Source organism: Microcoleus sp. AT3-D2, from assembly GCF_036705715.1.
Taxonomy (GTDB): domain Bacteria; phylum Cyanobacteriota; class Cyanobacteriia; order Cyanobacteriales; family Microcoleaceae; genus Microcoleus.
The window spans coordinates 1-57,671 of record NZ_JAUBVE010000039.1; the positions used below are offsets into that span (position 1 = coordinate 1).

Here is a 57,671-nt window from a genome sequence, read left to right on the forward strand (position 1 = left end):
TGTAATTAACTCATAATTTTGCCGGAAATATCATTCTACTATGTATTTGTGTAATTAATTGTGTCTGACTACTTATCTAAAGCCGGCTATAATGTGGAGCAAACTCCGACAGTTAGTGGTCCCAAAAATCCGGACTACAGAATCGAAGGCAAAATTTTTGACTGCTATGCGCCAACTAATGCAAAACCTGGTCAGATCACCTCAAGATTGAGAGAAAAAGTTAAATTAGGTCAAGCTGACAGGTTTGTACTTAATCTTGATGATACAGAAGTGTCACTTGCAGATATACAGGCGAATCTTACGCAATATCCCCCAACAGAGATCCAAGAGATAATTTTTGTAAGAGGTGGAACCATCATCTATCATTGGCCATAAAACAATAGATTGTAGGAGTTAAAATGTCTACAGACTATGACTTGTATTTAGCAACTATTATGGAACCGTTCCACGCTTTACAGATAGTGTCGCAAGGATTTGAATTAGAGTGGGTCTCTGAACATTATGGACATTGTTTATTTGGTTCAGGAATGTTAGTAGGGGCCAATCATGTAATCGCTCTTCGTCAATCTATTCTTGAAGAATAATTTGGATTTGTACCAAAGATAACTATTTGGTTTCGACTCAATAGGAACGCAGATTTTGACAAAGCTCATCAGATTATGATCCGAGTAACCTTTGAGTTGCTGCGCCAGATATCTGAAGATGCAGTGCTGCTATTCAACGGTGAAAGTATATATAGTGCTTCAGAGGCTGGGAGGAAATCTGTTACTAAATGACGCATTTAACCCTTGGATTACAGAATTACTTCCTGAAGTGACACTGCCCTATGAAATCCGCAATATTCCATCTTTGTAATGTGCAATGAATGTGCGCTGTTTCTGATTGTCGATAGTTTGACCTGACTCGGGATCTCGCACACCGGGTACAACTTCCTTTGAGTCGAGAACCCCTTTTTAGCTGATTTTCTGGTTCGGGCGTGAGGGCTGATTAAACAAACGGGATTTCGAACTTTCGTATGACGGGCGTGAGGGCTGATTAAACAAACGGGATTTCGAACAAGCGGGTAGAACTTCCTTTGAGTCGAGAGCCCGTTTTTAAGTGATTTTCTGTTTCCCGGGAGCGGGATATCGAACTTTTGTATGACGCTCCGATTCCCATATAAATCAAAAATTGAGTGATTTTTAATACAATTGCGGACTCAACACTCGCTCGAACTCCTCAATTTTCGATGGGGATCTAAAATTCACCTAAAGTTCGACGCCCGATCGCAAGACCCTTCCTAAGATAGAAGTTAGGGGACGATCGACCTAAAAGCCGATATAGGGGCAAAGAAAGGTCAAGCACCTAAAAATCCCCAACTAGCGAGCCGCAAGACAGGGAGGAGATCGAAATCATGGTAAACGCGCCGACAGGGGAAACCCGTCTGGGTCCGACCGAGCAGGTACAAGCCTTAGACCGCGATTGCACAACCCTACTAAAGCCTGCTACAATGTGGAGCAAAATCCGATAGTTAGTGGTTCAAGAAATCCGGACTACAAAATCGAAGGCAGAGTGTTTGATTGCTACGCGCCAACTACTTCAACTCCGGCTAAGATGATCTCAAGATTGAAAGAAAAAAATTTTCAGGAGCAAGCCGACAGGTTTGTACTTAATCTTGATGATACTCAAGCGTCACTTGCAGATATACAGGCGCAACTTAATCGATATCCCTCACCAAAGCTCCAAGAGATAATTGTTGTAAGAGGTGGAATAATCCTCCATTTTTTCCCATAAAAGCATAGAGCGTAGAAAAAAAAATGGCTATAGATTATCTGTTCTATATAGCAACTATACTAGAACCATTCCAAGCTTTAGATATGGTATCTAAAGGATTTGAGTTAGAGTGGGCTTCTGAACCTTATGGACATTGTTTATTTGGTTCAGGAATGTTAGTAGGGGCCGATCATGCGCTCGATGTTCGTCAATCTCTTATTGAGGAAGAATTTGGATTTGTCCCGGATATATGTATTTGGTTTCGAATTAATTCGAACGCAGATCGTGAAAAAGCCGATCAGATTATGATCCAAGTAACCGTTGAGTTGCTGCGCCAGATATCTGAAGATGCAGTGCTGCTATTCAACGGTGAAAGTATAGTGCTTCAGAGGCTGGGAGGAAATCTGTTACTAAATGACGCATTTAACCCTTGGATTACAGAATTACTTCCTGAAGTGACACTGCCCTATGAAATCCGCAATCTTCCATCTTCGTAATGTGCAGTTTTGTGCGCGAGAATCATTGTCCATAGTTTGACCTGACTCGGGCGATCGTACACCGGGCACAACTTCCTTTGAGTCGATCGACTTTACAAGCGAGTTGTTTTGTGCGATCGCATGATTGTTGATAGTTTTATACCCCTCGGGCGATCGTACACAGGATACAATTTCCTTTCAGCCGATCGACTTTGCAGGAGAGCAATTTTGTGCAATCGAATTATTATCGATAGTTTGACAAGGAAGGGCGATCGACTTTGCCGCCGCCGATCGAACTGTGCGATCGATTCTGGGGGCGATCAAACTTTTGTAGGCGCCTTCGATCGGGCTCTCGATCCTGGGGGTGATAGTCGTATCCTCTCATTTTTGTGTCACATCCTTCAGGGGATATCAGCACGCACCCCTGCCTGGCGTGCGATGACACGGCACTAATTCTTGGATGAACACGGATCTCGCCCCAATCTAGGATACAACGAGGCAAGAAAACCCGCCCTAGCTTGTAAACTAGGGATAACAGAATACGCAGGAAAGATTTATGCCGTCGGAAAACCAAGACTTGCTCAAAACTCAAACACCTAACAGTCCAAAGTTGCCAGTTCCCTCAGACATTTTATTGAGCTTGGTCGCCTTACCCATGCTGGGCGGGTTGGTGGTGGCTAAAGCTGCTGCTGAGTTTGTTGCGTCGATCGGCGTTGAAAGCGAAGAAGTCTTTCGGGGCTCGCGCCTCCCCGTGCTCAACTTTCCTCAATCACAGGAATAGAAGGCCCAAGTCGGGATGCTGCAGCTAGAAGTTAATTTTTTTTACCCCGTCCAAAAACGGATACCAGCCCCCGACTTCTGTCGTGGAGAGATCAAAATTTTCGACCCTAGTTCAAGAGTCCAGATTCATGTTTGAAGTAAATCTCAAATCGTTCTACGCGATCGCGTCGAGTCGCGATCGCGTAGAACGTCTCACGCCGATCGTCTAAAATCTCAAATCGCAAATCAACGAACCTGAAAGCTTGACAATCGGTACAATCCGTGCAGTGAGAATTAATTTTTCCTTATACTTTGTAAATAAGTGCCTTTTACTTTCTACCTTGCAATAAGTTGTCTCAAATTTGACTGCAAACAAAAGTGTTTTAGGCGAAACTAAACAATACAATTTTCTTGACACCCGCAGCTATTGAGGAACAGCCCGATGAGTTCAGTCCTCCAGTCTTCAGAACAGGCTATTGATGCAACATCTATTTCCCCTTTTCCCGCTTACTCAAAATCAGACCTGTTTCTGCGAAATCGCCTCAAAGTAGTAGAGGACTTGTGGGAATCGGTGCTGCGACAGGAGTGCGGGCAGGAATTGGTGGATTTGCTCCAACAAATGCGATCGGTCAATTCCGCCGAGGGACAAGCCACTCACTTTCGCGAGTCGAATGTCGTACAGCTAATCGAAAAGCTCGATCTCAACGCTGCCATCCGCGCCGCTAGGGCTTTTGCACTGTATTTTCAGTTGATCAACATTGTCGAACAGCACTACGAACAGCGAGACCAACAGCTAGCTTACGCTAGCAGCAACGACGCTGGGGGGCGGATGTTTTCTAAGCTGCCAGGACAAGCAACGGATGCCCCCGATCGCCCCCGGCATAGGGAAGGCCCAAGCCCCACCCAAACAGCTTTTAGCAATGCAGACAGCAGTGAGACGATCGCCCGAGATGCCGGCACTTTTCACCAACTGTTCCCGATGCTGCTGCGCTTGAACGTGCCCAGCCAGCAAATCCAGCGCTTGATCGATCAGTTAGACATCCGCTTGGTATTCACCGCTCACCCGACAGAAATTGTCCGCCACACGATCCGCACCAAGCAGCGGCGAATGGCGAAGATTCTCCAACAGCTAGACCAAGTTGACGAGAAATTTCAGGTACTTGGGGCCGACTCTCAAAGCCCCTACCCGGTGTCTTGCTGGGAAGCGGCGGCTCTCCAAGAGCAACTGATGGAAGAAATTCGCCTCTGGTGGCGCACTGACGAACTGCACCAGTTCAAGCCGACTGTACTTGACGAGGTGGAGTACACTCTCCACTACTTCGATGAAGTTCTGTTTGATGCTATTCCCGAACTCTACCACCGATTAAAGCAAGCTCTGCACGCTTCTTATCCTTATCTGAAACCGCCGAGTTACAATTTTTGCAAGTTCGGTTCTTGGGTGGGATCGGACAGGGACGGCAATCCTTCTGTCACTCCGAAAGTTACTTGGCAAACGGCTTGCTATCAGCGCCACTTAGTGCTAGAAAAGTACATCAGCGCGGTGAAGCGGCTGAACGAACTTTTGAGTTTGTCGCTGCACTGGAGCGACGTACTGCCGGAATTGCTGGAATCTCTCGATCGCGATAAATCGGAATTCCCAGAGGTTTACGAGCAGTGGGCAATCCGCTACCGCCAAGAACCTTATCGATTGAAGCTGGCCTACGTGCTCCAGCGGCTGGAAAATACGCGCGATCGTAATTGGCGGCTCTACAAAGGAGACGAGTTGCAGCGGGAACGCGAAGCTTTGTCAGAACATCCCGGAATGACCGGCCTTTATCGATCGGGCGCTGAGTTTTTAGCCGAGCTGCAGCTCATCGATCACAATTTAGTGGAAACAGGTTTGAGCTGTCGAGACTTGGAAAATCTGCTCTGCCAAGTAGAAATTTACGGGTTTAATTTGGCTTACCTAGATATCCGCCAAGAGTCAACAGTACACTCGGATGCTTTGAGCGAAATTGCTGAATACTTGCAAATTTTGCCAAAGCCTTACAATCAAATGTCGGAATGCGATCGAATTATTTGGCTGGCAACGGAACTGCAAACTCGTCGCCCTTTAATTCCAGCAGAATTGCCATTTTCTCCCAAAACTTGCGAGACGATTAATACCTTCCGAATATTGCGACAAATGCAGCAGGAGTTTGGTCGGGAAATTTGCGAAACTTACATCATCAGCATGAGCCACGATGTCAGCGATTTGCTGGCGGTTTTGCTGTTAGCAAAAGAAGCGGGACTTTACGATCCGGCGACCGGAGTTAGCAGTATTCAAGTAGTTCCCCTGTTTGAAACGGTGGAAGATTTGAAAAAAGCGCCGGAAGTAATGCAAAAAATCTTTGATCTGCCGCTTTATCGCGCTTTGCTAGCAGGAGGATACGCGCAGGAAATAGCGGGAAAAAGCAAAGAAAATATCCAATGTCCAATCGAAACTCTCAAATTGCAAGAGGTGATGCTAGGCTATTCGGACAGCAATAAAGATTCTGGTTTTCTCAGCAGCAATTGGGAAATACACAAAGCTCAAAAGGCTTTGCAAATGGTTGCGGAAAAACACGGTGTGGAGTTGCGAATTTTTCACGGCCGAGGCGGTTCTGTAGGGCGCGGCGGCGGGCCTGCTTACAAGGCAATTTTGGCTCAGCCTGGAAAGAGTATTAGCGGGCGAATTAAGATTACCGAACAAGGCGAGGTTTTGGCTTCTAAATATTCTTTGCCGGAGTTGGCGCTTTACAATTTGGAAACTGTGGCGGCTGCGGTAATTCAAGCTAGTTTGCTGCACACGGGTTTTGATGGCATCGACCCTTGGAATGAGATTATGGAGGAGTTGTCGGTGAAATCGCGATCGCACTACCGCCATTTAATCTACGAACAGCCGGATTTAGTCGATTTCTTCCACCAAGTTACCCCGATTCAAGAAATCAGCCAGTTGCAAATTAGTTCTCGTCCGGCCCGGCGCGGGGGTAAAAAAGACATCAGCGGTTTGCGAGCAATTCCGTGGGTGTTTAGCTGGACTCAAAGCCGCTTTTTGCTGCCTTCTTGGTACGGTGTCGGCACAGCTTTGCAAGAGTTTTTGCTGGAGGAACCGGAAGAACACATGAAACTTTTGCAGTATTTCTACTTGAAATGGCCATTTTTTAGAATGGTAATTTCTAAGGTAGAAATGACTTTATCTAAGGTGGATTTGCAGATTGCAGAACACTACGTCCAGGAGTTAGCTTTGCCTGCTGATAAGGAGCGTTTTAAGGCTTTATTCGATCAAATTGCTGCCGAATTTCACTTGATTCGCGATTTGGTTTTAACGATTACCGGACACCAACGTTTGTTGGACGGAGATCCATCCCTGCAGCGATCGGTGCAGTTGCGAAATGCGACGATTGTGCCTTTGGGCTTGTTGCAGGTTTCGCTGCTGAAACGCTTGCGGCAGCATGGTAGTGGCGGGGTTCCGGGGGTGATTCACTCGCGTTACAGCAAGGGTGAATTGTTGCGGGGAGCTCTGCTGACGATTAATGGTATTGCTGCGGGGATGCGGAATACCGGCTAGGGAAATAGTTTTGAGTTTTGAATTAGTAGCAAGGTGCGCGATGGAGCACCTTGCTACTGGTAGTTTCAGAATTCGGGCGATCGCCCATTGTAGTCACAGCCATAGGAAACTGTTCGCTATCCTAGCTGAGATTTTTTTATGTCTAAACGGAAACAGTCTGAAGGTTGTCGCCCGATGCTGCGGCGCACTTTTTTATTTTTAACGGGCATAGCTTTGGCGCGGGTGGCGGCTGACTATTTTGCGATCGCCCAAAACCGAGATAGTTTCTTGACTTTCGCGGGTCAAGTGTGGCAAAAGTCACTCGCTTTTTTATCCAGTATACAATCAAATCAAACTCCTCAACCTCTCCCTAACAATCCCATCGTAAAATCGGGAAAAACCAATCAACCTCTGCCGAGTAATCCTATTGTAAAAGCGCCAGAAAGTTCTCCTGCTGCACAGCCGTCTCAACCTCAAATTATCAGACGTTCCGCTAAGCAAGCAAAACCCGTACAACTAGACCGCCAAAATGTAGCTGGCGCAAGTTTTTATCTCACAACTATTGACCTCGCAGACCCCGAAATTTATATCACAATTGGGTTAGCTAATAATGCAGGTTTTGCAAATACTTCTAAAGTCACGCGGGGTGATGAACCTTTTGAAAATATGGTGTCGCGTTACCGGGCTGCTGTTGTTGCTAACGGGACTTTTTTTGGTAAAGATGAGCAGAAATCTGTGCTGGGAAATATGGTGGCGGCGGGTAAGTTTATGAAATACAGCAGATGGGAAAATTACGGCACGACTTTGGGAATTAAAGCGGGAAATCAATTGGAAATGGTGACGGCTAGAACTGAAGGTAAGCCGGATTGGAGTCAATATTGGTTTTCTCTGACTTGCGGGCCGAGATTGGTTAAAGGGGGGAAAGTTTGGCTGTCTCCTTTATCGGAAGGTTTTAAAGATGCTGGTGTTTTGGGCGTGGGTTCGAGAACGGCGATCGGCTTTCCGGCTTCCGCAGATAAGTTATTTTTGGTGACTTTCTTTGACAGTTTGTCTTTGGAAGCAGAAGCTAAAGTTATGCAGGCGATGGCGTCCCGCCCCGCAAGCTACGGCTGTTTTGAAGCGATGAATTTGGACGGGGGCGCTTCGGTGGGTTTGGCTCATCAAGGGCAGATTTTATTGCCGCCGGGACGGAATTTGACGAATGTGCTGGTGGTTTACGATCGCGATAATCCGGCTCCTGCTCAATTAAAACAGTCTTGGAAACGCTTTCAAAAGGGATCTCGACCTTCCCCCAATCCGTCCGTTTTTTTTGATTGAATTCACAATTGATATAATATTAAGTAAGCTTTTGCAGGCAAAGATTATGACAGCAACAAGAGAAAAAATCTGGACAGTAGAAGAATATCACCGCATGATTGAAGCTGGGATTCTCAATGAAGATGATAACATTGAACTGTTAGATGGAAGAATTGTTGAAATGAGTCCCCAAACACCCATCCATGCTGCTACCACTCAACGCAGCGATCGATATCTACAACATTTGCTAAGAGATTTAGCAGCAATTCGCGTGCAGTTGCCAATTACTTTAGCAACTTCGGAACCGGAACCAGATATAGCAGTTGTTTGTATCGATCCGGGTGCTTATCGCGACCATCACCCAAATCCTAGCGAAATCTTGCTGTTAATTGAAGTTTCTTACGCGACATTACAAATTGACCGCCGGGAAAAAGCTCCGATTTATGCTAGAGCAAATATCCCTGAATATTGGATTTTAGATGTAGCTGCGCGCGAGGCATATATTTACCGGAATCCTGCACCGGGAGGCTATCAATCTGAGATAGTTGTTGCAGATAATGCTGTGATGAGAATGCTAGCTTTTCCTGAGATTGAAATTAGTTTTTCCGAACTGTTTTTGCCTGTTTAGTTTGTGTTTTACAGCAACCAAATATGAACAACAAATTTACTTCGAGCCAATCTCAAACTGACTCGCAACGCCTCAATGCCATAAGCGATCGAGATATTGATTTATCTGATTGCCCTGAAATTACGCCTAAAATGTTTGCGCTTAGCAGTAGTTCGGCGAGGTTTGCCCAACCCTCAGACTAAAGCTCAACTCACCTTACGCATAGACAGTGATGTTTTGGAGTGGTTTAAACCTCAAGGTCGTGGTAAGATAGAAAAATGAATTCAATGGCGTTTTATGTCAAATCTTGAATTATTAGACCAACTTCGGCAGTTATCCCCTGCCGAGAAGTTTCAAATGATGCAATTTTTAATGGCTGAATTGGCGAAAGAAGAAATGTTAAAGCCATTGGATAATGGCGCGGGTTATCGTGTTTGGTCGCCTTATGATTATGGTGATGCTGCCCAGAAACTAATGAGTTTATTAGAACAAGAAGAAACGAAAGAAAATGCGAAATTCTAAACGATTTTCTTTTATCGAACGAAGGAATCAAGCAGGAGAAACTAATTTTTTTCCCTGTGTACCCATAACTTTAAGCTATCGGGATTGTATTTCGGAGACTTTGGGTTTGTTGGATACGGGATCGAGTCTTAATGTTTTACCGTACCATGTTGGTTTAGCGTTGGGAGCTGTTTGGGAGGAGCAAACGCTTTCAATTCCGTTAGCAGGTAATCTTGCGCCAGTGGAAGCAAGGGGTTTAGCTGTTGTGGGACAAATTAGCGATTTTCCACCTGTTCGTTTGGCTTTTGCTTGGGCTAAATCTAACGAGCCGCCTATTATTTTAGGCCAGTTAAACTTTTTTATGGAGTTTGATGTCTGTTTTTATCGTTCACAGTTGGCGTTTGAAGTGTGTCCTAAATTTAGGGATAGTTAAGATTATGAATATGATAAAATGGTGGGTTGCAGCATAGATATGGGAAAATCTTAATTTTTTTGAGTCGAGATTGACACTACGCTCTGCAAGTAAACTCCGCTCAGAATTACATAATTACAATGACTTTCCGTGGGCCTAAAATCTCTTCATCCGCCTTAGCGCGATACACCCACAACTTAATCAGCTCGCATAACCTCCCTACTCAATAGTTTGTGATTCAATCCTGCATTCCTTACGGAGAGTTTTCCCACTCGGCGGTAAGCTTGCGGAAATTGTATTGAGATGCGCCGGGGTGACAAGTAACGCAACTGCTGATATTTGCGGGTTGTGGCAGTTTTACTTTGGGGTGCAGAGCTTTGAAATAGCGAGAACTGGCGACTCGGTAGGCGATTTCTTCGTCTTTGGCTTGGGGACGGGAAAAAGTTTGCAGGTAGTTCCACACTAGGATGCGGGGTGGGTCTACTAGCAGTTTGATGGTTTGTCCGTAGTGTTGGGAATCTTGCAGCAATCTGCGCCAAGTTTCTGTAGGTAATACTTGTGGCGGTAAAGCGATGTGACAGGTGGCGCAGTTTTCTAGGTACAGTTGCTGTCCGAGTTGGTAGCGTTCGGGAATGCGATCGACAGTTCCAGTATCCTCGATCGAAGACACCTGAGCAAGTCGCGCGGGAGTGCGAGAGTAGGCAGTCTGAGCTGCAACCCATCCGCCGCAGGTACAGCAGATAATTATCAACACTAGCAACGTTGAGTAAAGCCCCCGCAAGCCTACTCTGCGACGTTTGCGGGGTTTTTCCTGTTTCATAATTCTGAATTTATTTTTGGTTAAATTACTGGTATGCTCATGCCTTCGCGGGCTAAGCAGCTATTGGCGAACGCTGCCTGCACCTCTGCTTCTGTACGATCGAGAAAATTGTCGTCGTGGCCCGGATCATGGTGAAACATCACGATTTTTTTGACTCCAGCAGCTTTGGCTATTTCTACTCCTGCTTGCCAAGTCGAGTGTCCCCACCCGACTTTTGGGGTTTTGAAATCGTAATACTCTTCGTTGGTGTAGTTGGCGTCGTAAATCAGCACGTCGGCGTTGCGAGCTAGGTGTAACACGTTGTCGTCGAGGCGATCGGGAAAATGTTCTGTATCGGTGCAGTAGACGGCTGTGTGTCCCTCCCAGGTGACTCGATATCCGATCGCGGTGTTGGGATGGTTCAGCAGTGCCGTTTCTATTTTCACATCGTCGAGTTCGAGAATATCCCCAGGGGTCAAATCGTTGAATTTGAGGTCGGACTGCATGACTTGGATGGGGACGGGAAAATTGGGGTGCACCATTTGGTCAGCAAGACGGTGTTTGATGGTAGTGCCGTTGGGGGCGATCGCACCGTAAATGTGAAAGCAGTTCCCTGGGATAAAGGCGGGAGTAAAGAACGGAAAGCCTTGAATGTGATCCCAGTGAGTATGACTGAAAAACATATGGGCTTCCACCGGCATTTGCCGCAGCAGATTGAGGCCTAGAACTCGCAGACCGGTGCCGCCGTCAAAAATCAGGCGTTTTTTGCCCAAGCGCATTTCTACGCAAGAGGTGTTGCCTCCGTAGCGAATTGTTTTGGTGCCGGGGGTGGCGATGCTGCCCCGCACGCCCCAAAACTGAACGACAAACTCGGTCAAAGGACTACTTTCCATTGTGGCTTTGCCATCGGAAGGCTGTGGATTGGGTAGAGAGGGTGCGGAATCTGGCATTTTTTTTAGTTTGGGCGGCAGGAACTTGGGAGTTGAAATCTTAGTTTTTACTTTCTAGTTTTTAGCAATCTGTACTATAATAAAGCGCTTTATCGGGAAACCATCCGAGTGCGGAACACTTGGGCTGTTAGAATCCTAAACCGTACCGGTTGGTGTAGAAGATGTCACGCTTGAGAGATTATTTTTTGCACCCTGCGGGCTGCCCGGCGTTTTCTGTGTTCTGAGATTAAGATAGCGCCGAACAAGAGTTTTAGGGTAAAATTTCCTCAAACGTAAAAGCATTCCCTAGGGGTAGAATTTGCGCTTAATCTTACTCTATGAGTAGTATTTTTTTCAAGATTGGGGCCGGGGCGGGGTTTTGAGGAATGCCGTTCCGGTGACTCGGCATTCACGACTGATTTGACATTCTAGCTACCCGTTCCTCGACTGCATCCCTAGACGTGCAGCGGTCGCCTTATGTTCGACCTCCTGAGTTTTTGTCGGGTTGCAGTCGAGGAGTGCGGGCTAGGGGCTTATTTGCGATCGGCTGCGATGCACTTTTCCACTAAGGGCATGACTTGATCAACATCTTGCCAACCCAGAATTTCCGTGACTTTTTTCTCCAAATTTTTGTAGGTTCTAAAAAATTCGGCTATTTCGTCCAAGCGGTGGGGTGCTACGTCTTTGAGGGACTTATAGTGAGCATAGCGGGGGTCTTTGTCGGGAACGCACAAAAGTTTCTCGTCCCTGTCGCCTCCGTCGATCATTTCTAGCATTCCGATCGGACGGGCTACGATAATGCACCCTGGAAATGTGGGCTCATCCATCATTACCATGCCGTCGAGGGGGTCGCCATCATCGGCTAAGGTATTGGGTATGAAGCCGTAGTCGCACGGATATTGGACTGAGGAAGAAAGCACCCGATCGAGAGCAAAGGCTTGCAAGTCTTTATCAAATTCGTACTTGTTTTTGCTACCGGCGGTAATTTCGATGAGGACGTTGAGCAGTCCTGGTTTCGGCTGTGCCGGAATTAGCGATAAGTCCACAACAATATCTCCAAGTTAACAGATGATTGGGATGAGTGCTACTTGCCAAATCCCTTTGATAGCATTTTACGGGCGATCGGGGCCGACGGTTGCATGAGATTGACCGAAAGCCCAGGAGTGCGATCGGCGTGGCACAATTTGAGGATGAGGGTTGTGGGGTCTCTCGCCTGCGTGGCAAATACACTGGACGGGCGGGACCCATCCCACAGGTTGAGGGCGCAATGCTTTGTTTTGGCGATCGGGAGATATTTTTCTATCTAGGGTTCAGTTGCTTTACTAAGTAAATGGACAGAATTAATTACACACGGATTCTTTGCTAGACAAGGCTTGTAGCCCATAGTTTTGTGTAATTAATTGTGTCCTACTACTTATATTTCAAAGTTGTTTTAATTTTCAATCCCAACCACTGGCTAAGTTCTGTTGCTAACCAATCGATTTCTGATTCGCTTAGTCCACCATATAGTCCACCTAGTTCATATTTTCGGCTGCCCGCTTGAATAATCAACTGAGTAACTCTGTATGATTTATGTTGCCGATCAAGCGTAGTCTCAATTTCCAACTGGCAAATTTGCTTTCTGGAGGCTGGGTTGGTACAATTCCATCTCCACTTCAGCAGATGGCTGGTATAGGAGATTTGCTGCCGATCGATTCTGAGACGCAATTCCCGAAATAATGCAAATATAAAAATTGCTCCTACCCCAGGTAATATTATTCCTGGTATTAAAATATTTAATACTTCTAGTGTGACATGAATCCAAAGATAGGGCGAATGTATCTTTAAATAATAGATTTTTATCACTTCAAGGTAAATAGACCAGAATAAGAATACACTCAGACTCACCGCACCAGAAAACAGGGTAATTAAACCAAAACCGAGTCCCTGTGGCGGAATTACAATTTCTATAAACTCAGAAGTTTTTGTGAGTTTAATCTTGCTGCCTGGTAGCTGTTCCGCCCTAGGGTTTTTGTTGATAATGCGGGGATTTTCGAGCGATCGCAATGCTTCCCCAGCCGAAGATAACCGTTTGTCCAAACTCGGTTCTGTCATCCACTCCAGCCAATCAATTAAATTAGAATTGAGTGGGGCTGCCCGATCGGCAAATTGAATTTTCAAATCCTGCTGCGACAAATCAGTGGGATGCAAACCTATTACCAAATAAATTAAAGTTGCACCTAAACCGTAGAGATCGGAAGCCGGAACCGAGCGCCCGCCAAATTGTTCCGGTGCCATATATCCGTAAGTTCCCACTACTGTAATTGTGCCGCCAAATTTGGCAGCTTGGTTCTGCACCGAACCGAAATCAACTAAATAAACTTGTCCGACCGAGTGACCGGATCTGCTGTGCAGTAAAATATTGCTGGGTTTAAGATCGCGGTGAATAACAGGTGGCTCTTGCTGGTGCAAATAAATCAAAATTTCTAACAGCGATTTAGCTAATTCTTTCATCTCGCTTTCGCTAAAAGTACGCCCCGACCGCAAATGCTGTTCCAAAGTTTTACCTTCTACATAAGTCTGTACCAGGGCAAATCCTTTACTTTCAGGTTCGTCAATTTCCAGGTAGTCGAGGTAGCGAGGAATTGCTGGGTGAGAAAGTGCTTTTAAAGTTTCCGCTTCTCGTTCAAATAGCTTGAGGTCTTGCCATTCAAAATCGCTACCGAGGAATAGCTGTTTGATCGCAACTAATTTTTGAGTTTGCAAATCACGAGCTAGCAGTGTTTGGCGACCAGTTTGTTTTCCCAGTTCTCGCTGCACTTCGTAGCGTTCTGCTAATATTTTACCACTCATATTTTTGTACCTTAATTTTAATTAAAGGTTAGATCGGAACCCAGAAACCGGGTTTTTAGGAAAATACTTCGTTGCCACCTCCAGATTCGCCAAAAACCCGGTTTCTGAAAGTCGGAGTGCGTAAGTCCTATCTCAATTTTAGATTACCGTTCGCATGCTTTTTGATAGAACCTGGCAATATACTTGCTGATTGCTCCCATTGACAGTCCTGCAATTAGCGACGGTGCAAACACGAAGACAACATAATCACTGGAATCCTCTAGCTCCTTCAGATCCATCATCAGAAAGAAGGCGATGCTTATCGAGGTACAGAATACGATACTAATTGCATTTACAACCTGCTGGTGAAGTTTGGGATTAGTTGGGGTAAAAAACCACAAGCGCGTCACAATTCCTACGATTATTCCGTTTCCAAACCCCAGCAGCAAGAACAGAATGGACGGAATTTCGAGGCTTTTGCCGAAAAAAGTTATCCCCATGAACACAAAAAGAAAGGTGCTGTAAATTCCTACCCAAGTTCCTACAGCTAGAGGTCCTGCCAAAGTGCTGAAAAAGAGCGCCGTCGGGAACAAGGCCGTATCCACCGTTTCTACTTGTCTCAATGGCAGGGAATATTTATTTATTTGCTGTTTATTTATTTGCTGTGGTTTGTCTAGAACTTCTTTTGCTATTTGGACTGAGGCTGGACGGCGCTCTAAACTGGGATGGGTCAGCCACTTCAGCCAATTGGTAAAAGCGGGACTTAGTTGGGTGAATTGCTCGAATTCGATCTGCAAATCTTTCTGCGGCAAATCGGCCGGATGCTGCTTGGTAACTAAAGCGATTAATGTTGCTCCCAAGCCGTACAAATCCGAAGCTGGAACGGCTCTCCCGCCAAATTGTTCGGGCGGCATATAGCCATACGTGCCGACAACTGTGACTGTTTTCCCTTGTTGGGTTGCTAGGGTTTGAACTGCACCGAAATCAACTAGGTAGACTTCGCCGACGCTGTTGCCCGATCGATTCTTGAGTAAAATATTGCTGGGTTTAATGTCGCGGTGAATGACGGGGGGCTGTCGCTGGTGCAGATAGGCGAGGATGTCTAATAATGCTGTGGCTAATTGTTTGACTTCTCTTTCGCTGAAGGTGCGGCCGTCTGAGAGATATTCTTGTAGGGATTTGGCTGCGATGTAAGTCTGAACTAGGGCGAATCCTTTGCGCTTGGGCGTGTCGATTTCAAAGGAGTCGAGATATCGGGGAATTGCGGGATGGGATAGGGATTTTAAGGTTTCGACTTCTCGCTGGAACAGTTTTAAGTCTTCCCAGTTAAAGTCGCTGCTGAATGACAGGAGTTTGACTACTACTTGCTGTTGGGTTTTTAAGTCGCGGGCGAGTAAGGTTTGTCTTCCTGCTTGCTTGCCGAGCCGCCGATCGCACTGATAGCGATCGGCTAATATTTCTTTTGACAAATCGCCGATGTTTTCTCCGCTCATCTTCTCTTGCCCTAGAACCGATTAAACCTAGTGTAGTTGACAAAAGTGCAATAATCGGAAATGTTTGGGCTAGGGCAAAAAAAATTTTATGTCAAATAGCAACCGCCTTTAAAAGCCAGCTTTCTCGCACAATCAAGAAGCGCCTGAGTTAAGCTGGAATTTAATTTTGGATTTGCTTATAAATTGACTGCACTACGTCGAGCAGGCTCAAGACTTGCTGCCATTCGGGGGCATCGGGGTTGTAGCTTTTGGCGCGCTGAGTTTTCAAACTGTGGTGCAAGAGGGAAAGCAGCGCGTCTGGAGACTGTAAGGAATTGTCCTCTTCATCTGCTGGGGTTTGGGCTGCATTTTCTTCGATGTCTTCTTTAATCTTTTGTGCTCGATCGGCGAGGGCTAAAGATCGGCCTGCCAGGTTTTCCGGCATTTTGGGCTGTTCGGACAAAGACGCGCTGGTTAGTTCTACCAATAGTTGACAGACTCGATCGACCCATTCGTGATCGTTTACTGAAAAGGAACCTGATTTGAACACTTGCCCGTCAGGTCTTTGTTGAATGGTTTGTACCTTCTGGATCAGAGGAATAGCCTTAACAGTGATATTTTCCGGGATTCTGGGGATATCTGACAGGGAGCTCCGAGCAATCTCCAGCAATAGTTGGTAAACCTGATCTACCCACTCAACATCTCCCGATTGCGAATTCCAATTATTCATAACTGACGCTAGTGGTTTTCTATATCTAAGACTAGAACATTGACTATCTGCGAAGGAAGCTCTTTTTAGGAGCCACTAACGCTATTAAGACTTAGGCGGACGGGGTGATAAACCCGGTTTTTGAGCGGATGTTTCGTCGCCTTTCTCCAAGATTTTTCTCAGAAACCGGGTAACGCTGCCGCCAGTCATAACTATTTTTAAGCGCTTCAAATAATAGAAGTGCTAAGTTTGTTGCGGTAGGTAGTGCGAAGGAAACACGTAGGGCGAAACCCCCGCATCTCGCTTGCAAATTCAAATCCCGTTATATAACCATAATACCTGTTGGAGCTTATTTACAATTACCTCAATAGGATATTAAGGTTAATTGGTGGTGGGATGGGAGGCGCACCCCCGATCGCGATCGCCCCCGCCCCGAACCTTGACGCTACCGCCCGCATTTGCTGTGGGCTACTGCTATTTTTCTGTGAGATTCCACACACCATCCCAGTTGAGTACGTCTGAAAACCCATGTTGAAATAACATACAGCGATCGACGTGCAATTTAGCTGCCTTGTTTTTCGGGTCAACTTCCAGAACGGCGTTAAATTCGCGTTCAGCGTCTTTAAAGGCTTGCTTGGCTTTTGGTTCTAAGGCTTTCTTAAACTCGCTCAGCAGTTTTTTCACCCGATCGAGTCCCAGGTTTTCAAATTCCTCATCTAACATTTCTGCAACTGTCTCGCAGGCTCGACTTTTAATTTTCGCCTGCAATAGCTGCCTGATCTCTGCGGGTTTCAACCGCTTGATTTGGGGATTTGATGGTTCTAAGATGTCTGCTTCCAACAGCTTTTTGACTTCGCCTTCTTGCAAGTATTTAATATCGTCTGCTGATAGGGGCTTGATTTTTGCTTGCAGCAGCATTTTGGCTTCGTCTTCCGAGAGGTTTTTGATGCCTTCCAATTTCAGCAGTTGGATTTCTGGCTGCAACAGTACGATGAGTTTGTCTGCTTCGGACAGGTTTTTCGGGTCGTACTCTGACAGCTTTTTCAGTTGATATAACAGGTTTTTGAGTTCGTGTTCCAACTGTTGCTCTAAATTGTAGGAAAGTTTCTTAATCTCTGCCTCCGGCATTTCGGCGACATCCTTTAAGATGTTTTTCACCTCACTTTCTGAGAGTCTTTGGCTGACTGGAGATTTGTAATGTTCGCGCCCCTTCGTGTAATGTTCTATAATTTGTTGCTGTGTTTCGGTTAGTGACTTGCCCACTGGCGAGTATCCCTCGCGGATGCCGACGAGTTCGTAAACGATTACGGGTTCGCTTTTGCCTTTGACAGTAATAAAGTCGAGTTCTCGCACGTACAGCCGATCGGCATAATCTCTGTAAGTATTGTCGCTGATGATCAAGTCGGTGCCGTACTGCTTGCTAGCGCCTTCTAAGCGAGAGGCGAGGTTAACGCCGTCTCCGATCGAAGTCAATTCCATGCGTTTGCTACTACCGATGTTGCCGCTGACAACTTCATCGGAATGTACGCCCATACCAATGCCGATCTCCAATTCCCCATTTGCCTTACGCTCTTGATTGAACTGGGCCAGTTTTTCCCGCATTTTCACCGCCGTTTGCATAGCGCACCAAGCATGATCCTCTAGGGGCGCTGGAGAACCAAAAACTGCCATCAGAGCGTCACCGATGTATTTGTCGAGAGTCCCTCCGTACTCGAATACGACATCTACCATCACTTCAAAATATTTATTCAGCATCACTACCACTTCTTCGGCTTGCAATTTTTCCGTAAGTGTGGTGTAGCTGCGAATGTCTGAGAACAGCACCGAAACGTTTTTGCGCTTACCGCCCAATCCAGTATCTCCTGAAGCTAACAAAGCTTCGGCTACTTCTGGAGTCATGTAACGGTACATCAAGTTTTTGATTTGCTTGGCGCTGCTAATATCTTCCATGACGACTAACGCGCCGTTGACCTTGTTGGGGTCGGTAGCGTCAGTCATTGAATTAATCGAGAGATTGATACTCTGCCCTTCTCCTTCCAAGGTAAGCAAAACTTGATCGGGGTAATACTGCTGGCGGTCCTTATCGTCTTCGGGAGACAAAGAAGCGTCAAACCATTTGGCAAAATCGCCTTTTTCTAACTTAATTAACTCGCGCAAAGATTGACCTTCGGCTAATTCGGCATCGCTGACACCCAGTAATTTTTTGGCACTGGGATTGGTCGCTACTATATTGCCTTTTTTATCTGTAGAAATCACGCCGTTAGTCAAGGCGTGCAGCATATCTTTTTGTCTTTGTTCTTGCTGTTTGACTTCTGCAAACAGTTTGGCGTTTTGCAGCGCCACTCCTGCTTGGATGTTAAACGCCTTCATAAATTCCATGTCGTTGCGATTGAAACTCGCTTTCCACTGTTCGGGGGCGTGAGGCCAATCTTGGGGGTTGTAGGGGGGGAATTCTCCTTGTCGTTTTTTATTAACTAATTGGGTGACGCCAATCAATTTTTTGTCCGAGTTAAAGACTGGCATACAAAGCATACTGCAAGTGCGGTAGCCAGACTTTTGATCTACTTGTTTGGAAGTGGCGGCGCGGGGGTCGTCGTACACGTCAAAGGGAATCAGCAGTGGTTCGCTAGATTGGGCGACGATGCCTGCAAAACCGGCGGTTCTGGGTATGCGAATTTCTTTCAAGTTGCCGGCCATCGGGATTTTCGTCCACAGTTCGTCTTTCTCTTCGTCGATCAGCCACAGGGTGCTGCGATCGGCGTTCATGAGTTCTTGGGCTTGATCCATCACCCTTTTTAGGGTATCTTCTAAGTCTAAACTGCTCTGAGAAAGAGCGTTGACGGCATTCATCAGCGCCGTTGCTGCTCGTTGTCTCTGAGTTGCTGCGTAGAAAGATTTGGAAGATTCTAGAATTAGGCGAATCGAGGGAGCAAATTCTTTAAAAACTTGTTCGTCTTCTTTCGTAAATCCGTGCCTGTCTATTTGTTCGTCTAAAGTCGGGTATTTTTCGTGGTTTGGTCTTAGTTTATTAATCAGTTGAACAACTGCTACTAACTCTTTTGTGTCTTCATTAATCAGGGGCATTGCCAGCATTGTATAAGTGCGGTAGCCCGTTTTTTCATCAGTTTTTTTGGCGTTAGCCGATCGTTCGTCGTTGTAAAAATCGTAAGGGATATTAACCACTTTTTGGAACGTGGCTACTTCTCCTGCAATGCCCACGTGGGCCGGAACTCGGATTTCTAGGTTTTTGCCATTTTCGTCTTTAGCGACGATCGCCCAGAGTTCATTTTTTTCGTCGTCTAATAAAAATATCGTGCTGCGATCGGCATTCAGCAATTCCCCTGTTTTGAGGGTAATCGACTGCAACATCTCGTTGAGGATGGCATCAAATCCCTCGCTCTCCAGGATATTGTCGAGCATTCCCAGGGTTTGATTGACAACCTTAAGTTTGTCTTCTACTTCCTTAACTACTACTGTGAAACTTTGCTTATTTAGAAGGTCAAGAATGCCAGAGAGGTTTCCTTGGCGCGGGATAATTGCACTGCTCCTAATTTCCGGGGGAGAATAATGTTCCTGATGATTTTCACCGCCGACAACAGCGACATCAATCACGTTGTCCAGAGAAGAGTAATTGGTGGAAGATGCAGATTTCATAGACCTTTACAGAAGCTTAAGTGTAAGGGTTAGTCTCTAAGCCAAGAGAGCGGGGAAGTTGATTAGTGAGTCACCTGTCGCACAAGACTCAAGTATGTGTGAAAGTATTTCCCAGTTTACAGAACTCCGGCCACAAGGCAAGGGAAATTCAGTTGACCTTGCTGCTGAACGGAGGGTGGGCGAGTAACGAGGCTGTGGGAATGCTGCAATCTTTTTAGAGAATGCGAATCTTGTTTAACTAATAAGAGCGCGAGAACATAAGTCCCACTCGCTCCACGGTACTCCGTTCAGCGTCGGGTAACAGGTCGTCTCGCCGCTTGTTGAGTGGGGTTCGATGCCCCCGAAACAACCATTTACCGCGCTCTGTTCGTGGTAGAATATCGCGATGTTGACCATGAATTACACTTACCGAATCTATCCAGATGCCATTCAAGAGACTGAGCTGCTTGAATGGGCTGAGACGTGCCGAGGCGTATATAACTATGCTCTGCGCGAACTCAAAGACTGGCTTGCTTCACGTAAGTGCATAATTGATCGGTGTTCTTTGGAACGGGAATACATTATCAGTGCATCTGAGCCGTTCCCGTCCTATCACCGACAGCAAAACAACCTGCCCAAAGCAAAAAAGTTGATTCCCCGCTTGGGTGAGGTTCATTCTCAGGTGTTGCAAACTACGATTCGCAGACTGCATGACACTTGGGAAGCTTTTCAAAAGCGTGGACTTGGATTTCCCCGCTTCAAGAAGTTTGGTCAATTCAAATCGTTTGTGTTCCCTCAATTCAAAGTCAACCCAATTGAAAGCAATTTCATCAAGCTGCCTAAGATTGGGGCGATTCGGATCAACCTGCACCGTCCAATTCCAGATGGATTTGTGGTGAAGCAGGTTCGGGTATTGTCCAAGGTTCGAGGAACACAATGGTATGTCGTGGTCACGATTGAATCGAGCGTATCTATCCCAGATGCCCCCGTTTATGGTCGAGCCATTGGAATTGACTTGGGATTGGAGCGATTCTTGACCGCTTCGGATGGCAGATTCCAGGAACGTCCAAAGTTCTTTCGGTCTATGCAAAGCAAGCTGAAATTGCTGCAACGCACAGCCTCTAAGAAAAAGAAGCGTTCTAAAAACTGGGAGAAGGCGCAAATCGAAGTTGCCAGAATGCACAATCGAATTGCAAACCGTCGAAAGGATTTTCACCTCAAAACGGCTCATAAACTCTGCGATCAAGCTCAAACTATTTTTGCCGAAGACCTCAATGTCAAAGGGTTGACTAGAGGGATGTTGCGTAAAGATTGTGTTGATGCTGCATTTGGACAGTTTCTCTCTTTGGCGGAATGGGTGTGCTGGAAGCGTGGGGTGTACTTTGCTAAGATCAACCCAAATGGAACCAGCCAAACCTGTCCAGCTTGTTTTGCCACTGTCAAGAAAGACTTGAGTGTAAGAGAGCATCATTGTCCTGAGTGTGGGTATCAAACACATAGAGATCATGCAGCAGCAGAAATGGTCTTGAGTCGTGGACTAGAGAATATAAGTACCCAGGGACTCTGGGGAAAGGAAACGGTCTGCCAAGTCGGGCTATCGGGGGTCTATGACCTAGATAAGTGGCGTGGGGCAGAAATACCCAAGAGCGATCTTGGGAAGCCCGCGCTGTATGCGTAGCATCAGCGTCGGGAGTATGTCACATGGTTTATTAACTGATTTTGACATTGTGGGTGCCTGGTTTAACTATGTTCTGCCGAGCTTTGAGCCGATCGCCCCCAGTAACATGAATGCGTACTGGCGGGAGGACTGCTGAAAGAGGGGTGGCCTTGTGGGACTAGCCGCAATTGTGACACTACCAGTTGCTAGTGATGTGTGCCCTTCTCTACACAATTGTGGTTTTTAACGAGAATTTCTCTCTATTTTGCTGCTCTTAGCTTTCATCCCACTAAATTCACAGGGTTTTCAGCTTTTTTTTGTAAAATTTGCAGTTGATATTTTTAGTGTAACCTCCGACTCTGAAAAAACTCCGCCTTTTAACCCCCCGATCAGCTTGAGGGTCTGCTTAGGGTTTGGCCGACTGAGTTTGGCGCAATCCGGCGGCTTCGACAAGCAGGGATTCGGCGAAGGCGATGGCTTCTGTTGCTGAGCGGCCACTGGCGAGTTGGGCGAGTTCTTCCCGCCGCTGCTCACTGTTGAGGGCGGCAACTCTGACTACTGTACGTTCGACTGGTTCGGAGTTGGCTGCGGGTTCCTCGATACTTGGTTCTGCTTCGATCGTCTGTTTGTTGACGCGAAAATGAAAATCAGCCATGGCGGCGATCAGCGGCTGGTGGGTGACGCAGAGAACTTGGTGTTTGTCGGAAAGTTGGTAGAGTTTTTTGGCGATCGCCCCGGCGACTCTCCCGGAGACTCCGGCGTCGATTTCGTCAAAAATCAGCGTACCGGCACTTTCTATTTGGGAAAAACAGGCTTTGATGGCGAGTAGAAAGCGGCTCATTTCTCCCCCGGAGGCGATCGCGCCCAGGGGTTGCAGAGGTTCACCCGGATTCGGGCTGAAACAAAAGGCGATTTGGTCGGCACCGGTAGCGGTTGGGGTACAAGGCGATATCTCGACTTGAAATTGCACTTTTTCCATTGCTAACGGCTTAAGTTCTCCTACCAGGTGCGTTTCTAGTTTGAGGGCTGCTTCGCGCCGCAGGGTAGTGAGGTGGCTGCAAGCGTCTTTTAATTGCTCTAAAGCAGTCTGATATGCGAGTTCTAAGGCTTCCATTGACTCGCCTCCTTCTAAAAGTTCATTTAGTTCGTTTTGAATGCTTTGGTAGTAGGCGATCGCTTCTTTGAGCGGCCCGTATTTGCGACAAATTTGTTTGAGTTCGCGAATCCGATCTTCTACTTCTTCGAGTCTTTCGGGATCTGCTTCTAATTGTTCGCCGTAGCTGCTAATTTGCCGGCTGGCTTCTGTGGCTTGAGCTAAAGCATCGCTGACCATTTCTAGGATTGGTTGCAACTGCACATCGTAAACCGCCATGTCGCTTAAAATTCCTTCGGCTTTGCTCAACAAGTCGGCGGCGGATGCGCTGTCGCCCTCGTTTTGGTACAGGGCTTGGTGGACTTGGTAACTTTGCTGCTGCAATTCGACGACGTGGCCTAGCCGGATTGATTCGTGTTCTAGCTGTTCAAGTTCGTCGGCGTCTTCGATATGGGCTTCGCCGAGTTCTCGGACTTGGTATTCTAACAAATCAAGTCTTTGCAGTCGCTGCTGTTCCGACTGACGCCTGCGTTTGAGGGCGGTTTTGGCGCTGTTGGCTCCCAGCCACGCGGAGGCGATGATCGATCGCGCTTCAGTGAGCTTTTTGCCGCCGTATAAATCGAGCCATTCTCGCTGGAGGGTTTCTTGTCCCAGGTGGACGGTTTGGCCTTGGGCGGTAATTTCCACAAGCCGATCGCGCAGTTGATCCATTAACTGGCGGTTGACGAGAATTCCGTTCAAGCGGGATCTGGTGCGTAGAGCACCGCTCGATGCGTTAATTTCCCGGCTGCAAACGGCTAAATTTCCGTCTATGGGTTCGATTTCTTGCTCGCCCAGCCACAAAGCTGCAGCTTTGTCCAATTCAAAGGTAGCTTCCAATATTGCCCGCGCTGCTCCGGTGCGAATCGATCGGCGATCGACTTTCCCGCCCAACACTGCATCGATCGCATCTAGGATAATCGATTTACCAGCGCCGGTTTCCCCTGTAAATACGTTCAAACTCGGGCCAAATTCTAGATCCAGGCAGTCAATTAAGGCAAAGTTTTCTATTCTGAGGGATATTAACATAGGGGATTAGGAATTGGGAATTGGGAATTGGGAATTGGGCATCGGGCATCGGGCATCGGGCATTGGCTCCTCCACTATCGGGCGCGTCGAATTTCCCTAGTCCAATTTTCATTTTTAATTAGAATACTTTTGATTTTGCCATTATTGATGGAGTCTCAACCTTAATGCAAAATAAATTTCTGTTTCCCATTGCTCTATTAAGTGTTGTCTTGATTGGAGCTTTTGGGTGGAATCTGCACCAAGACAAACAGCGAGTCCATGAATTAACCCTGGCGACTGGAACGAAAAGCGGGAATTATTATCCTTTCGGGCAGGCAATTGCTGAGGTAGTTACGCAACAAAATCCGCGTCTACGAATTCGAGTTATTGAGACTCAAGGTGCTGAGGAAAATATGCGTCGGCTTCAGGCAAATGAGGTTCAGTTAGCGATCGTGCAGAACAATACAGAGGGAGGGCCTTCTGCAAGGGTAGTGGCTGCTTTGTTTAAGGAGGTTTTTCACTTAATTGTTTCGGAAAAGTCTGGCATTCAAAATGTTGCTGATTTACAGGGAAAAAATATTGCGTTGATGGCTGAAGGCAGCGGTTCTTATACTTCTTTTTGGTTGATTAGCAAACATTACGGTTTGAAAGAAAGCGATTTTAAGTTTACTGCTGGCTCTTGGGATGACGCTACTAAGTTGTTTGCTAACGGCGAGGTTGATGCTATTTTTAGGGTGCTACCTCCGGGGAGCAATGTTGTTAGCGATTTGTTGCAGAATACCCGGGGCAAGTTGGTGCCGATTGACCAAGGAGCTGCGATGAGAATTCAAGTACCTTATCTGGAAGCTGATGTGATTCCTAAAGGTACTTACAAGGCAGATCCTGCGGTTCCCGATGCGGATTTACCCAGCGTTGGAGTGCAGGCTAATCTGCTGGCTGGGGAGGAGCTAGATCCGATAATCGTCAAGGAAATTACGCGAATTTTGTTCGAGCACCGTCGCAACTTGGTAGCTGCTAATTCGCTGGGAGCTATGATTAGTCAGCCGGGAGGCAGTGGGAGTTTGTCTTTGCCCGTTCATGAGGGGGCTCAGGCTTATTACGATCGCGAAAAGCCGGATTTTGTTGCTGCTAATTCTGATGCTATCGGTTTGTTTTTGTCCATCGGCACTCTTTTGGCTTCTTGGCTTTGGCAGTTGCGATCGCGCTTTTTGCAAAAACAAAAAAATCGAGCTGATAAATTTAATTTGGAGATTTTAAGTTTGATCAAACAAATTCGCCAAGCGAAAGCTTTGGAAGAAATCGATCGGTTGCAGGCAGAGTTATTTGATATTTTTAATCAAGTGATTGTGGATTTGGATGAAGATCGGATTGATTCTGAATCTTTCCATTCTTTTACTTTTACTTGGGAAACTGGGATTAAGATTGCAAGCGAGCGAGAAAAAATGCTGCGGAATGTGCATTTTGTTTCCAATAGTTTAGAATCTGATGCCACTCTTATCAAAGATCGGGAGATTTAATTTCTATTCTTCGTTGGCACTTGGGCTTGAGTGCCGGGAGGTTCGTAGTTGCGATCTTTGCGCCCCAAAGTTTGTAGTTGAAATTAATTCCTAAAGCGCAACTACAAACGGAATGGCTGCGTAATTCAACAATTTCTACTCCTTTGAGCCGATGAAGCCTAAGTGTTTCCAAGCAGCGGCTGTGGCAATTCTGCCCCGACTTGTTCGCTGCAAAAATCCAATTTGCATTAAGTACGGTTCGTATACATCCTCAATTGTTTGAGTGTCTTCTCCTGTGGAAGCTGCGAGAGTTTCTAAACCCACCGGGCCGCCGTTAAAGTTTTCGATCATTGCTGTCAAAAGGCATCGATCTGTCCAATCCAAACCAAGCGGATCGACGTTGAACAGTTCTAGGGCGACTGATGCAATTTCGGCATTAATTGGCTTTAAATTTTTGACTTCGCTGTAGTCTCTAACTCGTCGCAGCAAGCGGTTAGCGATCCGGGGAGTTCCGCGAGCTCGGCGGGCAATTTCTGCGGCTCCTTCTGGGGTGATTTGAGTGTCGAGAACTTGGGCACTTCTTTGGACAATTAGACTAAGTTCGTCTATTTCGTAGTAGCGCAATCTTTGGATCAAGCCGAAGCGATCGCGCAATGGAGATGTCAGCGATCCAACTTTTGTGGTTGCTCCTACTAAGGTAAAGGGTTTGAGGGGAATGCTGCGGATTTTGGCGCTTTTGCCTTGACCGATCGTAATATCTAACCGACAGTCTTCCATCGCCGGATAGAGGATTTCTTCTGTAACTTTAGATAAGCGGTGAATTTCGTCGATAAACAGCACGTCGCCTGCTTTGAGGTTGATCAACAATCCGACAATATCTCGCGGTTTTTCTAAAGCTGGGGCGGTGGTGATTTTGCATTCAACTTCCATTTCGGCTGCTAGAATTAGCGACATTGTGGTTTTTCCCAACCCTGGAGGCCCGTAGAGTAACAGGTGATCCATAGGTTCGCCGCGAGATTTGGCTGCTGCAATTGCGATCGCCAAAACTTCTCTCAAGTCTTTTTGCCCGATGTATTCAGCTAAACGCTGGGGTCGGATTTTGTCGTCTTGTTTGCTGTTGATTTCGTCGGGTAACTCTTGCGCTTCTACCAGAGATTCCGGCTGGGGTTTGACGGCTTTTTTGCGGGGAACCCTGGCTGGTGCTATGTCTTCGGGTAGATTTTGGTCGGAGGGCTGTTGTTTGGAGGAGATAATAGCCATATTTATCTGCGAGCAGGCAGCGGGAATTGTTTACAATTATTGGCAGAATATTGACAATTATTGAGTTCGTTATGAGTATTCCATCTTCTTTATTAGCATCGGAAAGCATAACTTTTGAGGGGGCGATCGAGCTGACTCAATCTTTACTGTCGTTCATGGAGGCCGATCGACTTTTACAAGCCGACATCCAGCAAGCTGTTACATCTCTGGTGAAAACACAGAACGGTGCTAGGGGGTTTTTTGTCACCTATCTAACGGACGATGGACAGGAGGCAGATCACCCGTCACCCGGAGTAGTCGAGGCACTGCGATCGGCTCCTGAGATCGTAGCAGAACTGCTGGTGAAAAATTTGGCGATGTCGGCGGCAATGGTTGTACATCATTCGCGCCAGCAAAAGCAGGAAATGGCGGGCGATTCTGCTAGAGTGCAGGAGCGATCGCGCAATTTAATTCAAATGCTGCGAATGCCAGCCTGTCAAACTATAGCGTCGCAAATGCTAGAAAGTTTGCAGAGTGCCAATGGCGAGTATGAAAAATTTTTCCAGCGGTGGGGCTACGACGACGAGCAAAAACTAGCGATCGGTTCGGCAGTTCGATCGGCGATCGGCTAAAATAACCTCCGAAGGAAGGGGAAAGAAGAAAGAAGGAAGAAGCCAAAGCCAGGGTGGCAGATGCTTGATCAAAACGACGGGGCTGTGGAATAATTGCGGTTTAGCAAAAGCTGCACAATTGTAGCTTGAGTTGATTTAGGTGTGAAGGTAGTGAACGAGGGCGAAAAAATTGCAGAGAACTGTGAAAGGAGTTGCCCAAAAGGTCCGAAAGCTGGGCGGCCGGCGGCCGGCAAGTACGCCCCGGCGGTGGGCGAAGCTGAATCTGCTGGCAACATTGGTGCGCCGGGACTTGGAAGCTCAATACAAAGGCTCGATTCTGGGCAATTTGTGGCCGCTGCTGAATCAGCTATCGCAATTGGTGATTTACACATACGTATTCTCGATCGTCCTCAAGGTAAAGCTCAGCCTTGCAGGCTTCCCAGAAAACAGCGACATTACATTTGGAGTCTGGTTGTTTGCAGGTTTGCTGCCTTGGACTGCCTTCACCAGCGGTTTGATCAAGTCGGCAGTATCGGTGGTGGGGCAGCCGAATTTAGTGAAAAAAGTGGTATTTCCTCTCGGTTTGCTGCCCTTGGTGCCGATTTTTACAGCTTTTCTTGAAAGTTCTCTGGGTTTAGCAGCTTTGATTGTGATAGTAGCAGTGTCGTCGCACAAGCTCAACGCTACTTTATGCTTGCTGCCGCTGGTGTGGGTGCCTCAGTTGCTGATAACTGCTGGTTTGGGATATTTGACAGCGGGCTTGACTGTATTTTTGCGAGACATTCCTCAGACATTAGGTGTTATTCTAAATTTTTGGTTTTATTTGACGCCGATCGTCTACCCAGCATCAATCATCCCCCAAGAGTGGCGAGCGTGGATATTTTGGCTGAATCCAATGGCCGCCATCTCGGAGGTTTATCGAGACCTCATACTGCTTGGAGAAGTTAAGCATTGGGGCGAATGGGGTGTCGCCACGCTAATTTCTGCTGCTATATTTTGTGGAGGTTTGGCGGTTTACCGGCGTTTGCGTCCCGCTTTTGCTGACGTGTTGTAAATTTGTTGGAGATTTACAGTCAATCTAAAATCTAAAATCTAAAATCTAAAATCGATTGTGCTGTAAATATGTTTGAGATTTCAAGTCAATCTAAAATCTAAAATCTAAAATCTAAAATCGATTGACTGCCGCCAATGACAGAAAATGTAATTTCACTAAAAAATGTTTCCAAATGCTTTAAGCGGTACGATCGTCCAGGAGACCGCTTAAAGGAAATTATTTACCCCAGCAAAAAACTTGCTGACGAATTTTGGGCCCTACACGACATCAATCTGGAAATCCCTCAAGGACAAACTCTGGGAATCGTCGGCCGCAATGGTTCGGGGAAAAGCACTCTGCTGCAAATAATTGTAGGGACGCTGACTCCTACCACAGGAAGCGTCGATGTTAGAGGCAGAGTCTCCGCTTTGTTGGAACTCGGAAGCGGGTTTAACCCGGAATTTACCGGGCGGCAAAATGTATTTTTTAACGCTCAGTTACTGGGATTCAATCAAAAAGAAACTGAAGAAAAATTTGACGATATAGCTGCTTTTGCTGATATTGGCGATTTCATTGAACAGCCAGTCAAAACTTATTCTAGCGGTATGTTTGTCAGGCTAGCTTTTGCCGTTGCAACTAGCGTCGAACCAGATATTTTGGTGGTTGACGAGGCGCTTTCGGTGGGCGACGAAGCTTTTCAACGCAAGTGTTTTGCCCGCTTGCAAAGCATTCAGGAAGGTGGCGGAACAATTTTATTTGTTTCTCACGCTGCTACTTCTGTGGTGCAACTTTGTACGTCGGCGATTTTAATGGATAGCGGTGAATTGCTGCTCGCTCACACGCCGAAGGTGGTAATTTCTAAGTATCAAAAGCTGATTTATGCCGATCCAGATCAGGTTCTGGGGTTGAAGTCAGATATTCGAGCTCTGAACCAACTGACAAAACAGGAAAGTCAAGACCACCTTCAGGATGCTAATTTAGAAAGCACAAAGAGGGAAGTTAAACCGGAGCAACATCTCTCCAAACCCCAGGAATATTACGAGGAATTTTACGATCCGGGGATGATACCGTCGAATACGGTAAGGTATCCGTCTCGTGGAGCGGAAATTATCAACCCCCACATCGAGACGCTGAAGGGAAATCTGGTAAATCACTTGATCGGCCGTCAAGATTATATTTATACTTACTCTGTCACTTTCTCCCGGTCAACTTCCAAAGTTAGGTTTGGAATGTTGATTAAAACAATTAGTGGCTTTGAATTGGCGGGTGCTTCTTTGAAGGGTTCTACTCAGTCAGTTAGGTATGTGGAAGCGGGAACGACAATTGTAGTGAAGTTTCAGTTTAAATGTTTGCTGAATCCCGGGGTTTATTTTCTGAATGCTGGGGTTGTGGGAACGGTAGATGGAGATTTAACTTATTTGGATCGTTGCGTTGATGTGGCGATGTTTAGAGTTCAGTCTTGTACAGAGTCTTGCGGTAACGGCATCGTTGACTTGCTGATCGAACCGTGTTTAACTGTTGTTAATGCTGATACTCTAGTGAAAGAGCAGTCAACAGAGGTTATCTAAAATTCTGTAAAAACAATGAACGATATCAATTTAGATTTAGTCGAAAATCCCGTAATCAAAGCATTTATTCAAGATCAAACTAAGTTTCCTGAAAATTTTAAACTGAATATCTGCGAAGACGATGAAATGTATTTGTTCAGCTTGAGCAATGTCAAAGACGATCGCGATCGGGCTTTGGTGCGCTATTATTCGATCGGGCATCGCATCTTGGATACGGTTAAACAAGTTGTGGAATGGCATTTTGGCAGTTTTGAAAATGTTCCCTCTTTTCTAGATTTTGCCTGCGGTTACGGTCGATTTACTAGGTTTTTGATTCAGGAAATACCGCCGGAACGAATTTGGGTTTCTGATATTTATGCTAACGCGGTTAAGTTTCAAACTGAATACTTGGGCGTCAACGGTATTGTCTCAACTGGAAAACCAGAAAATTATTTAATTGATCGCAAGTTTGACTGCATTCTGGCTAATTCTTTTTTCAGCCATATGCCGGAAAGGACTTTTACAAGTTGGTTGCAAAATTTGTACGATTTGTTGACTCCTAACGGCATTTTGATGTTCAGCGTTCACGATGAGTGTTTGCGCCTAGCCAATACAGAAATGCCGGCTAATGGTATTTTGTTTAGTCCTCAAAGTGAAAGCCAGTCTTTAGATAAGGAGGAATACGGCACAACTTATGTAACTGAAAAGTTTGTGAGAGAATGTGTCGAGCGAGTTAGCGGAGGTAAAGCTTTTGTTCACCGCATAAAAAAAGGCATCTGCAGGTTTCAGGATTTGTATGTTGTCACAAATGAGCTAGTTAGAGATTTTTCGGAGTTGAAATTCAATCATCACCCGGAAGGATATATTGATGTTGCTGCTTTTACGAATAAGGAGAATTTGTATCTAGAAGGATGGGTAGCTGATGTGAATCTCAACGGTCGAATTGAGGAGCTGCAAGTGCTGGTAAATGGGGAGGTGGTACAGAGGTGCGAGCCTTTTTACGATCGCCCGGATGTGGCTGGATATTTTGAAACTGATGGGGCTTTGCAGTCGGGGTGGAGCTGTTATTTACCCAAAAACACTGTGGCGCTGCAGGATGTGTTAATAGTCAAAGCAATCAATAACTATGGTTGGGAATGGATTCTGGAAACTTGCACTGTTAAAGCGCTGGTTAACCAAAGACAATCGAAGTCTTTGTTGGGGTCTACTCAGACAAAACTCAAATTACTCGAAACTCAGTTAGCCTCAGCTAGGATAGAATGGGAGCAAAGCCAAAGTAAGTTAATGATTACTCAAACAAAGTTGGAAGAATCTCAAACAAATTTGCAAGAAACTCAAGCTCAATTAGTTTCAGCTCAAATGCAATTGGAGCAAACTCAAAATCAGTTAGTATCTGTGCAAATGCAGTTGGAGAAAACTGAAAATCAACTAATTAATGTCAAGCAACAACTAGAGCAAGCGAAGTGTCGGGTTTTGGCAATGGAAAGCAGCAAGTTCTGGAAGCTGAGAACCGCGTGGTTTCAAGTCAGGCGATCCTTGGGCTTGGCGGGAGAGTAGCGAGTAAATTTGGCGTGGGAATTAGGGCGAGGGAGATAAATTGTGAGTACAAATGACAGCAAACCGTCGGTTTTTATTGTTACCGGAATGCACCGTTCCGGTACGTCTTTAACAGCTTCTTTGTTTCAGAAAGTCGGGGTTGATATTGGCAAAAAGTTAGTGGGCCCGGCCGACGGAAATGTGAAAGGTCATTTCGAGAATGTTGATTTTGTGGAGTTTCACAAAAGTGTTTTGCGATCGCACGGTATTGATGAACTCGGATGTACGTTTGAAAAAACGATTCCGGTAGCAGCAGAATACGTGGAAATCGCCAAAAGGGCGATCGACCAAAATCAACTTCCTCACAAACATTGGGGTTGGAAAGACCCCCGAACAGCCCTTTTTTGGGATTTTTGGCTAACTTTACTCCCCGAAGCTAATTTTATCTGTGTTTATCGATCGCCCTGGGAAGTAGTCGATTCTCTTTACCGCCGGGGAACCGATGTCAGCTTGCTGCAAAATCCCGAAATGGCAGTAAAAATGTGGATTCACTACAATCAAAAAGTTTTAGAACTTTACGAACGTTTCCCCCATCGCTGTCTCCTAGCCAACGTTTACCCCATCGGCAACACTCCTGAACTTTTCCTCGATCGAGTCAACGAAAATTTTAATGTTAACTTAGGTGCGATACCGGGCGACAATTTTGAAGAATCTTTATTAGTCAACGATATTGTCAAAAGTCACAGACCGAGTTTAATAGAAAAATATTTTCCCCAAGCATTAGAACTATATGAACTTTTGGAAACCAAAGCTGGGAATCTCAGCAGCGAATCGAAAGGTGAGATCGATCAAGTTATTCATTTCCCAGCATCTCCAATCTGGCCATTTGAAGATTGGCTAAAAATCCGCTTGCTGGAAAAACAGCAAAAAACTAGCTCTTCAGAACTCAAACAGTGGCAAGAACAATTTCACCAGGCCCAGGCGAAAGTGTTGGGATTAGAGACAGAATTAGGAGCAACTCAAGTACAGCTTGCAGGCAAAGAATCAAATTTTCAAGAAGCTTTAGCAAAACTCCTCGGATTAGAAACAGAATTAGGACAAACTCAGGTACAGCTTGCAGGCAAAGAATCCCAATTTCAAGAAGCTTTAACAAAAGTCTTAAAATTAGAAGCAGAATTAGGGGAAACTCAGGTACAGCTTGCAGGCAAAGAATCGCAATTTCAAGAAGCGTTAGCAAAGCTCCTCGGATTAGAAACAGAATTAGGACAAACTCAGGTACAGCTTGCAGGCAAAGAATCGCAATTTCAAACAGCTTTAGCAAAAGTATTAGAATTAGAAGCAGAATTAGGGCAAACTCAGGTACAATTTGAAGAAACTGAATTTATATTGCAGCAAAAGTTAGCTGAGTTACTTCAGTTAGAAACAGCACAAAGTCAAAATCAGGAAAGATTAAAGGATACTCAAGAAAAATTAGAACACTCCCGTCAGGAAAATGAAAATTTTAGGGCAGAACTTGCTATAATAAAGTCTTCAATAGGGTGGCAAGTGAGAGAAAAGTTGTGGGAAGTTCAGCGCAAAATCCGCGACTTGTTCCCTAAATTTATTTTTTCGTTAGATCAACCCACTACTTGGCAAGTTTGTGATTCTAACTTGCTAATTGTGGGCTGGGTTTTTAACCAAAAAAGAGAGACTACAGCAGTCCGCGCCAGAATTAAAGACCAGAGTTTCGCAGGCGTTTACGGCATAGATAGAAGTGATATAGCGCTAGCACACTCTAATATTCCGAAGGCGAAGAAATCAGGTTTTACAATTCAATTGGAAGCGCCTGCCGGACGGCACGAAGTGCTACTGGAAGCGCAAGACGATCGAGGTAAATGGCATTTGTTGGCAGCTTATCCGCTGTTAGTTTCAACGATTCAAGCATCGTTAGATGTACCGGTGGTGTGGGAACAGCGTCAGGGTCAAATTTTATTTGCAGGTTGGTGCTGCCACCACGATCGCAAAATTGCTAAATTAAGCTTGTTGTGCGGCGATACTTCTGTAGAATGCGCCTACGGTTTACGGCGAAAAGATGTCGGCGAAGTGTTTCCCGACTGGGTTAACAGTTCGGAAAGCGGTTTTGAGGCCCTTGTCGATTTGCCTCCTGGCGAATGGCACGTTTCTCTGCAAGCTGAGTTAGAAACCGGGGAAATTTTGTCTTTTCAAGCGCCTAAAATATTGACAGTGCGGCGCTACCATATCTGGCAGCGAAGTGCAGATAAGTTTGAGGAGTTATCAAGGTTTACAGCCGCAATTCAGCAGCGGGCGAGGGAAAGAAAACAGCGTCTTGGTAGGATTTTGCCCCTGCCCTGGGAAATTGTGAAAGTGATCCGCCAGTTGGGGAAGATTTATCGGCAGCAAAAACAGTTTACTGCGCCGGGAGATTTACTGCCACCTGCGGGTTTTGTGGTGCCTCAACCCATTGATAGATATGACGCATGGCTGGAGGTGAATCAATGGAACGATCGCGCGCGCGATTACTTGATTTCTCGGTTAAAATCCTGCCGGGAACCGCTGCCAAAAATTTCGGTAGTAATGCCAGTTTACAACCCACAGATAGATTTTCTCGAAAGTGCGATCGACAGCGTAATCAATCAAGTTTATCCAAACTGGGAACTCTGCATTGCCGATGATTGCAGCACCGATTTCACTGTCGCTGACACTTTGAAAAGCTGGGTTCAAAAGGACGATCGTATCCGCATCACATTTCGTACAGAAAACGGCAACATCAGCGCAGCAACCAACAGCGCCGCCGCCCTCGCAACAGGCGACATCATCCTGTTTTTAGACAACGACGACGAACTCACTCCCGACGCATTAGGCGAAGTCGCCCTATATTTTGCCACGCATCCAGCCACCGATTTTCTCTATTCCGACGACGACAAAATCGACACCAAAGGTCGCCGATTTGCCCCGCAATTCAAACCAGAATGGTCGCCGGAACTGCTGCTTTCCTATATGTATCTCGGTCATTTGTGCGCTGTCAGAAGACCCATTTTTGAAGAAATAGGCGGTTTGCGGATAGGTTTTGAAGGCTCGCAAGATTACGATTTTGCCTTGAGAGCAACCGAAATTTCTCGCCACGTCGCGCACCTGCCGCTAGTGCTGTATCACTGGCGAACTGCACCCGGTTCTACAGCCATATCTGGGGCAGCAAAACCCGCCAGTTTTGCCGCAGGTCAAAAAGCCATTCAAGACGCACTAAACCGCCGCAAAATTAACGGCAATGTCGCTCAGCACGCATGGGCGATCAAAGAAAATCTGGGCATATTTGCCCAGGATTTCCCGGATAACGGCCCATCAGTAACGGTAATTATTCCTACTAAAAATCAGCTAAAGTTGCTGAAAGCTTGTCTGGATTCTCTAGAAACTACAACATACAAAAATTATCAAGTTGCCGTTATTGACAACGAAAGCGACGACCCTAAAACTCTGGAATACTTAAAGGAATTAAAGTGCAAAGTTTTGCATATAAAAAATCCTGGGGGCAAGTTTAGTTTTGCAGCCATTAACAACCGCGCTGCCGAACAAGCTGACAGCGAATATGTGTTGTTTTTGAACAACGATACTGAAGTAATTAACCCGCGCTGGCTGAGTCAAATGGTGGGATACGCTCAAATTCCCGCTGTGGGTGCAGTCGGCGCGCGGCTGTTATATCCCGACGGCAGAATTCAGCACGCGGGCATAATTCACGGTCTTCATCACGGTTTGGCGGGTCACGCTTTTAAACTGATGAACAGCGAAAATCGAGGCTATCTTTCTCAAGCGATGGTAACGCGAAATTACTCTGCGGTAACAGCGGCTTGCACGATTACTCCACGTCAATTGTTCTTAGAATTGGGCGGTTTTGATGAGGAAAATTTTGCTGTTGCTTACAATGATGCAGATTACGGATATCGCCTGTTAGAACAGGGTTATCGGTGCGTATATTGTCCCGATGCGGAGTTATTGCACAAAGAGGGAACTTCTAGGGGTTTTACCGACAATCCTCAAGAAGTGGCGGCTTTTAGACGTAAGTATGCGGGCAAAAATGACAGTTTTTACAGTCCTCATTTGTCTTTAGAAGATGAGTATTTTCATATTCAACCTCGACGGGTTTATATGAAGGAAGAGGGTTCGGCAACAGATTTGGTAACGGATGCACGCGAGAAGGAAGAACTAAATTTTGGTGATTGTGGTTCTTTGATATCACTAAATAATTTTGGAAATCCTATCAGAGTTTTGATGTGCAGCAATTCGCTGGATTTTACGGGGGCGCCACTACATCAGTACGAAATCGCTGTGAAATTGGCGACTGAAGGCGTGATTAAGCCGATCGTACTTTGCGTAACAGAGGGGCCACTGCGTCAAGCTTACGAACAGCAGGGAATTGAAGTAATTGTGCGCGACAATCCTCTCGAACACATCTATCAGCGCGATGCTTATGATGAAGCAATCCGCAGTTTTAGCACAGAAATTGCAAATTTAAAAGTAGATGTAATTTATGCCAATACTTTAGAAAACTTTTTTGTAGTTGATGCGGCGCGGCAAATCGGAATTCCTACAGTGTGGAACGTGCACGAAAGCGAACCTTGGCAAACTTATTTTAACAGGTTTGGTTCGGAGATTGCGGCGAGAGCTTTAGAGTGTTTTCGCTTTCCTTACAAAGTTATTTTTGTGGCAGATGCCACTCGGGACAGATATTTGCCTCTCAACAGCCACCAAAATTTTACGGTGATTCACAACGGCTTAGATTTGAGCAAAATGGAGAATTCGGATAACTCTGAATTGGCTAGAAAAACTTTAGATGTTGCAGCGGAAGAAGTGGTAATTCTGCTGCTGGGAACGGTATGCGAACGCAAAGGCCAGCAGGATTTAGTTAAGGCACTTTCACTTTTACCTGACAAATGGCACAATAAAATTAGGTGTTTTATTGTGGGTGATCGCCCTAGTATTTACAGCAATAAATTAGCCGAGTTGGTGGGGGAATTGCCAGCAGAGTTGCAGGAAAGGGTGACAGTAGTCCCGGAAACTGGGGAGACGGGGAAATATTACAAAGCGGCTGATATTTTTGTTTGCACTTCTCGCGTCGAAAGTTTTCCCAGAGTGATTTTGGAGGCGATGGCCTGCGATTTGCCAATTGTTACATCGCCAGTTTTTGGGATTAAAGAACAAGTGCGACCGGGAATTAATGGTTTGTTTTATACGCCCGATCGCCCAGACGAGTTAATTGCAGCTTTGATTAGTTTATTGGAGGATAAATCTTTGCGGCAGCAGTTGGCTGAAAACGCTAAATATGTCTTGGATTCACTTAATACTTTTGAGGAAATGACTCAAGCTTATGCAGAGATTTTCTGCGAAGCATATTTCAGCCGTCATTAGTCATTTTACAGTGCCAGCGTCCCCGCCAGTGAAGGGTAGTAACTCACCTCCTAAACTTTTGGCAGGATTTAATATAATTTGCCAAGAATTGCGGAACATATTGGAAATTGAGCCATCAATACTATAAAATAATCAAAAATGAACGATGATAAAATGACCGATCGCCCAAGAGTAGATTATGAAAAAGCCTGGGACAGTTATGCCCAACAGTGGCAAAAAACTAATGCCGAACTTGCCCACATTGGCGACGAATGGATAGGTAAAGCTGCCGGTGCCGCTAACTCCTTAGCCGAATACGAAGCGCTAATAGAACAGCAATTTATTGCACCGTATATCAAAAAAGAACATACGGTTTTAGAAATTGGTATCGGAGGCGGAAAAACCGGTTCGCTGCTGCTGAAATATTGCGATCGACTAATTTGTGCCGACATTTCCAGTCAAATGCTGCAAGCGGCACGATCGCGTTTGGGAGACGATCGCGTTTCTTACGTCAAACTCGACGGTTTAACATTAGACGGCATCGCCCCAGGTTCAGCCGATGTCTGCTTTTGTTACGATACAATGGTACACGTAGAGCCTGTAGATATATTCAACTACCTGACTCGAATTCCCAAACTGCTGCGGGGCGATCGAATTTGCGTGTTTCACCACACCAATATTTTTAGCGAATTAGGGTGGCAAAAATTCGCCAGCGAGTGGGAAAAAAACTTGATCGGGCACAGAGACGGCACAGCATTTTCAGTTATGACTGATACAATTATGGAAAAATTTCTCAACCATTTAAACTATCAAATCATCCTGAAAAATACATCTTCAGTACCGCGAGATTGCGTCTGGATCTGCAAAGCACCAACACCCAATGAATAAAACCAAAGCTTTTTAGCCGACTCAAAATATTTTATTTCAACTAACAACAGTCAACAGTCAACAGTCAACAGTCAACAGTCAACAGACAACTGACAATGAAAGCATTATTTCTCCATCCCAACTTCCCCGCCCAATACCGCCACATTATCACGGCTTTAGGCGCAGATCCCAAAAATCAAATTGTTTTCGGCACTAAAAACGAGCGCCCAGAGTGGAACATTCCCGGCGTTCGCAAAGCAGCATTTACCCCCAGCCGGGAACCCCACGCGCAGACTCACCAATACGTCCGCCCTTTAGAAAGTGCCGTCATCTACGGACAAGCCGTATTTAGAATGGCAGAACAACTCAAAGCAGACGGTTTCGTACCCGATATTATCTGCGGACATTCTGGTTGGGGGCCGACATTGTTTGTCAAAGAAGCTTTTCCAAATACGCCACTTTTGTGCTATTTCGAGTGGTTTTATCATGCTATTGGTTCCGACGCAGATTTCGACCCAGCGGAACCTTTAACAGTTGACGATATGGCCAGAATTAGAATCAAAAATGCGCCGATTCTGATCGATTTATATTCTTGCGATTGGGGTTTGTCGCCCACTTATTGGCAGCGATCGCAATTTCCGCCAGAATTACAACAAAAATTATCCACACTCCACGACGGCGTAGATACCGATTACTTCAAACCCGACCCCGGTGCTAAACTGGTTTTGCCTAACTTAGACTTGTCTGGCGTTGATGAAATTGTCACCTACGTATCGCGGGGAATGGAACCTTACCGGGGTTTTCCCGAATTCATTGAGTCGATCGCCTATGTACAAGAACGCCGCCCCAACTGTCACGTCGTAATCGTTGGTTCCGAAAGAGTTTGTTATGGGCGTTCTTTACCCAACGGCGAGTCTTACAAAGACTATATGCTCAAAAAAGTCCCCCTAGATTTGTCGCGAGTTCACTTTGTCGGGCCTCTACCTTACGGACTGTATTTAAAAGTAATTCAAGCATCCGACGTACACGTTTATTTGACCAGACCTTTTGTGCTATCTTGGTCCATGATTGAATCTCTATCAACCGGATGTTTAGTAATAGGTTCCGACACAGGGCCAGTCAGAGAAGTTATCCGCGACGGAGAAAACGGTTTGCTAGTCGATTACTTCTCACCGAAACAAGTAGCCGATCGCATTGATGAAGTTTTAGACCATCCTACCCGCATGGCAGAAATTCGCATCAAAGCCCGTCAAACCACCCTAGAACGCTACAGTTTAGCTAAAATGCTGCCGCAACATTTACAACTAATTGAGCAAGTAGCAAATCGTTCCATGCCGCCTACAGTTGGTATGGAACCAGAACGGGAATTAGCAGCATCTTTTGCAGTGAGAATTTAGTAATAAAGTTGCTCAGGACTAAACCTCTGGTCACACGCTCTCCTGTGCGGTGTATTCGCACAGGAGGGTTCACCAACTAGACGATAAACATCGAACATCTGGACGTTTTAGTGGCCAAGTTAAATATTTTGATAGCAGTCCGTTAATCCCTTCTAGGCTACTCGCCAACTACCTTCGAGAGCAATAATTTAGGCGTTGCATAATAGTGGGATGATTTTGATTTTTTTTGTGGAATGGGCGTCCCGCCCGTCCCGTGTATTTTCAGACGTTGCATAATGGAAGTATGAACTGTCCTAAATGTGAATCCGTCCCAATCAGCCATAACAACGGAGCATCTCATATTGGTAAAAACACTTCTTCTCCTTCCTTCCTTATGCCTCTTTCCTTTTGCATCCTGCCTCAAAACTCCAATTTCTAGCTTGGTTACAAAAGTGAGATGCTCTCGCAGGCTTCTATCCGTCTCTTAGGAATGAGAATTAAATAAAATCCACTTTTCCTGTTTGTTGTGGGATGGGCGTCCCGCCCGTCCCCGATAGACGGGCGGGACGCCCATCCCACAAGAAAAAAGGGAAATTATTTAATTGACGATCCTTACTTCATTACCTAAAGTATTGGAATAGGCCCCTGCCTCATCGATTTTGATTATAGTTGTGCAACCCTTAAAATTTATTGAAATTCCCTTAAGTTAAAATCAACTAAGAAATACCCAAAGCTGTTTCAGACATCGTAATTAAATTATTAGCAAAAATTTTCTGGTGAATTGGAATATCAATAATAAACATTGCCCCCTGATTAGGAGCTGAAATACAATTGAGCTGGCCCCCGTGTTTATCCACTACAATCTGATGGGAAATTGACAGCCCAATACCAGTACCCTTCCCGATAGGCTTAGTAGTAAAAAATGGCTCAAATAGGTGTTGGCTAATCTCTTCTGTCATCCCAGACCCGTTATCCTTAATATGAATTAACACTCGATTAGATTCCGTGACCTCAGTGCGAATGAAAATCTTAGAAGGATTAGCTTTCATTTCACTTAACGATCGCGTCGTATTATAATCCTCTATGGCATCAATAGCATTAGCAACAAGATTCATAAACACCTGGTTAAGCTGACCCGCATAACACTCTACCAGAGGCAGATTGCCGAATTCTTTGACCACCTCAATTGCAGGTCGATCGCCCCTTCCTTTAACACGGTTATGCAAAATTAACAGAGTGCTATCAATACCCTGGTGAATATCCACCGGTTTCATTTCCGATTCATCCAATCGCGAGAAGATTCGCAGCGACTGAACAATTTCGCGAATCCGGTCTACGCCTACCTTCATTGAACTCAGCAATTTAGGTAAGTCTTCAACCAAAAAACCTAGTTCTATTTCCTCTATTTTCTGTTCTACTTTTTGCCCTGCCGCCGGAAATTCTTGGTGATAAAGATTGACGAGATCAATCAGATTTTGGGTATAATCATCGGCATAAGAAAGATTCCCAAAAATAAAATTAACGGGATTATTGATTTCATGGGCTACACCTGCAACAAGCTGACCTAGAGAAGACATTTTTTCGCTCTGCACAAGTTTAGTCTGGGTGATTTGCAATTCTCGAAAAGCCTTTTCTAAACATTTAGTTTGGGTTCGCAATTGAGCTTCCGATTGTTGCAATCCCGCCTCGGCTTGCAGACGCTCTTGAACCTCCTGTTTTAGCAATTGATTGGATTGGAAAAGTTCAGCCGTCCTTTCCTCAACTCGCCTTTCCAACTCCGATGCCAGCTTCAACAGCGAAGATTCCGCTTTGACACGCTGTTCGATTTCTGCTTGCAAGCACACATTTTGCTCTAAGAGTTTCTTCGACAAATTGCGGAGCTTCATGTGGACATTAACACGAGCTAAAACTTCTTCATGCTGAAGAGGCTTAGTAATATAATCCACCGCACCCAGACTCAAACCTTTAACCTTATCCACCGTCTCAGCAAGAGCCGTCATAAAAATCACGGGAATGTCTCTCGTGGCATCATTCGCTTTCAAACGGCGACAAGTTTCAAACCCATCGATTCCCGGCATAAGCACATCCAACAGGATCAGATCTGGAGCAGCATATGCGACCTTCTGGAGAGCACTTTGGCCATCCCTAGCTACCAATACTTTAAAGCCAAAATCTGCCAAAAAATCGAACAGAACCCCTAAATTAGTCGGAGTGTCATCTACGATTAAAATGGTGCTTTGTTCGGCAATTTCACTACTCATTGGTTGTCGTCCTATATTGTTTAATAAACTCTAGGATTTGTTGTTCTTCAAATCCTTTCGCTAACTGGCGCAGATGGGTAGCAAAGGGTACCCATTGCTCATTGAGTTGTTCTATTTTTGCAGCTTGCTCCGCAATTCCTCGGAGATCGCCCATCATCGCTAGATCGAATAGAACGGCGATTTCCTCATCGGGGGGAGCTACAATTTCAGAACTTAAAGATTTTTTTTCTCCTTCTGCTTTCCTCATCTCTTCCAGGTTTTCTTCATAAATCCATTCTAAGCCTAAATGAGTACGTAATTTTTCTAAAAGCTCCTCGATGCGTATGGGTTTCGGAATAAAATCATTGCAACCTACCTCGGCACTTTGTTGTCGATCGAAATCAAAAACGCTGGCAGAAGTAGCAATCACCACTAAATTAGTCTGATCTGGTGATTTGCGAATCCGGCGCGTTGCTTCTAAGCCGCTCATGACTGGCATCATCAAGTCCATTAAAATACAGTCGGGCTTATACTCCACCGCCTTGTTTAAACAGTCCTGACCCTCCGTTGCTTCCAGAATTTCAAATCCTAACGGCTGAAGCATTCCCGCCATGATCGACCGATTCTGCCACTTGTCGTCAGCTATGATAATTTTTCGCTTTCGGCCTTTAAAACCAACGATTGTGTTGGCATTGGTTTTGGCTGCATTAGTCGCCCATTCCGATACCTCTGGCAAATCTAAATCGAACCAGAAAACGCTCCCTTGTCCTAATGTACTCTTCACCTTTATTTCACCGCCCATCATCTGGACTAATTGGCGGCTAATTGCCAGTCCCAACCCGGTTCCTTCAACCTTGCGATTGGCATCCCCTACTTGGTGAAAAGGCAAAAATATATCTTGCAATTGCTCTGATGCCATACCAACTCCGGTATCTTCCACTTGAAACCGGATTTTGCCATCCTGATATCCTACTTTGAATGCCACCCCACCTTTTTCGGTAAACTTAATCGCATTGCCGAGTAAGTTGATTAAAACTTGCCGCAACCTTTTTTCATCACCCTGGACGGCAATAGGTAGTTGGGTAATTGGCTCGTAAATCAGGGAGATTCCCTTTTGTTCTGCCCGAATATTGCAAATTTCAGCAAGGCCTTCCAAAAATTGTGAGAAATGGAAATTACTCAAGTGAATTTCCATTTTTCGGGCTTCGATTTTGGACAGGTCTAAAATATCGTTAATCAGGGTTAAGAGGTGATCGCCACACTGACTAATGACGTTCAGACCATCTTTTTGCTGGTCAGCCAAGTTTTTTTGTCGTTTGAGGATTTGCGTGTAACCCAAAATGCCATTAAGTGGCGTTCGGAGCTCGTGGCTCATATTAGCAAGAAACTCACTTTTGGCAGAGTTGGCTGCTTTCGCTAATTCTTCTGCTTTTTGTAAATGGATATTTTTTTCTTGTAACTGTTGCGTTCTTTCTACCACCTTCGCTTCTAAAGTAGCGTTGGCTGCTTCCAAATCGTTATAAAGACGCGCATTTTCAATTGAAATAGCTGCTTGAGAAGATAAAAGTTGTAAAACTTCTAAACGATCGGGAGTAAAAACACCAGTTGTGAGATTATTTTCTAAATAGAGAATCCCAGTAAGTTTTCCTTGATGAACAATTGGACTACATAATACTGACTTGGGTTTTTGGTTGACGATATAAGTATCCGCTATGAAGGTTCCCTCACAAGTTGCATCGCTTAATACAACATTTTCCTGAGTTCTGGCTACATAGTTAATCAAGGATATGGGTAGTTGCTGACTCTTTTCCACTGGTATTTTTTGCAGCACTTCTACACCGCTATCGACAGTTCCATAGGCTTCTATTAGTAGATTATCAGATTTTTGTAAAATGAAAATGCCACTTTGAGCACCCGCATTCTCGATCGCAATTTTCATCAATTTTGCCAACAGCTTACTCAGTACAATTTCACCAGAAAGAGCTTGAGATGCTTTGATCACAGTAGCTAAATCTAGAAATCCTGCACTCCCTCCACTCGTCGAGGTAGTGCTCATCGTGACCTGGCTACGTTGACTTTCTGGCTTGGCTATCCGGGAAAATATTTGAGGATATCTGGCTTCCAAGTCTTTGACGATAGCTTTAGCTCCCCAGCGACTATATCCGTAGTAAGCATCGGTTAAATAAATTCGAGCAATTTTATCTTTAGCGCGGGAAAAATAAAACTCTGCCGCCAGTTCGTTAGCTAATGCTTCTTCTTGAATATATCCCTGTTCTTTGGCTCCGGCTATAGCGCGATCGTAATAATCGCTGGCTTCTAAAGGTTGTCCCAAAATCCGCGCTTTTTCTGCTTCTACTAAGTCATACTTATGCTGGAAGTTGCACGGCGAATGGAACGCCCAAGTCTTCATTTTTTCTTGGTTTGCTGCTACTTCACTTAAATATTGTTCTTTCTGGCTTGGCTGTGCTTTTGGATACAGTGCTAGGAGGGCAAGAGAATGATAGAAGTTGTAGATGGCATTCTGGCTCAATCCCACGCCAGAGCTGGCATATTTTGATACTAAATTGGCGCTAGTTACTGTCCGGTCATAATCTTTAAATGAATAAAAGAGAATTGTTTGGGCTACATAGTAAAAAAACAGCAAAGTCTCATTATTGGACTCTCGGAAGATAGGCACCATTTCTTCTTCATTAAAATTCTCGCCAATCAACCGATATTTATCTGGGGCTTTGCCGATAAAATTCTTAACCAGTTGCTGGTAAATTTTTATCCCAAAAGTATCGTACTCTTGCTTGAATTTGATGGCAATAAAGACATATTTTGTCTGTTTGCGTTCAACTTTTTCCAGATATTCTCCGCTGAAAAAGAGTAGAAAGCAATAATTTACAGCACAATGACAAGCACATTCTAAATCTCCCACTTCAAAGCCACTGTGCATTCCAGCAATTAAAGAGTCTAAGCTATTTCTCTTAGGCTCTTTCCAGAATCTCACAGTAGCGTTAAACATTAAAGCTACTTTACACTTGAGTGAGTTAGCCTCAAATTTTTCCAACAAAACAACGGCCAATTTGCTAAATTGATATCCAGAATCTATATCCCCCATTGGCCCACATAGAAGAGACCCATAAAAAACGTAGGCGTAAGCGGATTCGGGCGAGTTTCCATACTTGACAGATAAATTTATCATCGTAAATACAATCAACGGCAGCATTGCTCCATTCGCAAGATAAGCTGCGATGACGATGCTCGTTAATATCCGCATGACCGCAAGTTTATCAATATCTGTCATTGGCTGCAAATCAACTAAATCTTCAATAATCAGTTTTTCAGGGGGTTTTTGTTCCAGGGAAATACCAAACATTTCCAGAACGCTAATTCCGGTATCTATGGCAGATTGCGCCCGGTTCTCAGCGATATCAAACTGAATTTTTAGTTCATATACCTTAATTTTTTCTATGATTGTTTTTGCTTGTTTGATGATGACAGCAGACAACTGTTGCGATCGCTCAAAGTTTGTGGTGATAAATTCGGCTTCTGCTAATTCTAAATAGAGGTTTAAAGTCAGCTCATATTGGCTCTCCCAGCAATCCTCCGCGAGAAGTCCCAAACCCACATTCAAATATTTGACAGCCGACTCATAAGCTGTTGCTGCTTTGGCTTTCTGTCCAGCGAGCAAATTGAGTTCTGCTAGTTGATATTTTTCACTTTCTAAAGTGAGTAAATCAGTACCATAATTTAGTTGATTAACCAGTATAAAAATATTTTCTTTTTGTTCTTCAGATGTTGTGGAATGCAGCAGTAGTTGACCGATTTTTAGGTGAGTTTCTTTTTTATGCTCATCGGGGATAAGAGAATAAGATGCCTGTTGCACTCGATCGTGCAAAAACTTATAAATGACATCAAACTGCTCGGTTGAATTTTCTGTAGATATTTCCGAGTCAAATAGCAGGGGAATTTTGTAGGAATTATTTAGTGGCAGAACGAAACCAGCTTGTAGCGCTTCCCATAAATCCCTTGCCGTCTCTGACTGAGATTTTTTATTAGCAATTGCCAAAACGTCTAAACTAAATTTATCTCCTATACAGGCAGCTAATTTTAATACATTCTGCGTCTGGGACGACAGCTTTTGAATTTGGCTGACCATCAATTCGACTACATTATCGCTGATATCAATGCCTTGAAGCTGTTGAATATCCCACTGCCAGCAAACTTGATTGAAATCAAAGGATAGAAGTTTGTCTTGATAAAGGGATTTGAGCAGTTGAGTTAAGAAGAAGGGATTCCCCTGGGTTTTCTGAAAAACTAACTCAGCCAGGGTCAACACTTGGGAAATTTGACTGCGAAGGGTTTCGCTCACTAATTGGTTGACATGAGATATATCCAAAGGCTGGAGGATAATATTATTTACTATCGCCTTGGTATTTTGAATTTGCTCTAAGGTATAAATTAAGGGATGAGTGGCACTGACTTCATTATCCCGATAAGCCCCAATTAATAGCAGATATTTACTATCTGGATCGGTCATAATTAGCTGGATAAGCTTAAGCGAAGCTGAATCTGCCCACTGCAAGTCATCCAAAAATATAACTAGGGGGTGTTCGGCTTTACTAAACACCTGTATAAATTTTTGAAACACTCGATTAAATCGGTTTTGGGATTCGGTCGGTCCCAAGGTCGGAACTGCAGGCTGTGGATCAATAATTTTTTCTACTTCGGGAATAACATCAATAATAATTTGCCCATTGGCACCAAGTGCTTCGAGAATTTTAGCTTTCCAAATTGCTATTTGAGCGGAATTTTCTGTTAACAGTTGCCGCATCAATCCTTGAAATGCTTGAATTAAAGAAGCATAAGGAATATTCCGCTTAAATTGGTCAAATTTACCAGAAAGAAAATACCCTCGTGCTCCGACTATAGGTTTATCAACTTCGTTAACCAAGGAAGATTTGCCGATACCTGAATAACCGGAAACTAGCACCATTTCCGTTGTCCCACCACTGACGCGAGCGAAGGCTTCTAGCAAACTAGCAACTTCTCTTTCCCGTCCATAGAGTTTTTGAGGAATCAGAAATTGGCTGTAGGAATCTAGTTGACCGATAATAAATTGGCAAATCTCTCGTGAAGAAAGCATCTGCTGGCAGGCTTCTAAGTCAACTTTTAGTCCAAAAGCGCTTTGATATCTATCTTCAGCGGTTTTAGATAATAATTTCATTACAATGTCAGAAACTGCATCCGGGATTTCGGGATTCAGCTTTTTAGGTGGTATTGGTGCTTTAGCTATATGGCAGTGAACGAATTCTAGAGGGTCTTTTGCGGAAAAAGTTAGCTTACCCGTCAGCATTTCATAAAATGTAACACCAAGGGAGTAAAAGTCGGTGCGGTAGTCCACTGATCGGTTCATTCTGCCGGTTTGTTCCGGCGACATATAAGCGAGAGTTCCTTCTAATAAGTTGGGATTGGTGACGGTTTGATTTTCTCGCTCTAAAAGAGAAGCTATGCTAAAATCAATGATTTTTACTTCCTTTGTCTCTGGGTTAATGAGGATATTTTGTGGCTTAATATCTTTATGGATCACATTACTATGATGGATCTCTCCCAGAGTGTTTGCTAACTGAATGCCGATTTTGAGAAATGCGTTTATAGCCAAGGGTTGATTGTTGAGAAAATCTTTCAAAGATTGACCGCTAAAATTTTCTAAAATCAGCGCTAAGCTGTTATGATAGTTTTCTAAGGCTATGGGCTTAACTATTCCTTCACTGTCTAAATTTTTGAGGATTTTATGTTCGTGTCTTAAACGGGAAATTTCTGCGATTGTCGGATGCTCAGCTTTGAATGTTTTGATAATTGCTGAGGTTCTATCAATGTCTTTTGTACCGCGATAAATAATAGTATTGACACTTTCGTAAATAGCTTCGCTTAGGTTGTAACCGAAAATAGTAATGCTCATGTGCGTAATTTCACTAATAAGAAATTGAAGAGCAGGCGGTATTTCAGTAGCTCTACTGATATTTATGACAGAACCGAATTAAAAAAGTTTCAATGCACTATAAATAAGTATAATCTAAGCTTTTTGAATAGGATTTAAATTTTAACAAATCTAAATATGCTTGTTTTGTACTTAATATGCCTGGGAAAATATTTAAAATTTCTTAAGTATTTAAGTAAAATCCTGAAAAATTAACCACAAAGTTGCTGAATATATCCGGTATCATAGTAGAGAATAGCTTGGACACAGAAGAGACGATTATTTTATCGGTTAAACTAATAAATAAAACAGCAGTTGATCCACGATGTGATCCAACCAATTATTGTCTTTCTCACAATCAGGTAGTCCTGGATAGTCAGGAATACGCAAATTTTAACAGGAAAAAGTGGCTGTACTTGCTTGAAAGTACGGATTTTTGTTACTATTGTTAAAACCCAACTAAATTCCCATGAAATCAACTACTAGGGCGCTGAAGGAATGGAATGTAGCAGTTAATGCTTTGGAACAAGGTCAAACGATGGTGCTGTTGCGGAAGGGGGGAATTCGCGAGCAAGCAGGACAGTTTAATGTCACTGACAAACAGGTTTTGCTGTATCCAACTTTTGAACACCAACAGCCGGATTTATTAAAGCCGGAGTTTGCACATCAAGTCAATACTGTTGAATCTGGTTGGCATCCAGAAGTTGTTAGAATTGGCAGTTGGGCGGAGATTACTGATGTTTTTTTGGTAGCTTGGGAATCGGCAATTACGGCGCTATTTTCGTACCATATTTGGAATGAAAGTTTTGTCAGCGATCGCCTGAAATGGAAACAAACTCAGCCAATTTATATTTTATTGCTGCGGGCTTATCGCCTTGCAGAAATCCGCGAAATTCCCTACATTCCTGAATACGGCGGTTGCCGTTCTTGGATCGATTTGGCCGATGCTATTTCGCTGGAGGGAAGCCAAGCTGTTTTGAGCGATCGCGAGTACATTGAACGCTCAAATGAAATCCGCAATCTGATAGCGAATCCTGCGAATGCTTCGGGTTCGCAGAGAGTGACAACGCTGACGGAAGGTAGTCAGGATTTTAGTCCTCATTAAGAGTTTTTAATGTGCTTTTCGAGAGGCGCGCTTCTACCAAACCCAGCCCAAAATCCGCAGCTAATGCCATTAAAGCGGCCGGAATTGCCCCAGCCAAAAGTAACTGATTGTTGACGGTAGCAACGCCCCGAAAAATAAACACCCCCAAGCCGCCGGCACCAATTGCAGCGGCGATTGTAGCGAGTCCGATCGCAATTACCGCAGCAACTCGCACGCCCGCCAGAATCACGCCCAGTGCCAGGGGAATTTCCACTTGCCATAACAGTTGCATATCAGTCATCCCCATGCCTCTTCCGGCTTCCGTAATCGCTGGATCGACGCCGACAATACCAGTATAAGTATTGCGGATAATTGGCAGTAAAGAATAGAGAGTGAGGGCGATAATTGCCGTGCGATCGCCTATTCCACCCACTACTGGTACCGGGATTAGCAAGCCAAACAAAGCTAAACTGGGAATTGTTTGCATAATATTAGCAAATCCCAAAATTGGCTTTTTCAATTTTGGTTTTCTCGTGGCTAAAATTCCCAGGGGCATCCCCACAATAATAGCGATAAAAATTGCTACAGTTACTAAATATAAGTGTTCAGTTGCGCGCTGAATTATCTCAGCACCATAGCGGTTGATAAAAATTATCATTGGGGAATTGGTTATTGCTGATTGCTGTCAATCGATTTTAGATTTTAGATTTACCCCACGGATCAATGCGGGGACTTGAGGATTTTAGATTCCAGATGCAAGGATTGATTCCACGGATAAATCACGGCGGATACCACCTTGGACATTCGCTTGTCAACCTTATAAATCATTTTCTATTTCAGGACTTGGTTCACCAGGATAGAAGCGAGAGTCCAGAATTTCTTCTAAGGTGTAAAGGCAGTTTTGAGGAAATGTTTTGAGAGGTAAATCGGTTTCTCCTACTGCCAAATCTCTACCGTTTTGATAAGCTTCTTGGAAAGCTTCTTGCAAGTAAGGTTTCAGACTTGGGTTATCTTGTATCAGTCTCTGAGTGTCCCGCCGCTGCACTCGAATTGTAGACAGCCAGCTACGACTCCGCTGCTGGGGCTGATATTGCCACTTCAGCAAATGTCCCAGCAAAATGCTCAAACGATTTCTAAGTTCTTGACGTTCCTGTTTGCCCAAAGATTCAATCTCCTCAATTAAATTTGGCAAGTCAAGTTGACTCCACTGACACTTGCGAAGTAACTTGGCTTGTTCTTGCGTCCAAGCATAGAAGTCTGTCTCGTAAAGACTGTGCATCGTTTGATTATCAGCTTAGTTACTAAAACTATATTATCAAATTTTTGCTAAATTAGTCAAATTTAGCTACTTGCAAACATTCAATAAATGCCCCAGCTTCTGGATGCTGAGATTTGATAAAATCATCAGGTGTTGCCAATTCAATCAACCGTCCATCTTGCATCAAACCAATTCTAGAAGCTAACAAAAAAGCTTCTTGAATGCCGTGAGTCACAAAAATCACAGTTTTGCCGAGTTGCTGCTGCAATTGACCGAATTCCCGCTGCAATTCCAGACGAGTAATGGGGTCTAAAGCACCAAACGGTTCGTCCATTAACAATATCGGAGGGTCAGCCGCCAGTGCTCTAGCGACGCCTACCCGCTGCCGCTGTCCGCCAGATAACTGATGGGGATAGCGTTTGGCGAAGTGCTGGGGGTCGAGGTTGACTAATTCTAACAGTTGGCGGACGCGAGATTGAATGCGATCGCCCTCCCAACCTTCCAATTTTGGCACTAAACCGACGTTTTGCTCCACGGTAAAATGGGGAAACAAACCAATTTCTTGAATTACATAACCAATTTTTCGGCGCAGTTGAATTGGGTTCCACTGAGTAGTTGGTTTTCCCATGACAAGAACTTCGCCACTGCTTGGCGTTAGTAAATTGTTAATCAATTTCATGGTGGTAGTTTTGCCACTCCCGCTGCGTCCCAGCAATACTAAAACTTCTCCTTGCAGCACTTTGAAATTGAGTTTGTCTACTAAATGCCTGCGGTTGAGGCGATATGTCACGTCGAGGCATTCGACAGCAACTTCATTATTGAGAGGCATAATTAGTTTCGGTGATTTTCGTTTTAATAAATCGTCAATTGGCTAGCGTCACGGGACAATCCAAAATCTAAAATCTAAAATCTAAAATCTAAAATCAACTTGATTTTGCCATTCTAGCAGTAAGGCTCGACATTGGAGGCAAGTTAATTTCTTGAGCAAGTCGCGAATTCCGTCTGGGGTTACAGGATATTCAGCACCGATAAGTTCGGGGTTTACTATTGCTGTAGGGTGCAATTCTGCAACAAAACCGTAGAGTTTTTGATTGGAGAATGAACTGTTTACTGCCCAGCCAATGGTGTTGATCGGTTCGATGCGGGCGATCGCACTTTCTGTCACACCTAATTCTTTCTTGATTATAGCTGGAACGGCTACTGCTGGCGTGGATTCGGCTGGTACGCGACCGCCGGGAAAATCCAAGGTTGCTTCTGCCACGCCGGGGCGATACATGGGTGAGGGAAACAGCAATTTGTCAGCTTGAATGGTCAAGATTACAACTGAATCTGCTCTTTCTACTCGCCAATATTCTACTGTTTTTCCTTCGGTTGTTTCGAGATGTTCCGCGATTAGTTTTACCCAATGAGAATTGATTTCTACAAAGCGGTCTAGAGTTTTCCACTGGGATTTTGCAGTTTGGTTCATGTCGGAATTTTTGAAATATATTAGATATTTTTTGCTATGGTAGCCGATTGTTAGCGAGCGCAACAATAGCCGATCGACCTTTTCAGCTTTGAACCAGTTTTTTCCTCTCGATTGTAAATTTTTGCTACAACCTTACACATTCGCCTAGATAATTCGGTAACATAGACTACATAATCAAAAAAGTTTATCTGCGCCTTCGCTCTGGGTTGTTTCAACCGCGCCCTGGTGCAGACTCTTAGCTAGACAGGAGTAGTTATGCAACTGCAAACAGATATTCGTACTTGGCAATCCCAACCAACGCCCGGAAGCTTCAGTGTCCGCGACTGGGAAAAATTTGGCTGCGCCGTACCTGCACCAAAATTGGCTCCTTCTATGTGGGTTAAATTGTTCTATCCGCCAACAGCATTCAGCTTTGACGAAGCGTGGCTGTTGTGTGAATGTTCGGAAGAACAGTGGCTAGCTTGGATTCCTGATTATGGCGAAATTTTACTGAGTACACATGAATTTTGCGCTACTAAATCGTGAATTACGCAGACCAACTTTGATAAACCAGGTGTTAAAATCCATATCCATCGGGCTGCACGGGATTTTTTGGAAAAAATCTGGTTTCTGCGTAATTATGTCGTTTGTAGTGAGGAATGCAAGTCCTTAAACTTTGATAAGGACTTGCATTCCTCACTACAAACCTCTTCTATGATGTCGTTTCAGCCGATATCATAGAAGTCCTAATAGATATTAATTGAAATTTCGCCAACAAAAAGAGCAATAGGTTTTCTATTGCTCTTTTTGTTCAAAAACACTCTCTAGTTTTTATCTTTAAGATAGTGGAAGTTATATCAACTGGCCTCGATTGACCCCAATATCGCTGCGGTGACGGGTTTACTGTATCGATGCTTGCATTGGAGATATTGGTGAACCCGCCCTTACAGCAATTACGGTCAATTTAGCCCCCGTGATATTGCTGGCTTATTTGCAAACTGCACGGTTATTTGCGTTTCTGACAATCGTGCCTACTCTACCATTAATCTGAATCGGGTTCTTAGTGCTGGCTCGAATCAAGAGTGGTTGTTTCGCCAGACATTCTCTGATTGATGCTGCCCAGGCGGTGAGAGCTCCGGTGTATTCTGTACGACCCGCTGGGGCGCGAAACTGATCGGTAATTAGGAAATCCGAGGTGATGCTAGTGTCAGTACCAACATTGGTAATAATTGGAAAGTCAAAGGCTTTGGGCAAGGTTCTGTCCTGGATTCTGCCCGGTAGCAACTGGTATCTCTTCGAGCCACCCTTGTAGTCAATACCTGCTTCAGGGCTTGTGGGAGGGCTTGTTTGAGCCAAGGCGGAAACAGGCAAGCTTGCTACCAAAACGGTGCAGACACTCCAAAATAATTTCGATTTCATCTGATTCATCTCCTCAACTTTATGACGATTAGCACTAATTTAGGTAGGCTCAAAAGACACTAGCTTTTATTGAGAAAGCGCCTGATGATATTGAGCTTTTGAGTTTGAGTTCAACTTACCTAATGTATTACCAAACACCTTCAAAAATGTTAAAACTGGTTGGCATGACAAACTGTAGAAAAGTTTCAGTTGAGTTAGATATTTACACATCTGAAGTTGTTACAGCATTGGGGAGTCGGTTTTACCAGAATGAGTCATTTTCGATCGATGTCATTGGAACTTTATCAAATTTTGTCTCAGATATCAAGTTTGGCCGATCGCCTATTACGTTTTAACACTGGTTTGCGGCTCGATCGAGCTTTGACTGTTGCGGGGTATACCAAAGCCAGAAAGATGCTAGAGTGCATCGATGGCCGTTTGAGTATTTTCAGGCGACAATAGACAGAGAAGGGGCTTGAAAATAGGTGATTTTAGTGGAAGATAGTAAATTTATCGACGTATCGGGCATTATGGGTGTTCCCGCGGCTCCGGCGGGTTACAAATCGGGCTTTGTGGGTATTGTCGGACGCCCGAATGTCGGAAAATCAACGCTGATGAATCAGTTGGTGGGGCAGAAAATTGCTATTACTTCGCCGGTGTCTCAGACGACGCGTAACAGGCTGCGAGGCATCCTAACGACACCGGAAGCACAAATTATTTTTGTAGATACTCCCGGAATTCACAAGCCGCACCACGAATTGGGCAAAGTTTTGGTGCAGAATGCCCGCACCGCGATTCAGTCGGTGGATGTGGTGCTGTTTGTGGTGGATGGTTCGGTGGAATCGGGAGGGGGCGATCGATATATTGTCGAAATTCTCAGCAATATCGGCATTCCAGTGATTTTGGGGATGAATAAGTTGGACGAACAACCGTCGGATTGCGTGTTGATCGATCGAACTTACGAGCAAATTGTCAATCCTGAGTGGCCTGTAGTGAAATTTTCGGCTCTCACGGGCGAGGGTGTCGAGTCGCTGCAACAATTGTTAATCGAACATTTGGAGGTTGGGCCTTATTACTATCCGCCCGATTTGGTAACTGACCAGCCGGAACGCTTTATTATGGGCGAATTGATTCGGGAACAGATTTTGCTGCTGACGCGGGAAGAAGTGCCGCATTCCGTAGCAATCGCGATCGACATTGTTCAAGAAGAAGCAAAAATTACTCGCATTCTAGCGACAATTCACGTCGAACGGGATTCCCAAAAAGGTATTTTAATCGGTAAAAGCGGCAGTATGCTCAAGTCGATCGGCAGTGCGGCCCGGGAACAGATTCAAAAGTTAATTGAAGGCAAAGTATATTTGGAGTTATTTGTCAAGGTGCAGCCGAAATGGCGGCAGTCCCGCACCCGTTTGGCGGAATTGGGCTATCGCGTTGAAGAGTAAAGCGAACTGATGGAGCAAATAAGGGCGATCGTTGAGAGATTTTACAACTGAACTTCCCCTCGTAGGCCGAAGTTCAGTTTAAATCATTGTCCTAAAAAATCCGCCCGCAACAGTCAACTGTCAACAGTCAACTGTCAACAGTCAACTCTTTAAGGACGTTCGGCAAATTTTTGAACAGCTTTTGGTGCAAAAGCAGCAACTAAAAAAGAAGTTGTAATGTATTTGCCATCAGCATTCTTGCTAGTTATTGTGATTGCGCCAAACCCAATTGCTGCAATCAGTGCAATAAAACTCATCGCTCGCATTGCCGAGTAGTGTCCATTATTTTCCTGCAAAAATTCAGCCAGCTCTTGTCCGTTTTCTGCCGAATTTGCTGTAGCTTCAAGGATAGCAGAATGTGTCATTTGATTAACCTCATAAATGATTAAAGCTTAACTAACAGGACTTACGCAATAACTGAGAAACTACACTACCTGTAGTTGTAAGGTGCGCGTTTCACACCCTACAATTAGAGTCGGCACGTAAGTCCTATACAAGTGAGATAGACCGTTGTTTAGTGCGGTAACTTGCTCAAAGCGTGCCAAGTTCTCGGCCCGACAATTCCATCGGCTGGTAAACCCTTAATCGTTTGGAACTGGATCGCCGCTACTTTGGTCATAACCCCGAAGTATCCGTCAACAAAACCGAAATAGTATCCATTCAATTTCAAGACATTCTGAACAATTTTGACAGCATTACCTGAACTACCATTCATGAGAGTCGGCATATTCACAGGTGCACCAGAGTATAGTGCTTGCCAGGTTAGAGGACTGACAATCCCATCTTCAGGTAAAAAGACGCGGTGTTGATAGTCTTTGACGGCGTCTTCAACATAGGTGTCGAAAATACCATCGATCGAAAAACCGTAATAATATCCCCAATGATATAAAAGCTGTTGCAGTTCCTTGACGGCTTGACCTGTAGAACCCCGCTTTAAAGTGGGTTTCATCAGTTCAGAGGCTTGAGCAACTGCAAGAGTTGATTGAGAAGTAGTATCGGCGACGAGAGCCATAGCTTGATTATTGAGAGTTTTTTCTTCTGTAAACATGATGGGAATCCTCTGTGCATTCGAGTGTTTTCATTTGATATTTCAGGTATAACTGCTGTTTTTGATGGCTTCACAGTCGCTTTTTATAGTGACACTTGTGTAAGTTCACACATTGGAGTGTCACTCATTTGAGTTATATCGTTTCCGCTTACAGTCGATCGGCAGTGCGACGCGAGAACAGATTCAAAAGTTAATTGAAGGTAAAGTATATTTGGAGTTATTTGTCAAAGTGCAGCCGAAGTGGTGGCAGTCCCGCACCCGTTTAGCCGAATTGGGCGATCGCGTTGAAGAGTGAAACTTTGGCAGTTGGCAGTTGGGGTTCTTCTGTTCTATGAATCAAGAATCGAGCACGACTTTCGCTCATAGAGAGTTTCATCGGGCTCGGAGAGTCGCTACAAACCCCCGCTTAACAACTAGAACGCCATTCCAATAACAGTACAGTAAACTGAGAGCAGCCCCATTCGCCCCAGTTGACCTATGCCACGTTGGTTCAATACTGCTGGCCCGTGCCGCGATGACATTCACTATCTGCTTCCTGCCACCCGTCGCCTCCCGAATTTAGAGCGACTGATTGCTCAGCAAAGCTATTTCGTCATCCATGCACCCCGGCAAGTGGGGAAAACCACCGCTATGCTGGCGTTAGCCAAACAACTCACCGAAAGCGGACAATATACAGCCGTGATGCTGTCGGTAGAAGTCGGCGCACCCTTCAGTCAAGACATCGCAGGTGCAGAGGATGCCATTCTCGGTGCTTGGCGACGGGCGATTTCGATTCGACTTCCCCCAGAATTGCAGCCGCCTGCTTGGCCCTCGTCGGAACCGGGACAGCAAATCGGCGATGTACTCAGCCTGTGGACACAATCTTCTCCTCGTCCTTTGGTGGTTTTCATCGATGAAATTGACGCACTACAAGACCAAGCGTTGATTTCTATTCTGCGACAACTGCGCGATGGTTATCCCAATCGCCCGAAAGCGTTTCCGCAATCGGTGGGTTTAATTGGTTTGCGGGATGTTCGCGATTACAAAGTGGCTGCGGGGGGAAGCGATCGACTCCATACATCCAGTCCGTTTAATATTAAAGTGCGATCGATTACTCTCAGAGATTTTAATGCCTCAGAAGTCGCGGAACTCTACGCGCAACATACCCAAGATACCGGACAAGTTTTTACACCTGAAGCAGCAGCTTTAGCGTTTGAACTCACTCAGGGACAACCTTGGTTAGTGAATGCTTTAGCTAAAGAAATTGTAGAAGAATTAGTAACAGATGAATCTATAGAAATTACACCAGAACATATTTTGTCAGCTAAAGAAATTTTAATACAACGGCAAGATACGCATTTGGATAGCTTGGCAGAACGCCTCAGAGAAAACCGAGTCAAAGCCATTATCGAGCCGATGTTGGCGGGTTTGGAACTGGGCAATATCCCCAATGATGATATTCAGTTTTTAATCGATTTGGGTTTGTGTAAGATGGATGTTCAGGGTGGATTGACGATCGCCAATCCAATTTATCGAGAAGTGTTGCCCCGCGTGCTCACCGTAACGCCAATGGCTTCTCTGCCACAAATTGCACCGAGTTGGTTGACTCCTGAAGGCAAATTAGACACGCAAGCGTTACTCAAAACTTTTCTGGAATTTTGGCTACAGCATGGCGAACCGTTACTCAAAAGTGCATCTTATCCCGAAATTGCCCCTCATTTAGTGTTGATGGCGTTTCTGCATCGGGTGATTAATGGTGGGGGAACATTGGAGAGAGAATATGCGATCGGACGCGACAGAATGGATTTATGTTTGCGTTATGGTGAGATAACATTGGGAATTGAACTGAAGGTTTGGCGAACTCGGAAAGTCGATCCGTTGAGTAAAGGGTTGGAACAGTTAGATGGATATTTGGCTCGATTGGGAGAAGATGAAGGGTGGTTGGTGATATTCGATCGTCGCGAGAATGCGCTGGAATTAGAAGAACGATTGAATACTGAAATTCATCTGACACCAATGGGGCGAACGGTTACAGTTATTCGTGCGTGAAGAAGTTGTGATGAATGTCTCGATTCTGGCGATCGCCGAGGGTGTGCGATCGACTCTAATCTAAAATATAATTAAGAAGCGGTTGACACACACGATCGAGCTGCGGTATTACTCGATTATATCCAGTATTGTACCGCAACTGCAATACAATTATTCGATCGCGCACCCATGTAACAAGCTAGTATATCTAATCTTTTCGCCAAACCTCAAACGAGGAGATTCTCAAAAATTCCAACTATGAACTACCGAAACCACATCACGATCGAAGCAAATAAACGCGGTGGTAAGCCTTGTGTACGCGGCTTGCGAATTACAGTTTATGAAGTGCTTGAGTACCTGGCTTCCGAGATGACCGAAGCAGAAATTCTTGACGATTTTCCCGATTTGACGCGAGAAGATTTAAAAGCCTGCATTGCTTATGCTGCTGACCGCGAGCGTCGGTTTATGACGGCGACATTATCGGCATGAAATTACTTTTTGATGAAAACTTGTCGCCCAAGTTGCCGAAACGTTTGAGCGATATTTTCCCAAATTCGCTTCACGTTCGAGATGTGGGAATGAAAGCAAAGATCGACCCAATAGTTTGGGATAAAGATAGCTTTTTTAATTAGGACGGCTTAAGTGATTGAGTCGAATCGTGTGGCGAATTCGATCGAGGAAAGGAGATTCTGATGGGGAGTAAGAAGGAGTTGACATACATCGTCAATCTGCGGTATTATACGGCTATACTCAGTATTGTACCGCAACTGCGATATAATTATAAGTTATGCTGCTCAATCACTGAGCTATGCCGTACCAAAATTACTGCTGCCCGGAAAATCATAATGAGCCAATTTCTACGCATTTGGGAATAAAAGCATCTGCTCTATTGTCAGAGTAGTCGGGGTTTAGTCTTGCACGTCAAGAGTTTTGTATATGAGCATACAATTTGTCCAAAGCCTAAAGGGACGGATAGAGTCTGAGATTGAGATATTAGAGAGAAATATAAAAGGTCAGAAGAGTGTTAATTTTCTTATTAAAACTCGCTGCTCGATAAACTCGCTTAAAAGCATTTCGGTGCGTCTAGCAAGAATGAAAGCACTGCTCGAAATACAAGATTATAATTTGGTTTTTATTGGGAAAATAGGCGTTGGTAAAA

48 protein-coding genes and 2 pseudogenes (1 of these 50 running past the window's edge) are annotated in these 57,671 nt (G+C 44.8%); 32 read left to right on the forward strand and 18 right to left on the reverse strand.

The annotated features are described in order from the left end of the window. Nucleotides 1–60 precede the first annotated feature (60 nt). From QUB44_RS17105 to QUB44_RS17160, 14 genes and pseudogenes are all read left to right on the forward strand, one after another. Entirely contained in the window at nucleotides 61–375 is a 315-nt protein-coding gene (locus QUB44_RS17105; protein ID WP_333369543.1) for a CdiA C-terminal domain-containing protein, read from the forward strand. 224 nt (nucleotides 376–599) lie between these two features. Continuing rightward, nucleotides 600–776 (forward strand): annotated as a pseudogene (locus tag QUB44_RS31195) (SitI3 family protein); the annotation flags it as partial. Between the two features lie 715 nt (nucleotides 777–1,491). Continuing rightward, a complete protein-coding gene (locus QUB44_RS31200) occupies nucleotides 1,492–1,773 on the forward strand; it encodes a CdiA C-terminal domain-containing protein (RefSeq protein ID WP_445299457.1) in 282 nt (93 codons plus the stop codon). 23 nt (nucleotides 1,774–1,796) lie between these two features. Further along, nucleotides 1,797–2,249: a SitI3 family protein gene (locus QUB44_RS17110; RefSeq protein WP_106333563.1), complete on the forward strand. Its 453-nt coding sequence runs from the start codon at nucleotides 1,797–1,799 to the stop codon at nucleotides 2,247–2,249. Between the two features lie 120 nt (nucleotides 2,250–2,369). Further along, entirely contained in the window at nucleotides 2,370–2,681 is a 312-nt protein-coding gene (locus QUB44_RS17115) for a hypothetical protein (RefSeq protein ID WP_333369544.1), read from the forward strand. Nucleotides 2,682–2,784: 103 nt separating this feature from the next. Beyond that, nucleotides 2,785–3,009: a hypothetical protein gene (locus QUB44_RS17120; RefSeq protein WP_333369546.1), complete on the forward strand. Its 225-nt coding sequence runs from the start codon at nucleotides 2,785–2,787 to the stop codon at nucleotides 3,007–3,009. Between the two features lie 82 nt (nucleotides 3,010–3,091). Beyond that, nucleotides 3,092–3,217 (forward strand): hypothetical protein, encoded by a 126-nt coding sequence (locus tag QUB44_RS17125; RefSeq protein ID WP_333369548.1) that lies wholly within the window; start codon nucleotides 3,092–3,094, stop codon nucleotides 3,215–3,217. A gap of 212 nt (nucleotides 3,218–3,429) precedes the next feature. Continuing rightward, nucleotides 3,430–6,555 carry a phosphoenolpyruvate carboxylase gene (gene ppc, locus QUB44_RS17130; RefSeq protein ID WP_333369550.1) on the forward strand — a complete coding sequence of 1,042 codons (3,126 nt, stop codon included), beginning with the start codon at nucleotides 3,430–3,432 and terminating at the stop codon, nucleotides 6,553–6,555. Between the two features lie 138 nt (nucleotides 6,556–6,693). Beyond that, nucleotides 6,694–7,851 (forward strand): phosphodiester glycosidase family protein, encoded by a 1,158-nt coding sequence (locus tag QUB44_RS17135; protein WP_333369551.1) that lies wholly within the window; start codon nucleotides 6,694–6,696, stop codon nucleotides 7,849–7,851. Nucleotides 7,852–7,897: 46 nt separating this feature from the next. Beyond that, complete coding sequence (locus tag QUB44_RS17140) at nucleotides 7,898–8,458, forward strand: Uma2 family endonuclease (protein WP_333369552.1); 561 nt, start codon at nucleotides 7,898–7,900, stop codon at nucleotides 8,456–8,458. Between the two features lie 23 nt (nucleotides 8,459–8,481). Further along, entirely contained in the window at nucleotides 8,482–8,640 is a 159-nt protein-coding gene (locus tag QUB44_RS17145; RefSeq protein ID WP_333369582.1) for a hypothetical protein, read from the forward strand. Next, nucleotides 8,621–8,719, forward strand: a complete 99-nt coding sequence (locus QUB44_RS17150) for a BrnA antitoxin family protein (protein ID WP_333101671.1) — start codon at nucleotides 8,621–8,623, stop codon at nucleotides 8,717–8,719. Before QUB44_RS17145 ends, QUB44_RS17150 begins: the two co-directional genes overlap by 20 nt. A 15-nt stretch (nucleotides 8,720–8,734) precedes the next feature. Next, nucleotides 8,735–8,959, forward strand: coding sequence for a hypothetical protein (locus QUB44_RS17155; RefSeq protein WP_333312909.1), 225 nt, complete (start codon nucleotides 8,735–8,737; stop codon nucleotides 8,957–8,959). Next, nucleotides 8,946–9,371 (forward strand): hypothetical protein, encoded by a 426-nt coding sequence (locus QUB44_RS17160; RefSeq protein WP_333141183.1) that lies wholly within the window; start codon nucleotides 8,946–8,948, stop codon nucleotides 9,369–9,371. Before QUB44_RS17155 ends, QUB44_RS17160 begins: the two co-directional genes overlap by 14 nt. A gap of 232 nt (nucleotides 9,372–9,603) precedes the next feature. On the opposite strand, the gene QUB44_RS17165 is transcribed toward QUB44_RS17160, so the two are convergent. The 7 genes from QUB44_RS17165 to QUB44_RS17195 form a co-directional block, all read right to left on the reverse strand. After that, entirely contained in the window at nucleotides 9,604–10,170 is a 567-nt protein-coding gene (locus tag QUB44_RS17165; protein WP_333369553.1) for a diheme cytochrome C, read from the reverse strand. Between the two features lie 20 nt (nucleotides 10,171–10,190). Beyond that, nucleotides 10,191–11,099: an MBL fold metallo-hydrolase gene (locus QUB44_RS17170; RefSeq protein WP_333369554.1), complete on the reverse strand. Its 909-nt coding sequence runs from the start codon at nucleotides 11,097–11,099 to the stop codon at nucleotides 10,191–10,193. Nucleotides 11,100–11,611: 512 nt separating this feature from the next. Next, complete coding sequence (locus QUB44_RS17175; RefSeq protein ID WP_333165423.1) at nucleotides 11,612–12,124, reverse strand: inorganic diphosphatase; 513 nt, start codon at nucleotides 12,122–12,124, stop codon at nucleotides 11,612–11,614. 364 nt (nucleotides 12,125–12,488) lie between these two features. After that, nucleotides 12,489–13,910 carry a serine/threonine-protein kinase gene (locus QUB44_RS17180; RefSeq protein ID WP_333369555.1) on the reverse strand — a complete coding sequence of 474 codons (1,422 nt, stop codon included), beginning with the start codon at nucleotides 13,908–13,910 and terminating at the stop codon, nucleotides 12,489–12,491. A gap of 143 nt (nucleotides 13,911–14,053) precedes the next feature. Further along, nucleotides 14,054–15,382 (reverse strand): serine/threonine-protein kinase, encoded by a 1,329-nt coding sequence (locus QUB44_RS17185; protein WP_333369556.1) that lies wholly within the window; start codon nucleotides 15,380–15,382, stop codon nucleotides 14,054–14,056. Nucleotides 15,383–15,542: 160 nt separating this feature from the next. Then, nucleotides 15,543–16,091, reverse strand: coding sequence for an inorganic pyrophosphatase (locus tag QUB44_RS17190; protein WP_333053499.1), 549 nt, complete (start codon nucleotides 16,089–16,091; stop codon nucleotides 15,543–15,545). A gap of 453 nt (nucleotides 16,092–16,544) precedes the next feature. Beyond that, nucleotides 16,545–19,724, reverse strand: coding sequence for a GAF domain-containing protein (locus QUB44_RS17195; RefSeq protein ID WP_333369557.1), 3,180 nt, complete (start codon nucleotides 19,722–19,724; stop codon nucleotides 16,545–16,547). Between the two features lie 394 nt (nucleotides 19,725–20,118). Here QUB44_RS17195 and QUB44_RS17200 point away from each other — a divergent pair, with 394 nt between their 5' ends. After that, nucleotides 20,119–21,381 (forward strand): transposase, encoded by a 1,263-nt coding sequence (locus tag QUB44_RS17200; protein ID WP_333369558.1) that lies wholly within the window; start codon nucleotides 20,119–20,121, stop codon nucleotides 21,379–21,381. 385 nt (nucleotides 21,382–21,766) lie between these two features. On the opposite strand, the gene recN is transcribed toward QUB44_RS17200, so the two are convergent. Next, the gene (gene recN / locus QUB44_RS17205; protein WP_333369559.1) at nucleotides 21,767–23,521 is read right to left on the reverse strand and encodes a DNA repair protein RecN; all 1,755 of its coding nucleotides are present in this window, start codon (nucleotides 23,519–23,521) and stop codon (nucleotides 21,767–21,769) included. Nucleotides 23,522–23,685: 164 nt separating this feature from the next. On the opposite strand from recN, the gene QUB44_RS17210 reads away from it, so the two are divergent. Beyond that, nucleotides 23,686–25,017 carry a TAXI family TRAP transporter solute-binding subunit gene (locus tag QUB44_RS17210; RefSeq protein ID WP_333369560.1) on the forward strand — a complete coding sequence of 444 codons (1,332 nt, stop codon included), beginning with the start codon at nucleotides 23,686–23,688 and terminating at the stop codon, nucleotides 25,015–25,017. Between the two features lie 135 nt (nucleotides 25,018–25,152). On the opposite strand, the gene ruvB is transcribed toward QUB44_RS17210, so the two are convergent. After that, a complete protein-coding gene (gene ruvB, locus QUB44_RS17215; protein ID WP_333369561.1) occupies nucleotides 25,153–26,256 on the reverse strand; it encodes a Holliday junction branch migration DNA helicase RuvB in 1,104 nt (367 codons plus the stop codon). Between the two features lie 71 nt (nucleotides 26,257–26,327). On the opposite strand from ruvB, the gene QUB44_RS17220 reads away from it, so the two are divergent. From QUB44_RS17220 to QUB44_RS17250, 7 genes are all read left to right on the forward strand, one after another. Continuing rightward, nucleotides 26,328–26,867, forward strand: a complete 540-nt coding sequence (locus QUB44_RS17220) for a hypothetical protein (RefSeq protein ID WP_333369562.1) — start codon at nucleotides 26,328–26,330, stop codon at nucleotides 26,865–26,867. Between the two features lie 181 nt (nucleotides 26,868–27,048). After that, entirely contained in the window at nucleotides 27,049–27,900 is an 852-nt protein-coding gene (locus tag QUB44_RS17225; protein ID WP_333369563.1) for an ABC transporter permease, read from the forward strand. 134 nt (nucleotides 27,901–28,034) lie between these two features. Further along, entirely contained in the window at nucleotides 28,035–29,447 is a 1,413-nt protein-coding gene (locus tag QUB44_RS17230) for an ABC transporter ATP-binding protein (RefSeq protein ID WP_333369564.1), read from the forward strand. A gap of 15 nt (nucleotides 29,448–29,462) precedes the next feature. Beyond that, nucleotides 29,463–30,983, forward strand: a complete 1,521-nt coding sequence (locus QUB44_RS17235; protein ID WP_333369565.1) for a methyltransferase — start codon at nucleotides 29,463–29,465, stop codon at nucleotides 30,981–30,983. Between the two features lie 42 nt (nucleotides 30,984–31,025). Then, nucleotides 31,026–36,362, forward strand: a complete 5,337-nt coding sequence (locus QUB44_RS17240; protein ID WP_333369566.1) for a glycosyltransferase — start codon at nucleotides 31,026–31,028, stop codon at nucleotides 36,360–36,362. Nucleotides 36,363–36,500: 138 nt separating this feature from the next. Beyond that, entirely contained in the window at nucleotides 36,501–37,229 is a 729-nt protein-coding gene (locus tag QUB44_RS17245) for a class I SAM-dependent methyltransferase (RefSeq protein ID WP_333369567.1), read from the forward strand. Between the two features lie 95 nt (nucleotides 37,230–37,324). Further along, nucleotides 37,325–38,605 (forward strand): glycosyltransferase family 4 protein, encoded by a 1,281-nt coding sequence (locus QUB44_RS17250; RefSeq protein ID WP_333369568.1) that lies wholly within the window; start codon nucleotides 37,325–37,327, stop codon nucleotides 38,603–38,605. A 695-nt stretch (nucleotides 38,606–39,300) separates the two neighbouring features. Here QUB44_RS17250 and QUB44_RS17255 read toward each other — a convergent pair. After that, nucleotides 39,301–40,845 (reverse strand): response regulator, encoded by a 1,545-nt coding sequence (locus tag QUB44_RS17255; RefSeq protein ID WP_333369569.1) that lies wholly within the window; start codon nucleotides 40,843–40,845, stop codon nucleotides 39,301–39,303. Then, nucleotides 40,838–46,771, reverse strand: a complete 5,934-nt coding sequence (locus QUB44_RS17260) for an AAA family ATPase (protein ID WP_333369570.1) — start codon at nucleotides 46,769–46,771, stop codon at nucleotides 40,838–40,840. Before QUB44_RS17260 ends, QUB44_RS17255 begins: the two co-directional genes overlap by 8 nt. 487 nt (nucleotides 46,772–47,258) lie before the next feature. Here QUB44_RS17260 and QUB44_RS17265 point away from each other — a divergent pair, with 487 nt between their 5' ends. Then, the gene (locus QUB44_RS17265; protein ID WP_333369571.1) at nucleotides 47,259–47,894 is read left to right on the forward strand and encodes a DUF1802 family protein; all 636 of its coding nucleotides are present in this window, start codon (nucleotides 47,259–47,261) and stop codon (nucleotides 47,892–47,894) included. On the opposite strand, the gene QUB44_RS17270 is transcribed toward QUB44_RS17265, so the two are convergent. The 4 genes from QUB44_RS17270 to QUB44_RS17285 all read right to left on the reverse strand — a co-directional run bounded on the left by QUB44_RS17270 (nucleotide 47,881) and on the right by QUB44_RS17285 (nucleotide 50,599). Then, nucleotides 47,881–48,531 carry an ABC transporter permease gene (locus QUB44_RS17270; RefSeq protein ID WP_333369572.1) on the reverse strand — a complete coding sequence of 217 codons (651 nt, stop codon included), beginning with the start codon at nucleotides 48,529–48,531 and terminating at the stop codon, nucleotides 47,881–47,883. The two genes, QUB44_RS17265 and QUB44_RS17270, sit on opposite strands and share 14 nt — an antisense overlap. A gap of 159 nt (nucleotides 48,532–48,690) precedes the next feature. Next, on the reverse strand, nucleotides 48,691–49,152 hold the full coding sequence (locus QUB44_RS17275; RefSeq protein WP_190736527.1) for a DUF29 domain-containing protein: 462 nt from the start codon (nucleotides 49,150–49,152) through the stop codon (nucleotides 48,691–48,693). A 52-nt stretch (nucleotides 49,153–49,204) separates the two neighbouring features. Further along, the gene (locus QUB44_RS17280) at nucleotides 49,205–49,960 is read right to left on the reverse strand and encodes an ATP-binding cassette domain-containing protein (protein ID WP_333369573.1); all 756 of its coding nucleotides are present in this window, start codon (nucleotides 49,958–49,960) and stop codon (nucleotides 49,205–49,207) included. A gap of 81 nt (nucleotides 49,961–50,041) precedes the next feature. Then, a complete protein-coding gene (locus QUB44_RS17285) occupies nucleotides 50,042–50,599 on the reverse strand; it encodes an NUDIX hydrolase (protein ID WP_333369574.1) in 558 nt (185 codons plus the stop codon). A gap of 255 nt (nucleotides 50,600–50,854) precedes the next feature. Here QUB44_RS17285 and QUB44_RS17290 point away from each other — a divergent pair, with 255 nt between their 5' ends. After that, nucleotides 50,855–51,124: a hypothetical protein gene (locus QUB44_RS17290; RefSeq protein WP_333369575.1), complete on the forward strand. Its 270-nt coding sequence runs from the start codon at nucleotides 50,855–50,857 to the stop codon at nucleotides 51,122–51,124. Between the two features lie 441 nt (nucleotides 51,125–51,565). Here the strand turns inward: QUB44_RS17290 and QUB44_RS17295 are convergent, their stop codons facing one another. Continuing rightward, entirely contained in the window at nucleotides 51,566–51,997 is a 432-nt protein-coding gene (locus QUB44_RS17295) for a hypothetical protein (RefSeq protein WP_333369576.1), read from the reverse strand. 249 nt (nucleotides 51,998–52,246) lie between these two features. On the opposite strand from QUB44_RS17295, the gene QUB44_RS17300 reads away from it, so the two are divergent. Both QUB44_RS17300 and era read left to right on the forward strand, forming a co-directional pair. Then, complete coding sequence (locus QUB44_RS17300; RefSeq protein ID WP_333369577.1) at nucleotides 52,247–52,438, forward strand: hypothetical protein; 192 nt, start codon at nucleotides 52,247–52,249, stop codon at nucleotides 52,436–52,438. A gap of 68 nt (nucleotides 52,439–52,506) precedes the next feature. Beyond that, entirely contained in the window at nucleotides 52,507–53,418 is a 912-nt protein-coding gene (era, locus tag QUB44_RS17305; protein WP_333369581.1) for a GTPase Era, read from the forward strand. A gap of 149 nt (nucleotides 53,419–53,567) precedes the next feature. Here era and QUB44_RS17310 read toward each other — a convergent pair whose 3' ends face one another. Continuing rightward, the gene (locus QUB44_RS17310; RefSeq protein ID WP_333165471.1) at nucleotides 53,568–53,822 is read right to left on the reverse strand and encodes a hypothetical protein; all 255 of its coding nucleotides are present in this window, start codon (nucleotides 53,820–53,822) and stop codon (nucleotides 53,568–53,570) included. A 149-nt stretch (nucleotides 53,823–53,971) separates the two neighbouring features. Continuing rightward, nucleotides 53,972–54,505 (reverse strand): peptidoglycan-binding protein, encoded by a 534-nt coding sequence (locus tag QUB44_RS17315; protein ID WP_333165475.1) that lies wholly within the window; start codon nucleotides 54,503–54,505, stop codon nucleotides 53,972–53,974. Nucleotides 54,506–54,653: 148 nt separating this feature from the next. On the opposite strand from QUB44_RS17315, the pseudogene QUB44_RS17320 reads away from it, so the two are divergent. The 5 genes and pseudogenes from QUB44_RS17320 to QUB44_RS17340 all read left to right on the forward strand — a co-directional run. Further along, a pseudogene (locus QUB44_RS17320) lies at nucleotides 54,654–54,800 on the forward strand (GTPase Era); the annotation flags it as partial. A 182-nt stretch (nucleotides 54,801–54,982) separates the two neighbouring features. After that, nucleotides 54,983–56,533 (forward strand): ATP-binding protein, encoded by a 1,551-nt coding sequence (locus tag QUB44_RS17325; RefSeq protein WP_333369578.1) that lies wholly within the window; start codon nucleotides 54,983–54,985, stop codon nucleotides 56,531–56,533. Nucleotides 56,534–56,770: 237 nt separating this feature from the next. Then, entirely contained in the window at nucleotides 56,771–57,001 is a 231-nt protein-coding gene (locus tag QUB44_RS17330; RefSeq protein ID WP_006634608.1) for a DUF433 domain-containing protein, read from the forward strand. Further along, a complete protein-coding gene (locus QUB44_RS17335) occupies nucleotides 56,998–57,144 on the forward strand; it encodes a DUF5615 family PIN-like protein (protein ID WP_333369579.1) in 147 nt (48 codons plus the stop codon). The genes QUB44_RS17330 and QUB44_RS17335 overlap by 4 nt, the downstream gene beginning before the upstream one ends. Before the next feature lie 460 nt (nucleotides 57,145–57,604). Then, on the forward strand, nucleotides 57,605–57,671 hold the 5' portion of the coding sequence (locus tag QUB44_RS17340) for a hypothetical protein (RefSeq protein ID WP_333369580.1). It continues 350 nt past the right edge of the window; the window shows 67 of its 417 coding nt (coding positions 1–67); its start codon is at nucleotides 57,605–57,607; its stop codon lies beyond the right edge, outside the window.

Coding starts and splice junctions, on each gene's coding strand:
- QUB44_RS17110 (WP_106333563.1), top strand. CDS start 1,797: ATGGCTATAGATTATCTGTTCTATATAGCAACTATACTAGAACCATTC.
- QUB44_RS17115 (WP_333369544.1), top strand. CDS start 2,370: ATGATTGTTGATAGTTTTATACCCCTCGGGCGATCGTACACAGGATAC.
- QUB44_RS17120 (WP_333369546.1), top strand. CDS start 2,785: ATGCCGTCGGAAAACCAAGACTTGCTCAAAACTCAAACACCTAACAGT.
- ppc (WP_333369550.1), top strand. CDS start 3,430: ATGAGTTCAGTCCTCCAGTCTTCAGAACAGGCTATTGATGCAACATCT.
- QUB44_RS17135 (WP_333369551.1), top strand. CDS start 6,694: ATGTCTAAACGGAAACAGTCTGAAGGTTGTCGCCCGATGCTGCGGCGC.
- QUB44_RS17140 (WP_333369552.1), top strand. CDS start 7,898: ATGACAGCAACAAGAGAAAAAATCTGGACAGTAGAAGAATATCACCGC.
- QUB44_RS17145 (WP_333369582.1), top strand. CDS start 8,482: ATGAACAACAAATTTACTTCGAGCCAATCTCAAACTGACTCGCAACGC.
- QUB44_RS17155 (WP_333312909.1), top strand. CDS start 8,735: ATGTCAAATCTTGAATTATTAGACCAACTTCGGCAGTTATCCCCTGCC.
- QUB44_RS17160 (WP_333141183.1), top strand. CDS start 8,946: ATGCGAAATTCTAAACGATTTTCTTTTATCGAACGAAGGAATCAAGCA.
- QUB44_RS17165 (WP_333369553.1), bottom strand. CDS start 10,170: ATGAAACAGGAAAAACCCCGCAAACGTCGCAGAGTAGGCTTGCGGGGG.
- QUB44_RS17170 (WP_333369554.1), bottom strand. CDS start 11,099: ATGCCAGATTCCGCACCCTCTCTACCCAATCCACAGCCTTCCGATGGC.
- QUB44_RS17180 (WP_333369555.1), bottom strand. CDS start 13,910: ATGAGTGGTAAAATATTAGCAGAACGCTACGAAGTGCAGCGAGAACTG.
- QUB44_RS17185 (WP_333369556.1), bottom strand. CDS start 15,382: ATGAGCGGAGAAAACATCGGCGATTTGTCAAAAGAAATATTAGCCGAT.
- QUB44_RS17190 (WP_333053499.1), bottom strand. CDS start 16,091: ATGAATAATTGGAATTCGCAATCGGGAGATGTTGAGTGGGTAGATCAG.
- QUB44_RS17195 (WP_333369557.1), bottom strand. CDS start 19,724: ATGAAATCTGCATCTTCCACCAATTACTCTTCTCTGGACAACGTGATT.
- QUB44_RS17200 (WP_333369558.1), top strand. CDS start 20,119: ATGAATTACACTTACCGAATCTATCCAGATGCCATTCAAGAGACTGAG.
- recN (WP_333369559.1), bottom strand. CDS start 23,521: ATGTTAATATCCCTCAGAATAGAAAACTTTGCCTTAATTGACTGCCTG.
- QUB44_RS17210 (WP_333369560.1), top strand. CDS start 23,686: ATGCAAAATAAATTTCTGTTTCCCATTGCTCTATTAAGTGTTGTCTTG.
- ruvB (WP_333369561.1), bottom strand. CDS start 26,256: ATGGCTATTATCTCCTCCAAACAACAGCCCTCCGACCAAAATCTACCC.
- QUB44_RS17220 (WP_333369562.1), top strand. CDS start 26,328: ATGAGTATTCCATCTTCTTTATTAGCATCGGAAAGCATAACTTTTGAG.
- QUB44_RS17230 (WP_333369564.1), top strand. CDS start 28,035: ATGACAGAAAATGTAATTTCACTAAAAAATGTTTCCAAATGCTTTAAG.
- QUB44_RS17235 (WP_333369565.1), top strand. CDS start 29,463: ATGAACGATATCAATTTAGATTTAGTCGAAAATCCCGTAATCAAAGCA.
- QUB44_RS17245 (WP_333369567.1), top strand. CDS start 36,501: ATGAACGATGATAAAATGACCGATCGCCCAAGAGTAGATTATGAAAAA.
- QUB44_RS17250 (WP_333369568.1), top strand. CDS start 37,325: ATGAAAGCATTATTTCTCCATCCCAACTTCCCCGCCCAATACCGCCAC.
- QUB44_RS17255 (WP_333369569.1), bottom strand. CDS start 40,845: ATGAGTAGTGAAATTGCCGAACAAAGCACCATTTTAATCGTAGATGAC.
- QUB44_RS17260 (WP_333369570.1), bottom strand. CDS start 46,771: ATGAGCATTACTATTTTCGGTTACAACCTAAGCGAAGCTATTTACGAA.
- QUB44_RS17265 (WP_333369571.1), top strand. CDS start 47,259: ATGAAATCAACTACTAGGGCGCTGAAGGAATGGAATGTAGCAGTTAAT.
- QUB44_RS17270 (WP_333369572.1), bottom strand. CDS start 48,531: ATGATAATTTTTATCAACCGCTATGGTGCTGAGATAATTCAGCGCGCA.
- QUB44_RS17275 (WP_190736527.1), bottom strand. CDS start 49,152: ATGCACAGTCTTTACGAGACAGACTTCTATGCTTGGACGCAAGAACAA.
- QUB44_RS17280 (WP_333369573.1), bottom strand. CDS start 49,960: ATGCCTCTCAATAATGAAGTTGCTGTCGAATGCCTCGACGTGACATAT.
- QUB44_RS17285 (WP_333369574.1), bottom strand. CDS start 50,599: ATGAACCAAACTGCAAAATCCCAGTGGAAAACTCTAGACCGCTTTGTA.
- QUB44_RS17290 (WP_333369575.1), top strand. CDS start 50,855: ATGCAACTGCAAACAGATATTCGTACTTGGCAATCCCAACCAACGCCC.
- QUB44_RS17295 (WP_333369576.1), bottom strand. CDS start 51,997: ATGAAATCGAAATTATTTTGGAGTGTCTGCACCGTTTTGGTAGCAAGC.
- QUB44_RS17300 (WP_333369577.1), top strand. CDS start 52,247: ATGAGTCATTTTCGATCGATGTCATTGGAACTTTATCAAATTTTGTCT.
- era (WP_333369581.1), top strand. CDS start 52,507: ATGGGTGTTCCCGCGGCTCCGGCGGGTTACAAATCGGGCTTTGTGGGT.
- QUB44_RS17310 (WP_333165471.1), bottom strand. CDS start 53,822: ATGACACATTCTGCTATCCTTGAAGCTACAGCAAATTCGGCAGAAAAC.
- QUB44_RS17315 (WP_333165475.1), bottom strand. CDS start 54,505: ATGTTTACAGAAGAAAAAACTCTCAATAATCAAGCTATGGCTCTCGTC.
- QUB44_RS17325 (WP_333369578.1), top strand. CDS start 54,983: ATGCCACGTTGGTTCAATACTGCTGGCCCGTGCCGCGATGACATTCAC.
- QUB44_RS17330 (WP_006634608.1), top strand. CDS start 56,771: ATGAACTACCGAAACCACATCACGATCGAAGCAAATAAACGCGGTGGT.
- QUB44_RS17335 (WP_333369579.1), top strand. CDS start 56,998: ATGAAATTACTTTTTGATGAAAACTTGTCGCCCAAGTTGCCGAAACGT.